This is a genomic window from Parasedimentitalea maritima (assembly GCF_005771405.1).
GTDB classification, from domain to species: Bacteria; Pseudomonadota; Alphaproteobacteria; order Rhodobacterales; family Rhodobacteraceae; genus Parasedimentitalea; species Parasedimentitalea maritima.
Genome location: NZ_VAUA01000011.1, coordinates 56,671 through 110,825, shown reverse-complemented (window position 1 = coordinate 110,825; position 54,155 = coordinate 56,671). Strand labels below are relative to the sequence as shown.

Sequence of the window (54,155 nt, the reverse complement as noted above, 5' to 3'; positions counted from 1 at the left end):
TGAACGTATCGAACTGCTGCTGGACGAAGACAGCTTTGAAGAGTTCGACATGTTTGTCGCCCATCGCTGCACCGATTTTGGTATGGAAAAACAACGCCCTGCCGGTGATGGCGTGATCACGGGCTGGGGCACAATCAATGGCCGCATGGTTTATCTCTATTCTCAGGACTTCACAGTCTTTGGCGGCTCCTTGTCAGAAACTCATGCGCAAAAGATTTGCAAAATCATGGACATGGCGATGCAAAATGGCGCACCGGTGATTGGCATCAATGATTCTGGTGGCGCGCGCATTCAGGAAGGTGTTGCCTCGTTGGCTGGCTATGCCGAAGTGTTCCAGCGCAATGTCATGGCCTCGGGTGTGGTGCCGCAGATCTCGGTGATCATGGGGCCCTGTGCCGGTGGTGCGGTCTATTCCCCAGCGATGACCGACTTCATCTTCATGGTCAAAGACACATCTTACATGTTTGTGACCGGCCCCGACGTGGTCAAAACGGTCACCAACGAAACGGTCACAGCCGAAGAATTGGGCGGCGCTTCGACCCACACCAAGAAGTCTTCGGTGGCGGATGGCGCGTTTGAAAACGACGTGGAGGCGCTGGCCGAGGTCCGCCGTCTGGTCGACTTCCTGCCGCTGAACAACCGTGAAAAGCCTCCGGTGCGTCCGTTCTTTGATGAACCGGGCCGGATCGAGGACAGTCTGGACACCCTGATCCCGGACAATCCAAACACCCCATACGATATGAAAGAGCTGATCCACAAGGTCGCGGATGAAGGCGATTTCTACGAAATTCAGGAAGACTTTGCCAAGAACATCCTGACCGGATTTATCCGTCTCGAGGGCCAGACCGTTGGCGTTGTTGCCAACCAACCTACGGTTCTTGCCGGTTGTCTCGACATTGACAGCTCACGCAAGGCGGCCCGCTTTGTCCGCTTCTGTGACTGCTTTGAGATCCCGATCCTGACGCTGGTGGATGTGCCCGGCTTCTTGCCCGGCACCTCGCAAGAATACGGCGGCGTCATCAAACACGGCGCAAAGCTGCTGTTTGCTTATGGCGAAGCCACCGTGCCCAAGGTCACCGTGATCACCCGCAAAGCTTACGGCGGAGCCTATGATGTGATGTCGTCCAAGCATTTGCGTGGTGATTTCAACTATGCTTGGCCCACTGCTGAAATTGCGGTGATGGGCGCCAAGGGGGCCACCGAGATCATCCATCGTACTGATCTGGATGACGCCGACAAAATCGCTGAGCACGTCGCCGACTATGAAGATCGCTTTGCCAATCCATTTGTCGCGGCTGAGCGTGGGTTCATCGACGAAGTGATCCAACCGCACTCCACCCGCCGCCGCGTCTCTCGCGCTTTTGCTTCGCTTAGGGGCAAGTCGCTAGAAAACCCGTGGAAGAAACACGATAATATTCCGTTGTAAGCGTGGTCCAGATTTGCTGTTCTATCTCGCCAAAAGCTTACTAAGGCATTTTGGCGAGGTTCATCCATAAACAATTGACATGAGCCACACACCTACACCATGATCCGCTTCAGCCAAGATAGAACAGCGCGCGCCGATGGTGCTGCGCCAGTAGCCCCACCCGGAGGAGCCCGCCAATTTGGGGGGTGGGGCTGCGGATATCTGGTTGCCCTGCTGCTCACCACCAATCCTGCCCATGCGGTTGAAGTCTTTCCCGTACCATCAGGTCAGGACGTTACCCTAACCGAGGTGCTGCTTGACAGTGATCCGGGTGAGTTGTGGGTGCGGTTCCGTTTTGTTGCGCCTGCGATCACCCGTGACACGGGCAGTGTCAGCTATGATCTGGCCGGACCGGATATGGACTATCTCTGTGACGCGCTGGCCTTGCCCTATTTAACCAGCCATGAGATCACCCCGGCGCGGGTGGTCATATCGCTGATGGACCGTCCGGTGGCCTTTGGAGCGCTGGATGCAGATGCCACCCAGTTTTTCGAGAGCTACACCCCTGATGGCAATCGCTGCATATGGGAGGAGTTCTGATGTCTCCTCAATATCTTGCGATGCAGGTCCTGTCTCGCCGGAATGTTGCGGCTTTGCGGTCACATGCCCCGGTGATGCCCCTATTTGGATGTAATCTGGTTGAAATTCCGGCTATCATTGGCGCGGGCTGCAATTTTGCTGTCCATTCTATGAGGTCGAAACTGGTAATGGCTCAACGCCGTGCTGGTTTCAATTGTTCAAACAGGAGACAGAAATGTCCAAGAGCATCAAACTATTCGCAATGGTTGGCCTGCTGGCCGCCATCGCTGCTTGTACGCAGCAAGAAGAAGAATTTGTCATCGTCGACCCAGAGCCCATCTCGGTTGAGCCGGCTTATACTGGCAAATACAAATAACAAAACTTGGGGCCCGGCCCTGCGGTCGGTCCCCAATCATCCGCGCGGCGCCGGGCTGGAGGCGCTCCAATGCTAAAACATCGCGGATTCCCTGGCCGACTGCCAGGCACAGATTTCCAATTCACCATTCGACGTCCTAATCCCAAAGGGGTGACGGCACTTTCCCGTCGTGAACGTTATCATGACCGCCGCCCGGCTGACCGGCGTGCGGATGCCGGGTTTATCAAGGCCCTGTGGGAACACTTTGGCGACCAGCCTTTTGAACGCGGCAACTTGGACGCCGGACGTATCAGCTGGCTGTTCGAACGTGAAATCCTGGCTGCTGAAGACCCTTTTGATCCCGAAAGCTATGACGCTCTACTGGTTCTGGACCTGCGCGTAGCGCAATTGTCCTTTCCCGACGTGTTTGGAGAGTAAACAGTAAGATGTTGCAGGCACGGCTCATAAATCAACGCGGAGCGGTCACGCAGGTGGCCAGATCCTGTGTGATTGGGGCCACTGCTGTGTCTGCCTATATCTCTCAGCAGTGGGCGGCGGGATGTCGCCGGGTCAAGCCACTGTTTCGGCATCTATTTGCGCAAAAAAATGGCGTGAACGTGCTAGCCTTGAATGCCCCCGTGCGAGGCGCTTTGACAACGGTCAAAGCAAAACCTCAGCAGAAGGGAATTCAACAATGCAGGCAGGTAAAATCACGCTCGTTTTTGGGCTTTGTGCAGGCTTGGCGGCCTGTGGCAGCACAACCGGGGAACAGGTTGCAATTGGCGCAGGCGCAGGGGCTCTTGGCTCGGTGCTGCTCAATACAAACCCGCTTACCGGCGCCGCCGTTGGCGTGGCTTCAAACCTTATCTATTGCAACACCAAAACTCGCAACTGCTAGCCCTTTTGCTTGCTTTGCCTGGCTGACCCACCAGCCTCTTATCGCTGTTACGAACACCTCGCATTCACCGCGTCCGGCCCTTCGCTGGAACGCGGTGAATTGCGTTACGACATCCCGAAGACAAAGGACTGCCCATGTTTAACAAGATCCTGATCGCCAACCGGGGCGAGATCGCCTGCCGCGTTATCAAATCCGCGCGCAAGATGGGTATCCAGACCGTCGCCATCTATTCGGATGCAGACCGACAGGCGCTGCATGTGCAAATGGCGGATGAGGCGGTGCATATCGGCCCCCCCCCAGCCAACCAATCTTACATCGTGATCGATAAGGTGATGGATGCCATCCGTAAAACCGGCGCGCAGGCGGTGCACCCCGGCTATGGTTTCCTCTCTGAGAACGCAAAATTCGCCGAGGCACTGGCCGCTGAAGGCGTCGCCTTTGTGGGGCCCCCAGTTGGGGCAATTGAGAAAATGGGTGACAAGATCACCTCGAAGAAAATCGCCCAAGAGGCTGGCGTCTCGACGGTTCCGGGCCACATGGGGCTGATCGCCGACGCGGACGAAGCGGTGAAAATCTCAAAAGAGATCGGCTATCCGGTGATGCTCAAGGCATCGGCTGGTGGCGGTGGTAAAGGCATGCGGATTGCCTGGAACGACGAAGAGGCCCGCGAAGGGTTTCAGTCGTCCAAGAATGAGGCAGCCAACTCGTTTGGCGATGATCGGATTTTCATCGAGAAATTCATCACCCAACCGCGCCACATCGAAATTCAGGTGCTCTGTGACAGCCATGGCAACGGCATTTATCTGGGCGAGCGCGAATGCTCGATCCAGCGTCGCCAACAAAAAGTGGTGGAAGAAGCGCCAAGCCCGTTCCTGGACGAGGCCACCCGCAAGGCGATGGGCGAACAGGCTGTGGCACTGGCCCAGGCGGTCGACTACGCCAGCGCAGGCACCGTGGAATTCATTGTCGATGGCGACAAAAACTTCTACTTCCTGGAAATGAACACCCGCCTGCAGGTGGAACACCCGGTGACCGAGTTGATCACCGGCGTCGATCTGGTTGAACAGATGATCCGCGTTGCCAATGGCGAAAAGCTGACTATTGCGCAAGCTGACGTAAAGCTAAACGGCTGGTCGATCGAAAACCGCTTGTACGCCGAAGATCCTTATCGCGGCTTCCTGCCTTCTATCGGACGCCTGACCCGCTATCGCCCACCATTTGAGGTGGTCGAAGAAAGCCACGTCGTACGTAACGACACCGGCGTCTATGAAGGCGGCGAGATTTCGATGTATTATGACCCGATGATTGCCAAGCTCTGTACCTGGGCGCCGACCCGGGGTGAGGCAATCGAACACATGCGCAATGCGCTGGACGGGTTCGAGGTCGAGGGCATTGGCCACAACCTGCCATTTTTGTCAGCAGTGATGGACCATCCGATCTTTATCGCCGGTGAAATGACCACTGCCTTTATCGAAGAGCAGTATCCCGATGGATTCGAAGGTGTTGAACTGCCAGCGGAGGCACTGCAGCGCATTGCAGCTGCTAGTGCCGCCATGCACCGTGTTGCTGAAATTCGTCGCACCCGCGTGTCAGGCCGCATGGACAACCACGAACGCCGTGTTGGTGTTGAGTGGGTGGTGTCATTGCAGGGGGAAGACTATGCGATGACAATTGACGCAGACCACGATGGGTCAACCATTGTCTTTGCCGACGGCACCGAGAAACGGGTCACCAGCAGCTGGACCCCCGGTGATCAACTGGCTGATCTTGACGTGGACGGCGAAAAGCTGGTGCTCAAGGTTGGCAAAATCCCCGGTGGCTTCCGCATCCGGTCTCGCGGCGCAGATATGAAGGTGCATGTGCGCACCCCGCGTCAGGCTGAGCTGGCCAAGCTAATGCCCGAGAAAGTCGCACCTGATACCTCGAAACTGTTGCTCTGCCCGATGCCCGGCCTGATCGTCAATGTGGCGGTTCAGGTGGGGGATGAAGTCCAAGAAGGCCAAGCCCTCTGCACCGTCGAAGCAATGAAGATGGAAAACATCCTGAAGGCCGAGAAGAAGGGCACCGTTTCCAAGGTTAATGCCTCCGCTGGTGACAGTTTGGCAGTGGACGACGTGATCATGGAGTTCGAATAAGATATGACCTTGGCGCAATCATATCGCCGAACTGCAAAAGCGGTTTTGGTGTCGCTGGCCCTGACCGGACTGGCTGGTTGCGCCATGGACAAAGAAGATGAGGTGCGCGCCCAAATTGGCGATTGGGTCTCTTTGGGCGATACCAGCTATTTCAAATCCTCGATGAGCTGCACCGCTGGTGTGTTTGAAGTCGAAGGCGTCCGGATCACTTCACTGATATCCAAGGCCCGGTCGGTGGCCACTGGTATGACGTTGCTAAAAAGCGGTGAGGCTGTGGCGTTTGATGTCAAAGGCCTGTCGCCGAATGCGGTGTCAGAACAGATCATGACGAAGGATCTGCCACAGGGGCTAGGGGTGCTGTCGTCTGGCGTAGCGGGCAAGGGTTGCATGGATGAAACGACCAAAAACGCCTATCTTCGGGCGCTCTTAGATCCAGAGGCCGTGTTGATGTTCGACCCGAACGGCAATGTGATGGCTGTGCTGGACCGGCGCAACGAACGGCTGTTCTTCTCGCGGGGAACAGTCTGATGGTTCAGCTGCCGCGCCGTTCTTCAACCTCGCGCATGCGCGACGGAAATTTGTCGATGGTGCGGCTCAGCTCGCGCACGGTCCATGGGCTTGGCTTGCGCAATTTTACGCCTCCATCTTTACCCACTAGCACCAGCATAAATCCACGTGGCCGCAGTTTCTGGCGCAACACTGAATCGGCGGCCGGGTCTGTATCCACTAAGACCACCACGTCGCGATCAAACAGCGCCTCGGCGCCTTGCGACAGACGCTCTATTTGTTCGTGGAACCGTGGATCATCCGGACTGTCGGCAAAGACGACGACGGGGCGATTCTTCCACAGAAACTCGCTAAGGTCGCTATCACTTCCGGGCTGGATCAACGCCGGGGTCACAGTCTCTGCGGCATCTTGCGCCACTAAAGTGGCCGGAAGAAAGGTCGCCAGAACAAGGGCAAGGAATGGTTTCATAATGTCTCCTGTCCTGTTGAATATATGCGTCCCTGCGCAGAATGCGATGGGGGAAATGACCCGATCTTGGAAAAACTCAATCTTCGTTAATCGGTTTGAGAGGGGCTGCAGGTAATGTGCATGCAGTTTTCTTCAAATCGGCTGCACCGCGTGGCCAGTGGCCATAGGACGGGCAAAGCAATGTACGTTTTCTTGCATATTGGGGCACATCGCTGCGCCACCACCAGCTTTCAGGAATATCTGCGCCAAAATGCTGAGGCACTGGACGAGCAGAATATTGGCTTCTGGGGCCCACATCGCACACGTAATGGGTTGTTCAACGGTATTTTGCCAACACCTTCGGCTGCCACAGGTCGCGACCAGCACCGTCGTGCCATTGGGCGGGTGCAGATGCATATGACCCGCAGCATGGATCTTGGGTTGGATCACCTGCTGATCACCGATGAGAACATGATGGGAACTGTGCGCGAAAATCTGCGCCTTGGTGCGCTCTATTGTGGTGTCGGCGAACGGATGGCGCGGTTTGCTCAGGCGTTTGATGGGCGCGTCACGGATGTGGTTGTGAACTTACGCAGCTTGGAAACCTATTGGGCCTCTGCGCTTGCCTATGGCGTCTCGCGTGGTCACCGGGTGCCCAGTGCGGCAATGCTGGACCGGCTGGTAGACAGCCCCCGCAGTTGGCGGGATGTGCTGACCGATGTGGCCTGTGCTGTTCCCGGCGCCCGTATCTGGGCGATGCCGTTTGAAACTTTTGGTGGCCGCCCTGAGGCGCAGCTTTCTGCGATGATAGGTCAGGACATGCCACGTGCTCATGCCCGTATCCGCCTGAATGCCACACCGCATCTGGAGGAACTGCGCACGCAGCTTCAGTCTTCGGTGGCTGATCAATTGCCCACAGGGCAGGGACGCTGGCAACCCTTTGACGACGCACAGATTGCGGCCCTTCGCGAAACCTATGCAGACGACCTGATGTGGTTGGCCGCTGGCGGCGATGGCCTAGTGCAGCTGAAACAAGATCCAAACAAAATAGGGCAGGGCATGAACCCGACCCAGACAGACCTGACAAGAGGAAGACCCCATGACGACCAAGACAGACGAATGGCGGGCACTGGCTGAAAAAGAGCTTCGCGGACGTGCCGTTGATGATCTGAACTGGCAGACCCTCGAAGGGATCGAGGTCAAGCCGCTTTATACCGAAGAAGACACGGCTGATCTGCCCCATATGGGATCAATGCCCGGCACCGGCCCCTTTACGCGTGGCGTCAAGGCCACGATGTATGCTGGCCGCCCTTGGACCATCCGGCAATATGCCGGTTTCTCCACCGCCGAAGAGAGCAACGCCTTTTATCGCCGCAATCTGGCCGCAGGCCAGCAGGGGGTCTCGGTTGCGTTTGATCTGGCGACACACCGTGGCTATGACAGTGACCACCCGCGGGTAGAAGGCGATGTTGGCAAGGCCGGTGTGGCCATCGACTCTGTCGAAGATATGAAAATTCTGTTCGATGGTATCCCGCTGGATAAGGTCTCAGTATCGATGACCATGAACGGCGCAGTGATCCCAATTCTGGCCAGTTTCATCGTGGCTGGTGAGGAGCAAGGCCATGACAAATCGCTACTGGCCGGCACCATTCAGAATGACGTGCTCAAAGAATTCATGGTCCGCAACACCTACATCTACCCACCGGAACCCTCGATGCGGATTGTGTCCGACATCATCGAATACACCTCGAGCGAGATGCCCAAGTTCAACTCGATCTCAATCTCCGGCTACCACATGCAAGAGGCCGGCGCCAATTTGGTGCAGGAACTCGCCTATACTTTGGCTGATGGCCGCGAATATGTGCGCGCCGCGATCGAGGCCGGAATGGACGTCGATAAATTCGCTGGCCGTCTCAGCTTTTTCTTTGCCATTGGCATGAATTTCTTCATGGAGGCTGCCAAGCTGCGTGCTGCGCGTCTGCTGTGGCATCGCATCATGACCGAATTCGGCGCCAAATCGGAACGCTCCAAAATGCTGCGCACCCATTGCCAGACATCCGGCGTGTCGTTGCAGGAGCAAGACCCTTATAACAACGTCGTGCGCACCGCGTATGAGGCGATGGCGGCAGCTCTTGGCGGCACCCAGTCGCTGCACACCAATGCCCTGGACGAGGCGATTGCCCTGCCGACAGACTTCTCGGCGCGTGTGGCTCGCAACACTCAGCTGATCCTGCAGGAAGAAACTGGCATTACCAATGTGGTCGATCCACTGGCCGGGTCTTACTACGTCGAAAGCCTGACGGCTGAGCTGGCCGACAAAGCCTGGGAGTTGATCAAAGAGGTCGAGGATATGGGCGGCATGACCAAGGCCGTGGCCTCGGGGATGCCAAAGCTGCGCATCGAAGAGAGTGCGGCCAAACGGCAGGCGATGGTGGATCGTGGCGACGAAGTGGTTGTTGGTGTCAACAAGTACCGTCTGGATAAACAGGACCCAATCGAAATTCTGGATGTGGACAACATGGCTGTACGTGACAGTCAGATTGCGCGTCTGGAACAAATCCGTGCCACACGTGACACTGCCGCCTGTGAGGCGGCTCTGGAGGCCGTAACCACCTGTGCCAATGAGGGGGGCAACCTGTTGGCCGCCGCGGTTGAGGCGGCACGTGCACGGGCCACAGTGGGGGAGATTTCGATGGCAATGGAGAAAGAGTTTGGACGTCACCGCGCAGAGGTGAAAACTTTGGCCGGTGTTTATGGCGCCGCTTACGAGGGCGACGAAGGCTTTGCTGCCATTCAAAAAGACATCGAAAACTTTGCCGAGGAAGAGGGCCGACGCCCACGTCTTCTTGTGGTCAAGATGGGTCAGGACGGTCATGACCGTGGCGCCAAAGTCATCGCCACTGCTTTTGCAGACATCGGCTTTGACGTCGACGTGGGGCCGTTGTTCCAAACGCCTGCTGAGGCGGCACAGGATGCCATCGACAATGATGTGCATGTGATTGGCATTTCAAGTCAGGCTGCTGGTCACAAGACATTGGCCCCTCAATTGGTGCAAGCGTTGAAAGACGCAGGCGCGGGCGACATTCTGGTGATCTGCGGTGGGGTCATTCCGCAGCAGGATTATCAGTTCCTGTATGATGCTGGCGTAAAGGCGATCTTTGGCCCCGGCACCAATATTCCCGAGGCGGCACAGGACATACTGCAACTGATCCGCGCCACCCGTACCTGATGGGGAAACGCGGTAAGATTGCACTGGGAATGATCGGCGGTGGCCTTTGGGGGCTGCTGCTGGTCGGCGGGCCACAATGGTTGGGCTTTGGTTACATTCCAGCGCCGCTTGCACTACCTGCTGCCTTGCTGGTGCCGGGTCTGTTTCTGGTCGCAGTGATCGGGTTTCTGGCACAGCGGCGATTTTTTGACGACACAATTATAGATGGCGAGCCATTTGCCCATGGCTCGCCGGAAGAGATCGCGCAGCGGGTGCTGGCTAACACAGTTGAGCAGCTTGTTCTGGCACTGGCGATATGGCCTTTTGTTGCCCTTACATTGGGTGGAGCCGTCGCCATTTCATTGGGCCTTGGCTTTACCCTGATGCGAGTAGTTTTCTGGCTTGGTTACCTGATATCTCCACCTTTGCGCGCGCTGGGGTTTGCTGGAACTTTCTATCCGACTCTGGTTGCTGCTGTCTGGTCAATCTTGATTTGGGTTTGACGCTGAAGCCGTAACCGGGGATCAAAAATCAATACTGAACAGGCATATGCTTGCGCAAAACGGGCTCCTGTAACGCGCCGCACTTGCTGCCGGTTTGGCTGCGCTTTACAGAATTAAATATGAAAATCGCTTTACCCATTGCTACCGCTTTTTCACTGGTCCCCGTAGGGGCCAACGCGCACCCGCATATTTTTGTCAACACCGGGCTAACGGTGATCATCTCAACTGCAGGGCAGTTGGAAGCGGTGGAAATCACCTGGGCCTATGATGAATTTTATTCCTTGCTGATCTTTGAAGATCTGGCGCTGGATGCGGATTTCGACGGCGAGCTGACGCAGCAAGAACTTGATAAACTACAAGGGTTCGATCTGCAGTGGAGCGAAGGTTATGAAGGAGACAGCTATTTGACCAGCAACGGTGTGAAGCTGGCCCTCGGGGCAGGTGAACATTTGCTGACAGAAGTCTCCAATGGTCAGATCACCACCCGTCACCGCAGAGAACTGGCGCAGCCGGTTTCGGCGGATGGCGTTGTGTTCAGAGCTTATGACCCGACTTATTACACGGCCTATACTTTGAACCAAGGGTTGGAGGTCAGTGGTGACTGCAAGGGTGAAATCACACCACCGGATCTGAATGCTGCGTATAGCATGGTTGAAGAGCTGCTCTACTCAATGCCAGCCAGCCAGACAAATGATGCCTATCCGGAAGTTGGCGAAGCCTTTGCGGATGTTGTGCGGCTGAGCTGTGAGTAAATCTATGCGCTGGATTGCTTTGGTCGCTGCGATAAGTCTTGCCATTGCCGCTGTTTATTTTTGGTTCATGGGAGGTGCTGAGCCGTTCCTTGCTTGGGCAGCCGAGAGCCAAAGACAGGTGCAAAACGCAATGGCACGCGGTTTGCGGTCTCTGCGCGCAGGGGAGCCCGGGGCGCTTATGGCGCTGCTAACATTCTGTTTCAGCTACGGTTTCTTTCACGCAGCCGGACCAGGCCACGGAAAACTGGTGATCGGCGGCTATGGTCTGGGTAAGCCGGTCCCAATGTTACGGTTGGCCGGGCTGGCAATCACAGCGTCGCTGGCACAGGCCGCAACAGCGGTACTGTTGGTGGCAGGCGGTCTGTCCCTGTTTGATTGGCGCCGCGAGCAGCTGACAAGTGCCGCAGAGGATGTGTTGGCGCCGGTTTCTTATGGGCTGATTGCCCTCGTTGGCCTTTGGATTTTGTTGCGGGGGGGGCGCCGCTTGCTCCGGACCTGGCAAGCCGAACCCCATGGCCATCATCACGATCATGATGCTCCGGAAGACGGGGGAGAGTGCCCGACCTGCGGGCACCGGCATGGACCAACGCTAGAAGAAGCGGCCAACATGTCCTCTTGGCGCGATGCAGTGGCGATTGTAGGTGCGGTGGCGATCCGACCCTGTACTGGGGCGGTGTTTCTACTGCTGCTCACCTGGCGTATGGGGATATTGTGGGCTGGTATTGCCGGAGCTTTTGCCATGGGGCTGGGAACGGCTTTGGTTACAGTTGTTATGGCGGTGGCCGTGGTTACCCTGCGAAAAGGGACATTGGCACAGATGCAGGGAACCGGTGCGCTGCGGGCCGCTGCGGCTCTTGAGATTTTCGCCGGGACTGTGGTTGTCGTTTTGGCCAGTCAGATTTTCATGCGGGCGCTGTAACCCGCATAATTGCCCCAAAGTTCGGCATATTGGCGTCCCTTCGCTCACCTGAACTATCACCTTGCCCCCGGTCTTTTCGCGGCTAAGGTGACGCCAATAACAGGAGCGTGCAATGGAACTGGATCATCTGGCAGTGGCGGGCGAAAGCCTTGAGGCGGCGAAGGCCCATGTGGAAGAGGCGCTTGGCGTTCCGTTGCAGATGGGAGGCCAACACGCCATGTTTGGCACTCATAACTATCTTCTGGGTCTTGCTGACGGGTTATATCTGGAGGCGATCGCCATCAATCCTGATGCAACGCCGCAACGCAGTCCTTGTTGGTTTGATCTGGACCGGTTTTCTGGCGCGCCCCGCATCAGTAACTGGATCTGCCGCTGCACTGATATGGCACAAGAGTTAGCTGAATTGCCAAATGGGGTAGGGGCACCTGTTGCCTTGACCCGTGGTAGCTTGCGCTGGGATATGGCGGTGCCTGACGATGGAATTCTGCCTTATGACAATATGTTCCCAGCTCTGATTGAATGGCACAGTCCGCATCCGGCTCCAAACCTGACACAGCAGGGATGTCAGTTGAAGCGACTGACCATATCCCACCCTAAAGCGGACCAACTGCAAACCCAATTGCCACTGGGCGATGACCGGGTCGCCTATGAACGCGGTGAGGCTGGATTTGAAGCTACCTTTGATACCCCTCACGGGGAGAGGATCCTGCAATGATCATCCGGCCGGCACAGCCCGAAGATGCCGGTGCAATCTGCGATATCATCAATGCATTGGTGCGCGATACACTGGTGACTTTCACCACACTCGAAAAGACCACCTCTCAGGTGTGCGCAGACATTGCTGAGAAAGCGGGCGGGTATCTTGTCGCCGAGTTGGATGGACAAGTGGTTGGGCATGCCAACTACGGTGCGTTTCGCGGGGGGCCTGGGTATCGCCATACGGCGGAACACACCATTCATTTGGTCCCCGCCGCAAAGGGGAGTGGTATTGGGCGCGCACTGCTGCTGGCTCTTGAAGATGTCGCCGCTCAGGCTGGGATACATGTTCTGGTGGCTGGCATCAGCAGTGCTAATCCTGCTGGTTTGAAATTTCACGCTGCGATGGGATACAGTGAAGTGGGTCATCTGCCCGAAGTTGGACGCAAAAATGGCCAGTGGCTGGGGACTGTCCTGATGCAGAAAATCCTGCCTCCCAGCTCGCAAGCCGAACCTGACAGTTTTGACAAAAAGGATTAGAGTAAACACATGTCACTCTGGGCCCGAATATCAGAAGCCATTGCCGCCCTTGCTAAGGGCGAGAACCTGTCTCAGGTGTTTGAACACCTGCGCGGATCGCCGGAAAAAACCGTTGGCTTTGCCATTGCGGTGATTGCACTGGGGGCCAAGATGGCCAAGGCGGATGGACAGGTTACGCGCGACGAGGTGACCGCCTTTCGCGAAGTCTTCCAGATTGCCAGCGGCGATGAAGCAGGCGCCGCAAAGGTGTTTAACATGGCGCGTACTGATGTGGCGGGCTACCGCGAATATGCCCAACGGATCCAGGCAATGTTTGCTGAAGATCCCACGACCCTGTCTGACCTGATGGAGGGGCTGTTTCACATTGCTATGGCAGATGGGTTTTATCACCCCAATGAAAATGAATTCCTGCGCGAGGTGTCGCTGATCTTTGGTTTGGATATTACCCAGTTCCGGGCGCTGCGGGCGCGGTTTGTACCTGATGCACCTCAGGATCCCTTTACCATATTAGGGGTGAGCCCTGACATGCCGCGCGACGAGATCCGCAAACATTGGCGCAAGTTGGTCCGCGAAACCCACCCCGATGCCATGATGGCGCGAGGGGTGCCGGAAGAGGCGGTCCGTCTGGCTGAAAAGCGAATGATCGATATCAACCGCGCCTGGGATCAAATCAACGGATGTGCAAAATATGCGGCTTGTCAGCTATAACGTCGAGTGGTTTGCATCGCTGTTTGATGAGAAGGATCAATTGATCCTTGATCAGGCGCCGTCAGGGCGACATGGGGTCGATCGATACTCTCAGGGACATGCGCTGACACATGTGTTTCAGGCCTTTGATGCGGATGCTGTCATGGTCATCGAGGCCCCCAATTCTGGCCGCCAGCAAAGCACGGTAAAGGCGTTGGAGAACTTTGCTGAGAGGGCAGGGATTAGGGCGCGCCGCGCCATTATGGGGTTTACCAATGATACTCAGCAGGAAATTGCCCTGTTGTATGACCCCGATGCACTGCAGGCGCGACATGATCCGTTGGAAAGCAGCGAGGCGCCGCGCTTTGATGGAACATTTAAAATTGATCTCGATGTCGACGCCAAGCTGGATCATGTGACGTTCTCCAAACCGCCATTGGAGCTGTCAGTAACCACTGCCTCTGGGCGTGCCGTTCGTCTGATTGGCGCGCATCTGAAATCAAAGGCGCCACATGGTGCGCGCAATGCGGATGCGGTGACCCGGCTTTCAATTGCCAACAGGCGTAAACAATTGGCGCAGGCGATCTGGTTACGTGGGCGTGTGGATCAACACCTGCGCGCAGGTGATGATTTGATTGTGATGGGAGATCTGAACGACGGCCCCGGCCTTGATGAATACGAGTTGCTGTTTGGTCGCTCAACGGTGGAGATTGTGATCGGCGATGACATGATGGATCCACACGCCCGTCAGGTGATGAAGCCCCGAGCCAGTGTTCAACCCAGCACATCGCGGTTCTATAACGCTACCAACAAGCGGTATTTCCGTGCGCTGCTGGACTATGTAATGGTGTCGCCAGGATTGATGAACTCTGCACCCAGCTGGCGGATCTGGCACCCGTTTGAGGACGGAGACTGTTATAACGACGCCGACCTGCGCGAAGCATTACTGGCGGCGTCAGATCATTTTCCTGTCTGTTTAGACATTGATCTGACTTAAAATCACCAACCAACCAGCCTATATTGAGCACATGAAACAGATTTTACCTCTCACCTTTGCCGCATTTATTGCACTGCCCGCGGTTGCCCAGGACCAGGATCAGGATCCCAGCTTGATGGAACAGGGGTTAGAGCTGTTCTGGGAAGGGCTGCGGCAGGAAATGGCGCCAACACTGGATGACATGCGCCAACTGGCCGAAACGCTGGGGCCCTCGATGCAGGGTTTCCTGAGCGAGATGGGGCCCGCGCTGGCGGAAATTGCCAATCAGGTTGAAGATTGGAGCGTTTACGAGATGCCCGAGATCCTGCCAAATGGGGATATCATCATTCGTAAGAAACCTGATCAAGAACAACCGCAACAGCAGCCGCAGACCGACGGGCAAACTGATATCTGATCAGTCGCGGACCTGAACCGTAACCTTGGCCCCCAATGTACTCACCAGCGATTTGAGCCGCGCTTCGGCCACCTCTCCAAACAGGGGCTCCATGTCGCGTGGCAGGGTCAGGGACAGTAACCTTTTGCGGGGTTGCCACTTCAACTTGCCTATATCTCCATCCTGAGACACCATCAGCATCGCGCCAAACCGCATCGCTTTACCTAGTATTTCGGCCTCTTGGCGGCCTTTTTCATCCAGAAGCTCATACAGATCCTGGAACGGCGTGCCTTCACGTTTGTTGCGATAGCGATGAAGCAGTGCCAGCCCCAGAAAAACCCGCTCGGAATGTTTTAGCCCGCCCAGATTGGCGCGGGTCGCATTATCGAAGCAGACTTCAGCCCGGTAATCAGGGTGGGCGCGCCAGCTGACGTCGTGCAGCAAACAGGCGGCTTTGATCAGTCGCTTGGTTGTGTCTGGGCTGGATTTGAACAGCGGCAGTACAAAATTATACAGGGTTTTGCCAAAGCCGGGCATGCGCGCATCTTTGGCCTCGGCGAAGCGGCAGGATTCAACCAGCGGATCCCGTTTGCGCAGGCGCTGTGGCATTTGTTCGTACAGCAGACCTTCACGGATGCCATAGCTGGAGATCGCGATGTCCTTGGGCTTAAAGGTGCGTACCAGCCGCGCCAACACATCCACAGCATAAGGCACCAGCGACATTCGGGCGGAGGAGAGGCCACAGGCGTTGCGCAGAGTTTCCAAATCCTGTGAGTCGATATACTTGATGGTGTCGCGCACACTCTGCGCCGTCATCCGGTATTCATGCAGAACCTTCAGCGAATATCCGCGCCGGGCCATATCGATGCGGGCGATGGCGCGCCAGCTGCCCCCAACAAGGAACAGGCGGTCCTTTTGCGGCCCCATCTTTTCCTTCAGGTCATGGATCACCTGCTTGATGTGATCCTTGCGGCCCTTTCGCCCACCAGGCAGTTCGCGCAGCTTCAGCGGTCCCAGCGAAGAGGTCACCCGCTTGCCAACGCGCCCCTCCTGAATTTCAGCCAGTTCCATCGACGAACCGCCGATATCACAGACCAAACCATACGAGCCGGGCCATCCCAGCAAAACACCCTGGGCTGACAGACGGGCCTCTTCACGGCCATCGATGACCCAGATTTTCAGCCCGGTTTCGCGTAAAACATCGTTGCAGAAATCGGGTCCATCACTTGCGTCCCGGACAGCGGCGGTTGCCACCACAGATAGCGGCGGCAGACCCATGCCCTGTGCCAGGTTCTGAAACCGCCGCAGTGCCGATAGAGCCCGAATGCGCCCCTTTGGGTTCAACACACCGGTTTCCGACAGGCCAGACCCCAAGGCACACATGATTTTTTCGTTGTAGAAATAGGCCGGGCTGCGGGCAGCCCCATCAAAGACTACAAGACGGACCGAGTTGGACCCAACATCCACCACGCCAACCCGTGACAAGGCACGGGCACCAGGGTCTTCAAACAGCGGGCGCTCAAATGGCCCCCACTCAGCAGCAGGATCCGGTGACACGTTCATGATCTTCCCCAGGTCGTCGTGGGCATAGGATGCGAAATCAGCTGTCGCGGGTCAATCATCCTTTGGGTCCGATTCTAGACTCATTTCGTATTGATTTTGTGACAGTAATCGGATCGCCAATGGGCGCGACAAAGTGTGGCCCTCCGAGAGCGATATTTCGTCCATCTGTTCAACAATCTGCGCGGCGGCTTCAAAAGAACGATCCATATGGGCAACCAGATAAGGGATGACATCGGGCTTGGGCATGATCTGGCGATCATTGAATAGTTTTGCCAGCACTACAGCCAGCAATGCGTCGTCTGGTGCTTCAAGCGCGACATGGGTTGCAGCCTGCACCCGGCTTTGCAAGTCCGCCAATGTCAGCCCCCATAGGTTCGGTGCGGGCTGCCCTGTGAGCATCAGCGCATGGCCATTTGCCAGTACCATATTGTGCAGGTGAAACAGCGCCTCTTGGGCCTGCGGGTCACGGGCAATGTTGGGCACGTCTTCAACAGCCACCGGACCGCTGGCCAAATTGGGAACCTTATCTTCGGTCAGGTCAGTGGCGGCAATGATGCGCGCGCCGGACTGGCTGGCCCAGACATGCACCAGATGGGTTTTGCCAGCGCCGCGAGGACCGCTCAGCACCAGCTTTCCGCTTGGCCAGCTGAAACTTGCATCCAACATCGCCACTGCCATTGCATTCGATGGCGCTACAAAAAAGTCATCCCTTCCTAACGCCGGCTTGGCGGGAAGATCAAAGCTAAGCTGTCTGTGCATATTAGTCGGCGTCCTGATGGCTTTCGCCCTGATATAGCCGACTATCGAGATATTGCTCTACTGCAAATCGCGCAATCACACCAAGCGCTGCAGCGACGGGAACCGCCACCAGCATCCCAACGAAGCCAAACAGCGACCCAAACACCGACAGCGCCAGTAGCAACCAAACCGGATGCAGGCCGACAGAATTACCCACAAGTTTTGGGGTCAGGTAATTGCCTTCGATCACTTGGCCAATGACAAAGATGACACCCACCATCCCAATTGACCACCAGTCGCCCCAGAACTGAAACAAGGCGAGTCCGATGGCAAGAGCGCCGCCAATCAGCGCACCAAGATAGGGGATAAAGGTCACCAACCCGGCAATAAATCCGACGGCCAAGCCAAAGTTCAACCCCACCAGCATCAGCGAAACCGCGTAGTAAGAGCCAAGGATCAGGCAAACAGTGCCCATACCGCGAATGAAGGAGGCCAATACGGCATCGATCTCACCGGCAAGGCGATGAATGACGGGCGCATGATCACGCGGCAGTAGCTCGCCAATGCGGTTTGTCATCCGGTCCCAGTCCAGCAGCAGGTAGATGGAGACCACCGGCACAATGACGATCAACACCACTATATTTAGAAGTGAAACAGCAGAGCCAAGGACGGTTTCCAGAACGCCAACCCAATGGCTTTTCAGGGATTCCGCCAGGGATGCAATGGTCTGGTGCATCTGGCTGGTTTCATCAAACAGGGACGGGAAGCGGTCAAAGGCAAATGATCGGGCATCGCGAAACAGTTCAGGCAGGACCTGCACCAGTTCGATCATCTGAAAAATCAGCGTTGGCACAACCACCAGAAGCAACACCAGAAACACCAGTATGGCCCCCACGGTGATCACCGCAGTGGCACCGGCTCGGCTCAGGCCCATGTTCTCCAGACGGTCAGCGATAGGGTCGATCAGATAGGCCACAGCGCCACCCAGTACAAAAGGCAGCAGCACATCCCCCAGAGTCCACAGCAATACCGCGATGGCAAGGGCGACGATGCCCCAATAACTCATCTGTTTCTTTACAGGTAGTGTCATGATTTCTCTGTCCACTTTGGTCCGGGGCAATCGTCGTTTGGGCAGTTTTCACCCAAGGGCTGGTTGCATGCAAGGGGCAGGTGTCAATCCCCGGTGGGTAAGCCGGGGACTTCTGCAGTTTTGTTGTGGATCGATTTATGCATTGAACGTCAGAAATGCATAAATCGATCCGAACTGAGATCAGCCACCGGTCGCCGAAAATCCCTAACCTTAAGAGGCAATTTAGGAGAGCGATTTTACTATCATTTTAAGAAGCCTTTCAGCTTTCAGCCTTGTGTCTCCAGTGAACTCTCTTTCCCGTAGAAGGGCGTGCAAATTTGACTTCAGCCCAAAGAAAACCTCGGTTCCGGTCGCCGCTTCGGCTATAGCCGAAATCAGTGCCGCGCCATGATGATCAAGTTTAGTTTTGGCAAGCAGCCGAGCAAGTTCCCGGGCTTCCTCATAGTGGTCAAAACATTCAGTCAAATTGATGCACTCCCAAAGATACCATTCCGAAAATTCGAAGGCCTGATGTACTGCCACGTCAGATCAAGCTCATCAACGATTTTTCAGATTTCTCAACGGATCCGCACACCCTGTCGTTTCAGCTCAGTCTGAACGGCAGTAATGTCAATTTGATCCAATGGGGTGTCACTGCGGATCGACTGCGCAGCTGCGATGCCTGCTCCCTGACCAGCCACCGCGCAGCAGGCCATGTTGCGGGTGGCGGCATGGGCCACTTTGTCCCCACCAATGGCGCGCCCGGTCACCAGCAGGTTCTTCACACCCTTGGGCAGCATACAGCGATAAGGGATCTGCATGTACCGGCCAGTGGTGGGCAGAATCAGGATGCCGTAGCCGTCGATGAATTCAGGATAGATGCCGATGCTATCGTCAAACCGGCCCTGATTGCGGGTCTCGTCCTCGGTGATGTTGTGCATGGCATCGATCTTGCGGGTGTCGCGGATGCCAAGCGTCATGCCAAAATTACGCAACCGCGCCGCCTCGCAGCCCGGTGTGTAGGCTTTCAATGCTTCAATCGCCAACATCGCCTGTTTGCGGCCTTCGATCTCGCCTTTGGTCATGCTGTCTGGGTCGGTGCCATCAATCTCGGCCAGATGCACCAGGTTCATATAGGTCATCTCACCACTGTCATGCACCGCGCCCCAGGTGCCGCCAATGGTGTTCAGATGCGCCGGGATAACCCCGTCACGGATCGCCTGACCAAAGGGTTTGGCCAGAAAGGGCGAGAACATCTCGTCCTCTTTGCCATCGGTTTCCACCTGCCATTCACCGGTCGACCAGTCGGCATAGGTCTGCGGGTCCGCCTTTACCCCGTCCATGAACTTTTGCTTATCCACGCCAGCTATGTGGAACATCACCGATGCCGCCTGCATGTCCTCAATCGGGGTTTTGATACAGGGGGCGCCCATCATGTAGGCAATGTCTGCATCGCCTGTGGCATCAATCACCCGCTTGGCCAAAATCGCTTCGCGCCCGGCCTTGGATTCTACGATCACCCCAGTGACAGTATCGTCTTCACGGATCGGCGCCACAAACTGGCGGTGTAACATCGGGTGAATGCCGGCCTCTTCCACCAGCTTGTCCGCCACCAGTTTGAAGCCTTCGCTGTCCAGCTCATAGCTTAAAGACTGGCTCTCTGGCACCGCAGCCCCCATTGCCTTGGCACGCTCTTCGAACTCCCAGCCGATGCCGCCTGCCTCAACCGTTTGTTCGTGGCGATACCAGGCAAAACCCTCGACCCCGACGGTGGTGATATTGCCGCCAAAACAGCCAAACCGGTCCAGCAAGGCCACCTGCACACCAGCCCGCGCTGCTGCAAGTGCAGCCGCCAACCCACCGGGGCCTGATCCGATCACCAGGACTTCGGTTTCATGAATGACGGGTATTTCGCGGGAGGGTTCGGTTATGGTCTTGGTCACGGGGGCTGCTCCACCTAAATTTCGGGCAACATACGAAACTTGAATGAGCATTCTAGAAAGTTCGCGACACGGGTCGTCAAAACCGACACCCAACATAAGTATTGCCGCAATACAATTGAGCAAAGAACCGAGCTTCCGCAAAAGACGGGGACTGTTACCAAATCCATTTTATCCCACCGTAACGGATGCGCGCTTCGCAGCTGTTGGTGACATGGCCTTACTTGGGGGGACGGTGCCTCTGACGGTCTGAGTGAAACCAAAATGTACTCTTTGGTACCCACCCGCGCTTTTCGTTTTGTAGCACATCATGGGTCATGAAATGATTTGCTAACATTTATTTATTAGTCAATTCTGTATGAAATTGAGCGATATAAGCCCGCGTACCCTTGGCCTTGCGAGAATTATTAGTGCTTCTAGACGGATCATCCAATCAGTTTGAGCTATTCGAGGCCATGAATCTCGCTGTCATCGTTCTTGAAGTTGGAATGGATGGTTTGCCGCGATATGTTATGATGAATGCAGTTTCCCGCAGCATAGCAGATCTGACGCGTGACGACTATTTGGGTAAAACTGCGTTAGAAATTTATGGTGGCGCGATGGGTGAACGGGCTTTGGCTAAACAGCTCGAAGTCGTTCATGCTAGAAAAGAAATCACCTATGAAATCACTATGCCCAAAGTTCAGCGAACCTTTCATTTGCGGACGACAATGAAGCCCATTTTTGGTGCAGATGGCAGGTTAACACATCTGATCGGATCATCAATGGATGTGACCTCAGAGCGGGAATTGGACACGGCTCTGGAGCTTGCAAAAATAGCGAAGGAAAAGGCCGAGGAGGCCGGTCGAATAAAAGAACGGTTTCTGGCCAATATGAGCCACGAGATCAGAACCCCCATGAACGGTATATTGGGAATGAGCGAGCTGTTGTTGGAAAGTGAGCTCGACGAACAGCAAGTAGTGTTTGCAAATACCATCCATAACTCGGCGGATTCACTGCTTGAAATCATCAACGATATATTAGATTTTTCGACGATCCAGGCGCAAAGGGTTTCACTTCGTGATGAACCGTTTTCCCTGAATGGAATGGTTCGCGAGATTGGCGACCTGTTATGGGCACGCGCGGCTTATAAGGGCATAGACCTACGCATAGATTATCCAGAAACCGAACCTCAGAACTTTGTAGGTGATGTGAACAAACTGCGTCAGGTTTTGCTGAACTTAATTGGTAACGCCATCAAGTTTACAGAAGAAGGCCATATTACACTCGGCGTTCTTTTCGATCCAAGTAACCAGAACTATCCCCTTTGTATTACCGTTTCTGACACAGGAATAGGGATCGACGACAGTCGTAAAGATACCATTTTTTCGGCATTTGAACAGGTTGACAGCACTGCAACCCGCGAAGTGGAAGGAACAGGCCTGGGCCTTGCGATCACACAGGCGCTGGTTGAGCTTATGGGGGGGGCGGTGCGTGTCGATTCCGCATTGGGCGATGGAACCACCTTTTCGGTACTGCTTGATTTGCCGATATCAGAGCAAGCTATCGGGTCGCCTGCACCGGAAAACGCGATCACCTCGGACAACTCTTTAGGTTCTTTGGCTGAACCACAGCAAAGCGTAGATGCGGAGTTTGGTGAGGCCTTTGGGATCCTTGATGGGCTGAAAATTCTTGTTGCCGAGGACAACAAAACCAATCAGTTGGTTGTTAAAAAGATGCTCAAACTAACCGGGGCAAATTTGCACTTTGTTTCTAACGGGCTGCAGGCGTTTGAAGCTTATAAAAGTGGGGAATGGGATTTGATTCTGATGGATCTTTCCATGCCGGTTTTAGGCGGGCTTGAAGCGACACGCTTGATCCGCAATTACGAAAAAGAAACCCAGTATCCCGAGTGCCGGATCATTGCATTGACCGCCAATGCCCAGCCCAGTGACGCCGAGGCCTGTCTTTCGGCCGGTATGAACAGTTTCATGACTAAACCGTTTCGCAAAGCAGAGCTATTGGCACAGGTTCAGGCTTAGCGGCAAAAGTGCAGTTGGCAAACGTCAAGCCAGCTGGTTTCCTACACATGGCATAGGGGTCGTAATTACGCCTGAAGGTTTAGGTATCTGTTCCGTGCCGACTGTCACACAGGGGCCATCTGCACACTTGCCCAGCTTGGTCACACGCTCTAAACCGGGCTAAAGTTCAAGATTTCATCACGCACCGGAGTGCCCATGCGCCTGTCCCGCTATTTTTTGCCCGTTCTGAAAGAGACGCCATCTGAGGCGCAGATCGCCAGTCACCGTCTTATGCTGCGTGCCGGCATGATCAAACAATCTTCTGCTGGGATCTATTCCTGGCTGCCAATGGGCTTCAAGGTCCTGAAGAAGATTGAAACCATCGTGCATGACGAACAAATGCGGGCGGGTCACATCCCAATGCTGATGCCGACGTTGCAGTCGGCGGATCTGTGGAAAGAGTCCGGTCGCTATGACGACTATGGCAAGGAAATGCTGCGCATTTCTGACCGGCATGGTCGCGATATGCTTTATGGTCCCACCAACGAAGAGCTGATCACTGACATCTTCCGCAGCCACGTCAACAGCTACAAAGACCTGCCGCTGACGCTGTACCACATCCAGTGGAAATTCCGCGACGAAGTCCGCCCGCGTTTCGGCGTCATGCGGGGCCGCGAATTCTATATGAAGGACGGCTACAACTTCGACCTCACCAAAGAGGATGCGCTGCACGCCTATAACCGTCACCTGGTCAGCTATCTGCGCTCCTACGAACGTATGGGCCTACAGGCGATCCCAATGCGCGCCGATGGTGGCCCAATTGGTGGCGACTATACCCACGAGTTCCTGGTGCTGGCGGAAACGGGCGAGTCCGAGGTGTTCTATGACAGCGACGTCACCGACCTGAGCTTTGGCGATCGTGAGATCGATTATGACAGTGTCGAGCAGTGTCAGGGTGTGCTGGAAGAGTTCACCACCAAATATGCCCGCACCGACGAAACTCACGACGAAGCTGCGTTCAACGACGTTCCAGAAGAACGTCGCCGCACCGCACGTGGTATCGAAGTCGGCCAGATCTTCTACTTTGGCACCAAGTATTCTGAGGCACTGGGTGCCAAGGTTCAGGGCCCGAATGGCAAGCCAACCCCGGTTCACATGGGCTCACATGGTATTGGCGTATCGCGCCTGCTGGGTGCGATCATCGAGGCGAGCCACGACGACAAAGGCATCATCTGGCCCGAAGGTGTCACTCCGTTCCACTGTGGTATCGTCAACCTGAAACAGGGCGATGACGAGGCGGATGCGGCCTGTAACCAGCTCTACGCTGCACTGACCGCTGCGGGGCTAGAGCCACTGTATGACGACCGTAAAGAACGCGCTGGCGGTAAGTTTGCCACTATGGATCTGATTGGTCTGCCCTGGCGCATCACTGTTGGCCCACGTGGGTTGAAAAACGGTGTGGTCGAACTGACCTCGCGCCGCACCGGTGAAAGCGTCGAGCTAAGCCCGGAAGAGGCGGTGAAAAAGGTCGCCGAGATCTACGCCCCACACATGACCAGCCGCGGGTTTTGAAGCCTAAGGACAGCTTGAAGAGCAAAGGGCAGGTCGAAAGGCCTGCCCTATTTATTTGGCTCTGAATACACAGAGACTGGATGTCAAACCGTGTATTGAGGGGAAGAGAAACACCTTGCTCAGTTGTTGCGTGCACACAAGTTGGGCAAAGACGATTTTACCTCCATCGGTACGCTGAAACCCAAGGATCATGGTAAGGCCCTGTGTCGTGGTCAGTTTGATGCTGTGTTTGCAGTTGTCGGTTATCCGTCTGGGGCAATTCGGGCAACGGCAAAAAAGTGCGCCGTGAATTTGGTAAACTTGCAGAGCAGACAGATAGACCGTCTTATTGCCAAGTCTCCCGAGTTTAGCAGAACAACAATTCCCCGAGGCACATATCCCGGGGTTGATACTGATACCGAGACATTTGGCTATAAATCTACTCTATTGACGCATGCCAACGTGCCCGACCAAGTTGTCTATGAACTGGTAAGGGCGACCTTTGAGAACCTTGAAGAAATGCGTGGTGAACACCCGGCCTGGCACGATCTTCAGCCATCCAAAATGATCCGCGATAGCCTTGTTGCGCAGCTGCACTCTGGCGCAGCTAAGTATTATCGCGAGCGGGGGGGCTGAAGTAACTTCCGCCGCTATGGGTGGAGGATATTCTTAAACCGACCGGTGAAAGCTCTTCCTGTAATCCGCCGGCGACACCGCCAGAACATTGCGAAAGTGATAACGCAGGCGGTCTGGGGATTCAAAACCCACCGTTTGGCTGATCCCCTCGATTGACTGGGTTGTGGTTTCCAACAGTTGGCAGGCGCGTGTTACCCGTTCGTGGGCCAGCCATTGCATGGCGGGCAGGCCAACGTGGTTTTGGAATTGCCGTTGAAATGTGCGGGGCGACATGCCGGCCAGCTTTGCCATTGTTGCAACTCGGTGGGTTTCGGCCAGTGTGCTGCGAACCTGATCCATCATATCTGACAGGCGATGTGACCCCCCGGGTTTGGCCACGGGCTGTTCAATGAACTGCGCCTGTCCACCATGTCGGTGGCCATGCATGACCAAACGTCGAGCCACCGAATTGGCGATCTCCGCTCCATAATAGTTGCGCACGATGTGGACAGAGGCGTCAATCCCGGCCGAACTGCCGGCCGATGTGATGATGTTGTCTTTGTCCACGTATAGCTCGTTTGGGCGTAGGGTAACATCGGGGTATTTCTGCGCAAAATCATCAATATAGCGCCAATGTGTGGTGGCGCTCCGCCCGTTCAGAACGCCGGCAGCCGCCAGCACATAGATGCCCGAGCAGATTGAGAAAAGCAGCGCGCCACGGGCGTAGCAGTCTTGGATGAGGGCGCACAGTTTTTCCGGAACGGGTTCGTCCTTTCCACGCCATCCCGGGACCACAATGATATCAGCCCGCTCCAGATCCTGCGCCGTTCCGGTAGCCTGCACAATCAATCCGCCCGCCGCAACGTTTTGCTTCCCCTCGGTTTGCACGGATGAAAATGTGAACAGGCTTCCGCCAAGTTCCGGGCGGCTAAGCCCAAAAACTTCGGCAACAATACCGTACTCGAATGTGCACAGCCCATCGTAGATCAGCGCAGCCACCCGAGGTGGCAGTGCTTCTGGCGACAGAGACTTTGAACTTGGCGCAATTTCCGCCAGTTTTGGCATTTTCTGATGTGGCATTATTTCACTGTACTGCCAAATTATGACAAATCAACATAAGGAAACACATCATGGTTCAGAACCCCGAACTCTTTGAAGCCGTACAGGTTTACTTTGACGGCTTATTTCACTGCGACACTGATAAACTGAATGCAGTGTTTCATGAAAGCTCGAGTCTGTTTGATGCGGAAACTGGTGAGATTTTTGCGGAGCCGATCGCACCGTTTATTCGCGACGTTGGGCTAAATGAACCAAACTCTCCGGCCAACCTTGGTCAGGCACCCGAAAGTGAAATCCTGATGATTGACTGGCTGTCCCCCAAATGCGCTACCGTCAAAATCCGTATCCGCGCACGAGAAAAAGTGTATCAGGATCATCTGGGCTTTGTGAAAGGATCAGACGGTTGGAAGATTGTATCCAAAATTTGGTTTTTGGAACGTCTGATTGCGTGACGGCGAGTCAATTGGGCTACCAGAGGTGTAAATGCACTTTTAGATTGTTTTTGCGGTGGAAAATCCACCTCTGGTGGTTGCCGTGTCGCAACTATTGATGACTTAGCCAATCAAAGTCGTCAAAAGAATGTAGAAATACGTAAACCCTGCGCTACTATAAGCAGATCATTTTTGGAAAATGGGGATAATCTAATGTCGTTTGCGTGGTTAAAAATGCTTTCTCTTGGGGTAATTGTGTCCTCAATGCCTAATGCTGCCTTGCCTCAGGTCACAGGGGATGCCCTGACTGATGCGCGAAACCGTCAAGTTTGTGGCACCGGTGAACTCGTACGGGCTAAGTATCTTGAAAGCGGTGTTCTGCAAGTATATTGCCGCGGCGGACCTGTGACCAACAATGTATTGGAGGGAACGGCGTTGGCTGGCGGGGCTGGGGCTGCTGGGCTTGCGGCACTAGTTATATTGGCGGTTGTTATCGGAGACAGCAGCGACGGAACCACCACAACCACCACAACAACCAGATAGCCAATAGATCGGCCCTGGACACAATTGCAGTGACGTAGCATTTCCTGCGTTTTGTTCGTTGGTTTCCAAACTGGCTTGCGGCCTCGGTGATATTTTCACCGGGGCGTGTTTGCGTCGATGCTCCCAAGTCGTATGGGAGAGGCCCGTTTAGCTGCAGACCTGGACATAACACTGGGCGGGGATTGTCGCGCAGACAAAGCCCCCTGCTTGACCCCGGGCGTGTCACAGCCCATTTTGGCGGAAATTCCGAGCAGGAGCCAAAATGGCCAGTACACCACCACCGTTTTCGAGATTTGAATGGATGATTGCCTGGCGATACCTGCGTGCCCGTAAAGCGGATGGCGGGGTGTCGGTGATGACATTGATCAGTTTGATCGGGATCGCGTTGGCGGTGTTTGCGCTGGTCGCGACACTGGCGGTGCGCGAAGGTCTGCGTTCGGACATTATCCAGACCATGCTGGGCGCAAATGCCCATGCCGAGGTTCATTACAGGCGCGACTTTAGCGGTGAAATCCCCGTTGATCATTTGATCCGCGACTATAGTAGCCTTGTTGAAAAAATTGGGGACCTGCCAGAGGTGACCCACGCTTCTCCATTGGTGCGTGGGCAAGTTATGGGCAGCTACAGGGGGCGCAACCTGCCGGTGGATGTCTATGGCATCACACTTGAGGATCTACGCAACTATCCGATGGTGGCAAAACCAAATGAAGCACTGGGAAGCCTGGATGATTTTGAAACGGGTGTTGCCATTGGCGCAATGATGGCGCGGCAACTGGGGGTAGGGGTTGGCGACCGGATCAAGTTGATTTCCCCTGATGGGGTCAAAACCGCAATGGGAACCTCGCCACGGGTGTCTGCCTATGAGGTGGTGTTTATCTTTTCTTCCGGGCAGGGTTTCATCGACCAAAGCCGTCTCTACCTGCCACTGGCTGAGGCGCAGAGCTTCTTCAATCGGGAAGGCGCGGTTGATCAGGTTGATCTGCGCCTGATAAACCCGGCAAAGGTTGGTGCACTTGTGCTGCCCATACTGCGGTCCAGCGGGGATAGAGCTTACGTAACCACTTGGCAAGACAGGGCAGGTGGTATGATCCAGGCGCTCAAGATGCAGGACAACGCCATTTTTATTGTGCTGTCGATACTGGTCCTGATTGCGGCGCTCAACATCGTTTCAGGGTTGATCATGCTGGTCAAAAACAAAGGCCGTGACATTGGCATCCTGCGCACAATGGGGTTGAGTCAGGGGTCCATTCTACGGGTATTTTTCCTGTGTGGCGCCTCGGTTGGCACAGTTGGGACGCTGATTGGTGTCCTTCTGGGCGTAGTGTTCGCAGCCAATATCGACAGCATTTATGGGCTGGTCGACTGGATCACCGGTAGTGGTGTACGTGACCTGGAAGCCAACGGCTTCTTCTTCCCCTCAGCCATTGTGACGTTTGGCGATGTCAGTTCAGCAGCGGGCCTCAGCCTCGCTCTCAGCTGGTTGATCACATTCTTTCCAGCCCGGCGCGCCGCGCGAATGAACCCGGTTGAGGCGCTGCGCTATGAGTGAACTGATGTTGGAACTAAATGGGATTTCAAAGTCATATAGCCGGGGAAAACCGGGGCAGGTGGATGTGCTGCGTGGTGCCGATTTGAATTTGCGTGCAGGTGAGGTGGTGGCACTGCTGGCACCTTCTGGGGGGGGGAAATCTACCCTGCTGCATATTGCAGGCCTGCTGGATACACCGGATGATGGTGAGATCAAAGTGGGCGGGCAAAAGCTGACGGGGAAAGGGGATCGACGGCGGACCTGCGTTCGGCGGCAGGATATTGGATTTATCTATCAGTTCCACCACTTGCTGCCAGAATTCAGCGCGGTGGAAAACATTGTCCTGCCCCAACTGGCCAATGGCACCTCTCAGGCCGAGGCCAACGCAAGGGCACTGGACCTGTTGACGCGCGTGGGACTAGGATCGCGCGCTGATCACCGTCCTGCAGCGCTGTCCGGAGGAGAGCAACAACGCGTGGCTTTTTGTCGGGCTCTGGCCAATCAACCCCGCATTCTGTTGGCGGATGAACCCACCGGAAACCTCGATCCAGACACGTCAGATCAGGTGTTTGCCGCGCTGATGGATCTGGTGGCGGACACAGGCATGACGGCGCTGATTGCTACCCATAACCTGGACCTGGCGGCCCGGATGGACCGAACCATCCGATTGGAAAATGGCATCCTGACAGATTAGTCTAGGATCTTCATCTAGCCAAAAATATCCTGGGGGAGGCCGCAGGTCGAGGGCAAAGCCCCCACTATACCCATTAGTCGCAAATCCCGGACACTTCTGCGTCTTTCCACGGCAGGTAAACATCACTTTCGCGGCTTTGCGGCAGGTCGGATACCGGCATGGCACCGCCGAGCATTTCATGCAGACGTTTGGTGCGACGGGCTCTGGGGGCCAGCGCGCGGCAGCAGACGTACTCTTCGACAATGGAACCCTGTTGTTCATATCCATAGCTGAGGAAGTCGGCGTCTGCCGTTAGTTCAAACAGATAGGGGTCGGTGCGGGTGCCATGTTCGGCGGCGGCGCGCAGCGGGTGATAGCCGGTTTGTTTGCGGTTCTGCCACTGCCAAGCATGGGTCAGCTCATGCGCCAGCAGCATGGCCTCTACCAGATATAGCCGGTCAGGATAGGCCGGTAGATAGGTATTTGCATACCAGTCCTTGGTAAAGAAGATACGGTTGAACAGGGCCACGGCAGCAGGCGAAGCGGTGACAATCTCATCCTGTACTGGCGGCAGTATACGCTCGCGGCAGGTCAGGCGCGGGCGGGGAAGGCGGCGAAAGGTAATAGAGCCAACCGGCGCGCCGCGCACCAGACGTATGCGATCGAGATCCAGCGCCTCGCCGTGAATTTGGCTGATAAACGCGCGCTCTGTCTCTGTCAGGGGGCGCCCGCAAGAGGTCACAAGCAGCAGGATCAAAAAGAGGCGCAAGATCATAGGGTAAGGTTAGCCGCGCTTTGCTGGCTGGAGCAAGTCCCGACCGCTGGTGCAGGGTGATTTTTTGCATAACAATTGCTCCGCGCGGGATGTCCGGGCAGAGGAGAAAAGCACCTTTTCCTAAAAGATCAACAGAAGGTCTGACCAAAAGGATAAGGGGGACGGCGCCGCCCATGCGGAAGCGGACGGGCGTTTCACCCGCATCTGATAGCTGTCAAATCGCTCCGGTTTTAAAGGAGCCCAATGTCCTGTGGCCGGGGGTGTCAGGTCCAGCCGGTGTCGCGACGTCCTGTGTATCGCAGGCTTGGATTATGGTCCGCCAAGCAGGGCGCGCGCCGGGTAGGCAACAGCTGATGTCTTTTGCCATTTCAACAACAAACTGTTTTGATGGCGATGTGTGGTTTTTAAAGGGTGGGGTTATGGGACTTTTTGATTGGTTGTCGGGCACGAAAAAGCCGGAGGCTGGGACCTCGCCAGCCTCCCCCCAGGACATTGAAGCTGCCATTTTAGCGGTCAACCGCGAGACTGCGCCTTATAGCGTCAGCAAATGCAGTGATGGCAGCTGTGATTTTGTCGCCGAGTGGCAGATTGTCGATGCCAAGTGGGTGGAAATTTTTGCCAAGGCCGGGCTAGAGCGGGCGGCGCGGATCAAGATGCGGCTGGATGTGGACAAGCACGAGGTCCGCGCGGTGGATGAGGATTACAGCATCAGCTGGCGGGTGGGGGTGCCGACCCTGTCCTTTTCCGCCTCGGCGTTTCGGGGGCAGAAAAAGGAGGTGTCATTCGGCAAGGCCTATGGGTTCACCGAAGAGCTGCGGCCCGGAGAGATTTACAATTACCGATTTGATAGCAAAGAGATGAAGGTGCCGTTGCAGGATGCGGTGACTGGGCTGGGCTGGGTCTGGCGCGGGGTGGCGTTTGGGAAGTTGTAGATGCGGGGCTGATATTCGCCGCCGTTGGCCCGCGCCTTGGGCTCCGCCCGTTTCGGCCTGAAATGATCCCCTGGATCATTTCCGAGACGACCGCAACTCCCCCATGGAGTTCACACTGGTTCCCGCAGGGGCAAACAGCGTGGGGCGATGTTTGAGATTTGGACGGGCGGAGCCCTGAGCGCCAACCGCTCAATTCAAAGTGCGCCGATAGCAGGATATCCTCTTGGGACGTAAGGCATAGCCGCACGGCCCGCGCCTGACCTTCCCCCCGTGGAGTTTGAACTGGTCCGCGAAGCGGCAAACAATCTGGGGGATTGTTTGAAGTTTAAACGGGCGGAGCCCTGCGCACCAACAGTTTAATTCAATGAGCGCCGTTAGCAAGATATCTTCTTGGGGCGTAAGGCATAGCCGCACGGGCCGCGCCTGACCTTGTGTTGTGGGAGAGGACAGGAGAACGCGCCTTGGGCTCCACCCGTTCATGCCTGAAACGCTCTTCGAGAGCGTTTCCAAGGTGGTTTTCGCTCCGTAAGAGAAGTTTCTAACCGCTTTACAATGGACTGGCGTGGACCAATCCTATCACAAACTATCCAATTTGCTTCTGATGGCTTCGGCTGCGTCTTTTGAAATTTCCAAAGTGGGCCACAAGATCAGTTCAGATCTTCCAGAGTATGGGGTGTAGCTACGTCCCCCACAGTCCTTGCCGTTTATGACACGAATAAGTTTACCGCGGCTAAGTATGCTTTGCTTTGGATGGATCGACAGAGTTCCGGTCCCATTCTGCACTGATGCTTCAATCGAACCAATACTTTGCAGTTCGATTTTAACCTTTATGTGGCGCGCTTGTCCCCTTGTATAGCACCGACGATCAAAGTCCTCTTTCACTACCAGATACCCATCTTCAACCGAAATTTTCGTTGAAATGCTCCCATCCGACACGCGTGCAAAATGTTCGAAAATCAATTCGCCTGCAAGAGCACTTGTGGCGGCAAAAAGCACAAAAAGGCTGGTCGCAAACCTCTTAATCAAACATCCAACTCCTCCACAAACCGCGCGTTCTCTTGGATATACTGGAAACGCAGCTCGGGCTTCTTCCCCATCAGCTGCTCGACCAATTCCCCAGTCTCACCCGGTTCATCCTCGTCAATGGTGATGCGGATAAGTTTGCGGGTGGTGGGGTCCATGGTGGTCTCTTTCAGATCCTTGGCGTCCATCTCGCCTAGACCCTTGAACCGGGAGATGTCGATTTTACCCTTGCCGCCTAGACCTTTGTCCAGCCAGGAGTCGCGTTCTTCTTCGTCGAGGCAATACACACGGCGCGCGCCTTGGGTGAGGCGGAACAGCGGTGGGCAGGCCAGATACAGGTGGCCATGGTCGATCAGCGGCCGCATTTGGGTGAAGAAAAAGGTCATCAGCAACGACGCAATATGGGCGCCGTCGACGTCCGCATCGGTCATGATGATGATTTTGTCATAACGCAGATCGTCGAGGTTGAATTTGGTGCCCACACCAACCCCCAGCGCCTCACACAGGTCGCGGATTTCAGCATTGGTGCCGATCTTGTTGGAGGCCGCGCCCAGCACGTTGAGGATCTTACCTTTGAGTGGCAGCAGTGCCTGATTGGTCCGATTGCGTGCGCCTTTGCCGGATCCACCGGCCGAGTCGCCCTCCACGATGAACAGCTCGGTGCCTTTGCGGTTTTTGGCGGTGCAATCGGTCAGTTTGCCGGGCAGGCGCAGCTTCTTGGTGGCAGATTTACGCTGAGTTTCTTTTTCCTGACGGCGGCGCAGCCGTTCTTCGGCGCGCAGGATAAGGAAATCCAGAATGGCCCCGGCTGATTTGGTATCGGCGGCCAACCAGTTGTCAAAGTGGTCACGGACCGAGTTTTCCACCATTTTGGAGGCGGATTCCGAGGATAGCCGGTCTTTGGTCTGGCCGACAAAAGCCGGATCCGCAATGAAGCAGGAGACCAGCGCGCAGCCTCCGGCCATAAGGTCGTCGCGGTTGATACTTGCGGCTTTTTTGTTGCCAACCAATTCACCGTAGGCCTTGATGCCTTTTAGTATCGCAGACCAGAACCCGGCAACATGGGTGCCGCCCTCAGGGGTGGGGACGGTGTTACAGTAGGATTGGGTAAAGCCGTCGCGCGATGGGGTCCAGTTGATCGCCCATTCCACATAGCCCGCCTCGCCAAATTTCTCGCGGAACTCAACCTTGCCCGCAAATGGCGCCTCGGCATAGACCGAGGACTTGCCCAGCACTTCGGTTAGATAGTCCTTGAGCCCGCCGGGGAAGTGGAAGGTGGCGCTGGTTGCGGTCTCGCCATCGTCGATCTCCGTTTTCCAGCGGATTTCAACGCCGGAGTAGAGATAGGCCTTGGAGCGCACCAGGGTGAACAGGCGCTTGGGTTTGAACCGGTGGTGGCCAAAGATCTGTTCGTCCGCGTGGAAGGTGATAAAGGTGCCGCGTTTGTTTGGCGCTGCGCCGACCTTTTCGACCGGCCCCAAAGGGATGCCGCGCGAAAAGCGTTGTTCGAACAGCTCTTTGTTTTTGGCGACCTGGACCACCAGGCTATCGGACAGCGCGTTGACGACGGAGGACCCCACGCCATGCAAGCCGCCGGATGTTTGATAGGCCTTGCCCGAGAATTTGCCGCCCGAGTGCAGGGTACACAGGATCACCTCGAGCGCGCTTTTGTCGGGGAATTTGGGATGCGGATCAATTGGGATGCCACGGCCGTTGTCGGTGATGGTGACCGAATAATCAGCATTCAAGGTGACTTCGATGCGGGTGGCATGGCCGGCCACCGCTTCATCCATGGAATTGTCGAGGATTTCAGCCACCAGGTGATGCAGCGCCCGCTCATCCGTGCCGCCGATATACATGCCCGGACGCTGACGGACGGGTTCGAGCCCCTCCAACACCTCGATTGAGGATGCATCATAGGTTTCCGTTACGGTTTCGGAGAGGAGGTCATTGGCCATTTTGGGAGCTGCTCTTTGATGGTCTTGGTTAAGGGCAGTATGGCAGGTGTCGCGGTGTGGGGGAAGGGGCAGGCAGGGTGTTGTGGATAAACGACTTCTGAGAGGCTGGCGCTATCATAGACGGGATGTGGCTGTTGCCTTGTCTGTGCAGAGATAGAACAACACTATCAGGTCCAAAGAAGGGAATTAGCATGGCAAATGACAGCGCGAAGAATTGCGGATTGGATCCTGACAACTGGGAGGATTTCCGGGCTGAGGCCCATCGCATGCTGGAGATGAGCATCGATCAATTGCAGCAGGTTGCTGAGCGCCCTTGGCAGGAGGTGCCTGAGGCGGTGAAGGAGCGCTATGCAGTTGAGGCGTCTGGATCAAGTACTGCTGAGATCGTTGACCGGATCACGGATGAGGTTCTGCCCTCTCACGGCGGAAATATCCATCCTCGGTTCTGGGGCTGGGTGCAGGGCACTGGGCTGGCGTCGGATCTGATTGCGGGCATGGCTGGGGCGGTCATCAATGCCAATACTGGCGGCCGTGACCACGGGGCCAATTACATGGAACGCGCAGTGATTGACTGGACGCGTCAAAAGATGGGCATGCCCGAAGGCACCAGTGGAGTGCTGGTGGCCGGGACCTCGCAGGCGACGGTGATTGCCTTTCAGGCGGCGCGGGTGCGGGTGATGCCACAGGTACGCAAAAGCGGACAGGGGACTACCCGGTTGACGGTCTATGCGGGGCAGGGGATCCACAATGCCACCCGCAAGGCGCTGGAGTTGCTGGGGATAGGGTTTGAGAACCTCCGATTGGTGCCGCTGGTTGATGGGCAAATGGATTTGGCTGCGTTGCGGGCGCATATTGCAAAGGACAGGGCCGCAGGGGCACTGCCGTTTTTGCTGGTGGGGATGGCCGGTTCGGTGGACCTGGGCACCTATGATGATCTGAACGGCTTGGCGGAGGTGGCAGCCGACGAGGATCTCTGGCTGCATGTGGACGGTGCCTTTGGCGCCTGGACGCGGATTGCGGATGCCCCCTGGCGAGGATTGAGCGACGGCATCGGAAGAGCTGACAGTCTCGCGTTGGATTTCCACAAATGGATGTATGTTGGCTATGACTGCGGGCTGGTTCTGATTGCGGATGAAGCCGCGCATCGGTCGGCATTTGCGGCGCGCCCCAGCTATTTGGAAGCAGCGGAGCGCGGGCTGGCGGGGGGGGATCCGTGGTTCTGTGACTATGGGATCGATCTGTCGCGCGGCAATCGCGCTTTGAAAGTCTGGACTGCGCTGGAAATGTATGGCGAGGCAGCGCTGGGGGCTGCGATCACCGACAATTGCCGTTTGGCGGCCTTAATGGCGGATGAGGTGACGGCACACCCCAACATGCGGCTGGCGGCGCCGGTGGTGTCAAATGTCTGTGTGTTCACCGCGCGTACTGATCTTGCACCGGAGGCGCAATCTCTGCTGAACAGCGAGATTGCCCAGACCCTGCAAGAAAGTGGTGAGGCAGTGTTTTCAACCACGCGCGCGGATGGAATGGTGATGTTGCGGGCCGCGATCACCAATCATCGCAGTCGGGCGGAGGACATCCATGAGGCTATTGCGGCGGTGGCGCGTCTGGCACAAGCCGGGTGAGGTTGGCTGGGGTGGGTTATTGGGGCTTTGCCCCCGGCCTGCGGCCTCCCCCAGGATATTTATGGCTAGATGAAGCGAGCGGTCAGGTCGCTGTTGGGGTGATGTTGTGCCTTACGTGAGCATTTGGGACAGGGCTTTGCAAAGCGGCGATACTTTCGAAAACCCAGTGTTCAGAGCGGCAAGGGGCTGTGACCACTCTGTCTGAGGCAGGTCACGCCAAACCGACAAGGATTTGCGGCGGAGCAGTGAGGCCTGTGGGTGGTCCTTTGCAAAGGGGGCCGGAACGCGCTTTAACTCGGGATCTTCTGCATTGAACTGATCCTGAGAGAGGTTGTCCAATAGCGCGGAGATTGTGCCGCCTGCTTTGCCATCGACTGCAGCGCGCCAGTGAGTGAGCTGATCTTTTTCAAACCCCATTACGCCGCCGCCGATCCGGCAATAGCTGGGGGAAATGCCAAGGAAGAAAGCCGTTTTCACGGGGCCGTGGAGCATCCAGAACATGTGAAGATGGGTGTGATAGGGTGTTTTGTCTTTGGAGAAACGAACGTCGCGGTGCGGGCGAAACAGTTTAGACGTCACCGAAACATCTGTGGTTTTGGCCAGGTCCGCCAGCAGTTGCTCTTGCAGCAACAATGCCGGGTTTTTCAGCTGGGCTTCATATTGTGGTTTATGGGCGGTGAACCAATCGCGGGTGTTGTTGGCTGCGAGTTGGGTCAAAAAGGTCTTGGCCTCGGGGATAAGCAGGGCAAAGGGGTCGGTCATTTAAAGCTCCGGGTCTGAACCTGTGCAATCTAGCACAGTCCTGTCTCAGCCCAAGGGGGAACAGTTTGACTTGCCCCAATCCAGCGCTCTGCTAAGGCTTGGGTATGAACAAGATAATACAACCAAATTCGCCGATGACTATTGCTGGTCATACGCGCGCTATTGCCACGCTTGGACTGCCGCTGGTCGGTGGTCATGTGGCGCAGTTTGCCATTGGCCTGACCGACACGGTGATGTTGGGTTGGTATGGTGTGGAAGCCTTGGCGGCGGTGACACTGGCCTCGACCTACTTCTTTGTATTGTTCCTGTTTGGATCAGGTTTTGGCTTTGCGGTGATGCCAATGGTGGCGGCAGCAGCAGGGTCGGGGGAAGACCGGCAGATTCGTCGCTGTACCCGCATGGGACTGTGGTTGTCACTGGGGTATGGTGTGGTTGCCATGCCTGCCTTGATCTTTTCGCGGCCGATTCTTGATCTGTTGGGGCAAGACCCGGTGATCGCGGAAATGGCGGCCGATTACCTGCGGGTTGCGGGTTGGGGTATTTTTCCTGCCCTCTTGGTGATGGTGTTGAAATCTTACCTGGCCGCGCTGGAGCGGACACAGATCGTGCTTTGGGTCACCTTAGGGGCTGCGCTGATGAACGCGCTGGTCAATTACATACTGATCTTTGGTAATTTCGGCGCGCCCGAACTGGGCGTGCGTGGCGCAGCTATTGCCTCGTTTAGCACGCAGGTCGTGTCTTTTGTAGCAATCATCATCTACGCGCTGAAGGTGTTGCCAGAGCATGCCTTGCTGAAAAACTTTCAACGTCCCGACTGGGAGATGCTGCGGGAAGTGTTCCGGTTGGGCATCCCCATCGGACTGACCACTCTGAGCGAGGTCAGCCTGTTTGCGGCCTCGGCAATGATGATGGGCTGGTTGGGCACCGTGGCACTGGCGGCACATGGGATTGCCTCGTCGCTGGCTGGGCTGACCTTCATGGTGCATCTGGGGCTGAGCAATGCCTCGACCATCCGGGCTGGGAATGCTTTTGGGCGAGGTGACAGGGAGCATATGGCGCGAGGGGCCAAGGTGGTGACGGTAATGTCTCTGCTGATGTCGGTGATCGCGACAGTGTTTTTTCTGGCGACGCCCGAGTTGCTGATGTCCCTGTTCATGAATGGGGATGATCCGCAGAAACCTGAAATTCTGGCTGTTGGAGTTGGGTTACTGGCGATGGCGGCCTTGTTCCAGTTGGTTGATGGTTTGCAGGCCATCGCACTGGGACTGCTGCGCGGCGTGCAGGACACCACAGTGCCGATGTTGATCGGGGTGTTCAGCTATTGGGGTGTTGGTATTACCGCGTCTTATGTGCTGGGCTTTGTGTTGGGATTTGGCGGTATTGGGGTTTGGTCGGGGCTGGTGCTTGGTCTGGGCTGTGCCTCGGTTTTCTTGATGCTGCGGTTTTGGGGGCGGGTAATTGGCACGGTTGGCGTGGCAAAAGAAAACGCGGACCCGCGTTAATCGTCACCTAGGGGATGCCGCATGGCAGCCGCCAGTTTTTCCCACTGTGCGCGCGAAACGGCATCGCGGCTGGCAAGGAGCCAATAGCTTTCGTGGTGTTGCAAGATGTCGCTGCCCAGTTGGACCAAACGCCCAGATGCCAGATCAGCTTTGCAGAGCGCCTGTGAGGTCAGCAGGACCCCCATGCCCACCCGCGCGGCGCCAAGGGCTGGCAAAAGAGTATCAAACCGCCATTTCGGCAGTGGTGTTGTTGGCGTATCAAACCGTGATGCCCAGTCATTCCATCCAGGTCGGGGACCGGAGCAAGCGATACGTGGCCATTGGGTCCAGTGGTCCTGCCCCTTCAACAGTTTGGGAGAGGCAACGGGCATAATTTTCTCATCAAACAGCTTTAGTTTGTAGTCATGGGGCCAGTCGCCAGATCCGTATCGAATGCGAATGACGTCATCCTGGGGCGCGCTATGCGCCCCCAGAACCATGGTCTGCACAGATATTGAGGCCGTGGAAAGATCGCGCAGAAGATGAAGCCGGGGTTGCAGCCAAAGGTCAATTATCGACTGGCTGGCTGAAAAGGTCAGGCTGCCCCGGACGGCCCCAAACAGCGCCTCAGAGCTGTCCCGCAGGCTGTTCAGAGAGGCGCGTACATGTGGCAACCAGGCTTCGCCTTCTAGTGTTAGCGCGATTGTACGCGAGCGGCGGTGGAACAGAGCGGTGTTCAACAGTTTTTCCAGATGCCCAATCCGTTGGCTGATTGCTGACTGTGTCAGCCCCGCTTCAGCTGCTGCTGCGGTAAAACTGCCCAGTCTTGCGGTTGCTTCGAATGCGCGGATCCATTCCAGCGGCGGCATCTTGAAATTACGGTCTGTCATTAGGAGATCCGATGCTCAGGTGGTCTATTGGTAATTTGACCTTATGGCATGGTTCCGGGATGTTGTCTTGTAGTATCCAGCAGCATCAGGAGCCATCATGGCCACCGCCACGACAACCGTCACTACTGAACCCACAGGCACTCACCTAACTCTGGTCACGCCAAACGGCAGCCGCAGGTTTCACGCGGTCTGGCTGCGCGATAATGCGCAGGATCCCGATACCCGTGCGCCCGGCAATGGGCAGCGAATGATTACGCTGCGCGATATTCCGGCGCAGACCCGTATCGCCTGCGCCGCCATTCAGGAGGGGCAGTTGGAGGTGGAGTTTGCCCCGGAGGGGAAAACTGTGTCCTTCGATCTGGATTGGCTGGACGCCAATGCCTACGACCAGACTCCACCAGCTGCACGCGGCTGGACCGGAGAGGGTATCCAGACTTGGGATAGCGGGTTGATGTCCCATGTTCCCACCGGAGATTTCGCCGCTCTATCGCAAAACCCAGAAGCCCTGTGTGACTGGCTGGAACTGGTGACGCGTTACGGGTTTGGCAAAGTGGTGAACGGTCCGGTTGAAGCGGGTGCTTTGTTCAAGGTGGTCGATCTGTTTGGCTATGTCCGCGACACCAACTACGGCAAGCATTTTGATGTTCGCACCGAAGTGAACCCGACCAACCTGGCCTTTACCGGACTTGGTTTGCAGGCTCATACGGACAATCCGTATCGGGATCCGGTGCCTTCGATCCAGGTGCTGTATTGCCTTGAAAGCTCGGCTGCGGGTGGCGAAAACATGGTGGTGGACGGGTTTGCCGCTGCTCTGCGGTTGCGCGAAGAAAACGAAGCGTATTTTGATGTATTGGCGGAACACTGCGCGCGGTTCGAATATGCTGGCGAAGATGGGGTTTGCCTGACGTCTCGCCGTCCGATGATCGAACTGGCACCAGATGGTGAGCTGGTTGGTATTCGGTTCAATAACCGGTCTCTGGCGGCTGTTACGGATGTGCCTTTTGACAAGATGGCTGAGTATTATGCCGCGTATCGTCGGTTGGGTGAGATCATTGATGATGAGGCGATGGAGGTCACATTCCGCTTGGAACCCGGCGAGAGTTTTGTGTTGGACAACACCCGCGTGTTGCACGCGCGCAAGGGCTATTCCGGCGAAGGTACGCGCTGGTTTCAGGGCTGTTACGCCGACAAGGACGGGCTGCGGTCGACCCATGATGCAATGCGGCGTTCAGGGCTGCTGGAGGCCGCGGAATGAAGCCGGATATTGACGAGCTGACCCCACAAAATATCGTCGCCTTTCTGGGCTCGATTTTTGAGCGCTGCGGCGATGAAGAGTATTTGGGTGAGCCTGTGACCATGGGCGAGCACATGTTACAAGGCGCGACTATTGCTGAACAGAATGGCCAACCCGAGGAAATCATTGTCGGTGCCTTGTTGCATGACATTGGCCACTTTACCTCAGAATTTGGCACCTTCTCGATGATGGACACCAAAGACCGGTTCCACGAGGAGGCCGGTGCCGAGGTGCTAAAGCAGTTTTTGCCCTCGGTCATCACCGACTGCGTGCGCTATCATGTGGCTGCCAAACGTTATCTTTGCGCCACCAAGCCTGAGTATTTTAATCGACTGTCAGAGGCGTCAGTACACTCGCTCAATCTGCAGGGTGGTCCGATGGAGCCAGCGGAAGTTGCTGAGTTCGCAAGGAACCCAAATCTGAAACAGATCATCGCAGTGCGTTATCTGGATGAGGCGGGGAAACGCACGGATATGGAAACCCCGGACTACTGGCATTTCGCACCCATGGTGCAGCGCATGGTCGACAGGCATGTCACAAGCCACAACTGACACGGCTCCACCCGTCACCGCGCAAAGCAGCGGTGCTTGCGTTGACGGGTGGAGCCGACCGCTTATTCTTGAATGGTCTGCAGCCAGCTGAGGAGATCCACAACCGGGCGGTTGGTTAGCATGGGTTGACCAGTCGGGAGCTTCAGAGCAACAGGCTCGTCCTCGAACAACCAGCCAAAGACTGGCATATCGCTGCCGTGGCTGACCAAAGGATCGCGCCCGTCAATACGCGCGGCGACACGTTCAATTGGGAACTCTCCATCATTACGCGCGCTGAGTGTTGTCAGATTTGCGGGTTGTACCAGCAAAACTGGTGCCATTGGGCCGTCTCCCTCTGCGGTCGCTCCGTGGCAACCAGCACAGAAATGTTGGAAGATATCCGCTCCAGCGTCGACATCTTGAGCCAAACTTCCGGATGCCAAAACAGACAGAACTGCCGCTAAAACCATACGCATCACTAACCTCCAAACTTGCAGAACATAGTTGAAGGTTAGCAGTCAAAGGCGTTGAGGGCTTTGATGCAGGTCAGGTTCTATGATGACTGCGCCATGTGACTTATTCACTGAAACGGGGCAGGGCACTGACTATGTCGCGTCGCGCGCCTTTATCAAACGATCCGCCTTTTTGCGCACCAAAACGGTGCGTAGGTCGTGCATGGCAAGCAGCAGATCGTCGGTAACCATCTCGAGTTGTTCAGGACTGGCCTTGGACTGGGCCCAATGGGCGGTGGTGTTGAGATAATCCACAGCGCGGTGAATGTCGTCGATGTCGCGGGAAGCCAGCAGCGCAGTGCGATCTGCCATCCAGGTTTTGATCTCGTCCAGATCCTGATCTGACAGGGTGCGGCCACCATGGGGTTTGATGTCGCCGTTGCGGATGTTCACAACGGCGATCTGATCCATTTCAATACGGCGTTGACGGTTTTCGGTGTCGACGCGGTACACAAAGGCACCGTTGTCGCGCACGCGGAAATAGTAGTCGGGTAATTCTGCACTCATGTGTTTGTCGTGCCTTCCATGACTCGCCACAGGCTACCATCTGGATCGACAAGCGCAAACATGCGTGGAGCATCCCCGCCCAATTCAAAAGGGGCGGAAAGGCGCGGGACGTTGCCCTGGGCGCTGGGCAGATTGAGGTTGGCCCACTCACCGTGCATGAGGTCGATATCGGGTAGACGCATGCTGGCTGAGAAATAGCTCTCACTGGGGTTCAGGTCCGGATGGGGGAAAAACTCAACCATCATGCTGTCTCGCGACAGGATCATCCAGCCCTCACCGCGATACACTGTTTCAAAACCGAGATCTTGGTAAAATGCTTCGGTCTTGTCAAAGTCGCGGCTGGGTAGGTTGGCGGTGATTTTCCCCTGGTCCGTCATAGTTATGCCAACTCCGCACAGAAGCGCTGAATGCGCGTGCAGGCCTCTGTCAAGGCCTCGTCCGAAGTAGCGTAGCTGACCCGGAAGTTGGGTGAAAGACCAAAGGCCGCGCCAAACACGACGGCGACATCAGCTTCGTCCAGGAGGGCCGTTGCAAAGGCCTCGTCAGTGTCAATCACGGTACCTTTGGGCGTGGTTTTCCCAATCAAGCCTGCAATCGAAGGGTAGACGTAAAAAGCGCCTTCAGGTGTTGGTACTGTCATGCCGTCGATTTCGGACAGCATTTTGATCACCAGATCGCGGCGACGGACGAACATTTCATTGTTTGGTGTCAGAAACTCTTGTGTCCCGTTCAGCGCCTCGACAGCAGCCCATTGGCTGATGGTGCAGGGGTTTGAAGTGGATTGGGACTGGATCTTGCGCATGGCGGCGATCAGTTCGACCGGGCCAGCAGCATAACCAATGCGCCAACCGGTCATGGCATAGGCTTTGGAAACGCCATTGCAGGTCAAAGTACGCTCGTACAGGGCAGGTTCAATTTGCGCCGGGGTGCAGAATTCAAAGCCGTCATAGGCAAGATGTTCATACATGTCGTCGCTCATTACCCAAACATGTGGGTGGCGTAGCAACACGTCAGTTAGGGCTTTTAGTTCAGTACGGCTATAGCCAGCTCCAGTGGGGTTGGAGGGCGAGTTGAAGATGAACCATTTGGTATTGGGCGTGATTGCTGCCTCAAGCTGGTCAGCGGTCAGTTTGAAGTTGTTTTCCAGAGTTGCCTCGACCGCAACCGGGGTGCCGCCAGCCAGTAACACCATATCGGGATAGCTGACCCAGTACGGGGCAGGGATGATAACTTCATCGCCTTCGTTCAGGGTGGCCATCAGGGCGTTGTACAGCGTTTGTTTGCCACCGGTTCCAACCGAGATTTGGGCAGGAGTGTAATCCAGCCCGTTATCACGGCTCATCTTGGCACAGATGGCTTTTTTCAACTCGGGGATGCCATCAGGGGCAGTGTATTTGGTTTTTCCAGCAGCAATCGCTGCGACCGCCGCGTCCTTGATATTCTGAGGCGTATCAAAATCAGGCTCGCCCGCACTGAGGCCTATAACATCGCGTCCTGCGGCCTTCAGCTCGGCAGCTTTGGCGGTCATAGCAATGGTCGGGGAAGGTTTGACGCGGGAAAGGGTTGTGGACAAAAACGGCATTGGGGCCTCGATTTGAATGTTGCGCCGGTCTGTCATAGGGTGCGACCAAAGGCCGATCAAGCGTTTACCTTGGCCCCCAACTGGAGAGCAGACATGAGTGAAGCGGATTATGATTGGTACGGTCCCGATGCGGCGACCTTTGGTGACCGGGTTGCAGGCGCGCGCGAAGTCGCGGGCATGAGCCAAGCCCAACTGGCGCGCCGGTTGGGGATCAAGAAATCCACTTTGTTGGGCTGGGAACAGGACCTGTCAGAACCACGCGCAAATAAGCTGTCGATGATGGCTGGCGTGCTGAACGTATCTATTAAGTGGCTGATCACTGGCGAAGGTGAAGGTATGAGCCAGCCCATCGATGAGATGGTGGTAGTTGGTGATTTCTCGGAAATCCTGAATGAGCTACGCGAAATTCGCACCGAAATGCGAAACGGTGCTGATCGTACCGCACGGCTGGAGAAAAAAATACGTTTGCTACTGGAACGGGGCGAGCAGGTATGAGCGAGACATATGAACACCGCCTGAAACGGATGCAGATGCGGTCGATGCGCCGCGGTATCAAGGAAATGGACATAATCCTGTCAGCATACGCGCAACGTAATCTACCACAGATGGATGGCGTACAGCTGGATCTGTATGACGCGTTGTTAGACGAGAATGATCAGGATCTGTACCAGTGGGTGACGGGTCAAGCGGCCGGGCCAGACAACCTGCAGAACTTGATTAACGAGATATCGCAAACTTTTCAAAAATAACCCTAAAACGACTTAACTGATTATTGGGAAATTTTCGTCAAACTCTGTCTCAGATATTCGAGTCGGAGAAACGAATGAGTATGGAAATGCCAATCGGCCAGCAGGACCAAAAAGGGTTCATGACTGGCTATCTAGAAGCACTGGCGCTGGTCGAACGCCTGCACCGGTTGCTATTGGATGTAATCAAGGACGAGTTCGAGCGAGTCGGTGTGTTGGAGATCAACGCAGTGCAGGCGCTTTTGCTGTTCAACATCGGTGACAACGAAGTAACCGCCGGGGAATTAAAAACCCGTGGCTACTATCAGGGTAGCAACGTCAGCTACAACCTGAAGAAGCTGGTTGAAATGGGCTATATGCACCATCAGCGTTGTGAAATCGATCGTCGTTCAGTGCGTGTCCGTCTGACACCCCGTGGTCGCGAAGTGCGTGACATCGTTGCGTCGTTGTTCTCGCGTCATGCTGAGGGCCTGGAAGGCAAAGGTGTTATCGACATCGAAGGAATCGCAGATATCTCGACCGCGTTGAAGCGTGTTGAACGGTATTGGACAGATCAGATCCGTTACATCTACTAAATCATTCCGGTGGGGGCCAAGGTTCCCAAAGGCGCGGTTGGCAGTTTGATCTGCCAGATAACACCGCATACGGGCAAAATGAGAACAAGATATTTGTCCGGGCCAATCACCGCAGGCATGCCTCCGATTTCTAGGATGGACAAGCAGGTGGATACGGTTGCAGAAGCGACCGGACCATGGCCATACCACAGATTTCCCGAGCTTTTAGCCGCGCCACGCCGCTCCGGTAAACGGAGACGGCGCGGCGCGGGTTCGCGCTACATCACCAATGACCGCTGTTTTCCATGCTGGCCCAGGGTTCGGCTGGGGCCAAACGATCACCATTCTGCAGCAACTCCACAGAAATATTGTCAGGTGAGCGCACAAAGGCCATGTGGCCGTCGCGTGGTGGGCGGTTGATAGTGATGCCATTGGCCTGCAGGTGGGCACAAGTGGCGTAAATGTCGTCGACACCGTAGGCCAGATGGCCAAAGTGACGGCTGTCGCTGGGCAGCTCGTCGTCGCCGTCCCAGTTATATGTCAGCTCGACCGGGCACTCCTCCTGTCCCGGAGGGGCGAGAAAAATCAGTGAAAATCGGCCGGCCTCGCTGTCATATCGTTTGGTTTCTTTTAGTCCCAAAAGTTCGAAAAAGGCGATTGTTTTTTCGAGGTCTTTTACGCGAATCATTGTGTGCAGATAGGTGAGCGACATGACGGTCTCCAGCTTGGTTTCGCGGCGCAGCTTACTGTGCCTGTTGCTGGGCGCCAGTGACAAAGAGGTGTGGTGGCTGAATATTTAACTTGCGTACAGCAGTGCTTGGCCTTGGCCTTTGTAGCGGTTATGTCCAATACAGGAATATCAGCAGTTTGGAGGGCCGTTCCGTGCAGCAATACCATGATGCGTTAAGGCAGATTTTGGAAGAGGGTGAACCCTCGGCGGACAGAACCGGGACAGGGACATTGTCCAGCTTTGGACTGCAAACACGGTACCCACTGGCTGACGGATTTCCTTTGGTTACAACAAAGAAAGTACACCTGAAATCGATCATTCACGAATTGCTGTGGTTCCTGTCTGGCGACACCAATATCGGCTACCTCAAGGCAAACGGCGTGTCGATCTGGGACGAATGGGCTGATGAAAATGGAGATTTGGGGCCGGTATATGGCTATCAATGGCGGCATTTTCCTCGGCTGGATCTGATTGAGGGCACCACCGGTGATGAGCCAATGTATCGGGCAGGCAGCGTAGATCAGATCGCAGAGCTGGTTGAAAACATCCGCACCTCCCCGGATAGTCGCCGATTGATCGTTTCCGCCTGGAACCCTGCTGATGTGCCGCAGATGGCGCTGCCCCCGTGTCATACCCTATGGCAAGTGCGGGTTCTGAATGGAAAACTGCACCTGCAGCTGTATCAGCGCTCGGCTGATATGTTCCTTGGGGTCCCGTTCAATATTGCCTCATATGCGCTGTTGCAACTGATGCTGGCGCATGTGACCGGCCATGAGGTGGGGGATTTTGTGCATACGCTGGGTGATGCACATATCTACAGCAACCATTTGGATCAGGTGCAGCTTCAGTTGTCTCGCAGTCCCAAGCCATTGCCGCAGATCCGGATCAAGCGGCAGGTTAGCTCCATTTTTGATTTCAAATACGACGATTTCGAGGTTCTGGGATATGACCCAGATCCCGCTATTCGCGCACCAGTGGCAGTATAAATATGATTACTCTGATCGCGGCACGGGCCCGCAATGGCGCCATAGGCAAAGACAATACAATTCCCTGGTATGCGCCAGAGGATTTGAAAGCGTTTCAGCGCGAAACGCTGGGTGGGGCGATTATCATGGGGCGAAGCACCTGGGATAGTCTGCCGTTCAAACCACTAAAGAACCGGCTAAATTTGGTTGTGTCGTCGAACCCCGAGGCAGCAGAGCTTGTGTGCCCATCCTTGGAGGCAGCTGTGGCGCAGGCGCGTGTTCAGGGATATCAGCGGATTTATGGAATTGGCGGTTTTGGTATCTATCAAGGGATGCTGCCAATGGCAGACCGTATGCTGCTTACCGAAGTAGATTTAACGGTTGAAGGCGCCGACACTTTTTTCCCCAAGTTTGACCTTAAGGATTGGGAAATCACCGGCGAAACTCAGTTGCGATCTGCTGATCCGGCCTGTGTGATGATGGAGTATATGCGACGCAGAGGCTAAAGCGAGTGCGGAAGTAAGCCGTCTGGTGTTGTGCTGCGCCCGGAGTGGCTCTAGGCGCAGCAATGCTCAACTATAAAGACGTCAATTCGCCTGCCATTTGGCGTCCGTCGCGTCCTTCCTGAAGCTCGTAACTGATCTTCTGGTTGTCGGCGAGCCCGGTCATTCCTGACCGCTCGACGGCTGAGATATGCACAAACACATCTTTTCCGCCTTCATCAGGTTCAATGAACCCAAAGCCTTTAGTCGTATTAAACCATTTCACGGTTCCGCTTGGCATGCCCCGTGTCTCCTTCTACCTTGCGCGTCACTTTGAGTAATTTCAAAGTGGTTCTGGCACAGCCAGCAGGCCGAATATTGAAGTGATGCCAAGGCAATCAATGCAATGTTCAGCAGGCTAGTGAGCCAAGGTAGAGTTTTACATGGCTATGAAAAAAATCAAGTAAAACAAAGAAACTCTACTATAAATTGTGTGGCCAACGAAAGAAATGGAAAGCTAAATTGAAGTTATTCGGTCTAAAAAACTGCGACAATTGCCGGAAGGCATTGAAATTATTGCCTGATCTTCATCTTGTGGATGTCCGAAGGGGTGGGGTGCCTGATGCGGTTCTTGAACGGGCATTGGGGCAATTTGGCGACAGTTTGTTGAATATACGATCAACCACATGGCGAGCCTTGACCCAGGAAGAGCGTCTAAACCCCCCGTTAGAGCTAATAAAAACGCATCCTGCGCTGATGAAGCGCCCGCTGATTGAGCGCGATGGCGTTCTATATTTGGGGTGGAGCAAGGAGACGCAAGCGGCTCTTGGCGTTTGAGCTTTGACCACCTATCTAAGTGGTGACATTGCATGGAGATAACAGATGCGCAACGCAGCCCTCGTGTTGGGGATTATTGCTGGACTATTTGGTATGATCGTTGGATTTTTTGGTTACGGCTATTCGACTGCAGTTGAGCATTTCGGTGAGATCAATGGTGTCGCCGAGCAGGTTCAGCACGTGACCCAATTGCGTATTTTGGCGGTGCTGTCTCCGATGTTAGCAATTGCCGGAGGTGCGATGGCTCGGTCGCGGGCGCTTTGGGGCGGCGTGTTACTGTTGGCGTCATCAGCGGGGATGTATGTTGGATTTGGGTTCAACGTCTTTACGCTATTTCCAATCTGTTTTGCTGGCTTGGCTGGAGTTTTGGCGATTGCTGCTGGCAAACCGGACGAACCGAAGGCGCATTTTTAAGTTGAACATTGGCATATGAAGCCGGTGTTTACGCAGATCTAGTTGTGGACTAAGCGAAGGTTTTCATCAACTTGGAGGGCTTCACAGGTGAATGTCTCTCCCTGTTTGGTGAACCTAAATCCTTCGCAGTAACCGATGGCATCCCCTAAATTGTTGGGGGTGCCATCGGGCAGGAAACCAAGAGCGCCCAATTCGATGATGCCTCCGTGAGTAATGATCAACGCCGATTGATCGTCGGAAAGTTGATCAAAAATATCTCGCCAAAGTTCTGCCTGCTGCTGGGCAAATCGGAGACAGTTTTGATCCTCCTCCAGTATCTTTGAAATTGCGGTCAGGGAATTTGGCCAGGCAAGGGCCGCCAAGACTATGTCGGGTAGGATACCCAAGTCCGCAACGTAGCGATCAACCGCAAAGCCCATGGCAATCGCCGTTTCAATTGCGCGTGGCAGCTCACTGGTCACAACCAGATCAAATGGCCCGAGAGCGCGGCCAATGTGCTGCTCAAGGGAAACGCCATCCTGCGAAAGATGTTGTCCGGGTTTGGCGCGCATTGTGTGGCGTCTGACTTCCAGAATTGGCATGAATGAACTTTTCTCAACAAAAAAAGGACGCCAAAAGGCGCCCCGGTACTCATTAAAAACCTCGGTTAGGCGATCGCTGGCATTGCCCGACGGCGCAGGACGGCATCGACAGATATTGCACCGGCGCCTTTGACAACAAGATAGGTTAGCAGAAAGGCCCAGAACAGGCGCTGGTCGAGAATGATGCCGTCTGGGAAACGGTCAAACATTGAACCTAGTGTTTTGATGTCAGTTTGGCCGTGGCCGTAGACATCAGTAAGGGACTGCATCACCACAAACCCGATCATTCCCAGCGCAGCCAGGCGAGTGGCGAGCCCGATGATGATCAGTAGCGGTAGAATGAATTCGGCCCAGGTGCCAGCGACAACCACAGCCCAGTGAAAAGCGGAAAGCTGCGACGCGTCGTAGCCCACGGCTTCAAGCTGCTTGGGGAAAATTTGTGCATAGGCGCCGACCGAAGGGCTGAAGATACCAAAGATACCATCCCCCAGTTTGGTCAGGCCTGAGTTCCAGTAGTAGATCAGCAAAGTTGAAGCAAAAATCAACCGACCAGCCATAGGCATGAGCCAGTCACCAACTCGTTCGATCAGGCCGAAGAGTGCATTGTGAACCGAGACAAGTGCATGCATCGCCTTATCCTTTCGTATCTAATTTGAGTATTACGCCGCCTTGTAACAGCAGGGTGAAGGTTGCCCCAAGATCGAACTCAGGGGTTTTAGCCAGTGCGGCCTCATGAGCGGAGCCAATGTTTTGGCCCCGTTGCAAAGCCACAATGAAAGCTGCGCCTCCTGGGGGCAGGAGATGTGGAGCTGGATCGAATTCGGGTCGGGTGATCATTACATCCTGGGCCACGGCATCAGGCTTGGCCGCGCCATCTTGAGTATTGTAGCGCCAGATGTCGAAGATAGGCCAGGGGGAGGCGATCACCTGCATGGAAGGTGCGAACTTGACCTCTGTTTGCATCAGCGCATCCGGGGAAAGTTGCGCCAGCTTTTCGGGGCCAACGGGGACTGAATCTGCCGCGTGATATGAACGGCGCAGGGCCAGTTCCAGACGCGCGACATCCGGTAAATAGCCCAGGTGGCTGAGTTGCTCCATCGCCGCAAGGAAATCTGGAAAATGCTCGCCGTAAAACATCATCAGCGGTGATGACGGAGGGTGGGCACGCAGGTAGAGGCCTGACAGCCCGTCCATATTTTCCTTGCCCAGCAGTTTGGCAATTACCGGAAAGGCAGCGTGCATGGCATCGGTCAGTGAAACGGCGACGTTGTTTCGATAGACATCGAACCGACGCCCCGCCGGGCGGTTTTGGGCATCCAGCAGGCCTTCGGGCACCGGTATCGAGGCATCCATCATGGCGCGGGTGAACTGGCTTTGGTTGGTGTTCATGCGGGGATCTTATGGAGCGCAGAAGCAGCGCGGTTTGCTTCATCTGATAGGACAGGCCAGTCGGGGACATCGTTATCCCATTCGACCAACACAGGCTTGGGACCTGAACGTTCAAGCGTGTAGTTCAACAAGGCCCAGACCGGGTCAGCAATGGCATGTCCGTGGCTGTCGATCAGCAAGGGCGCGCCGTGATCATCGGTGTCGGTATCATGACCGCCAAGGTGGATTTCACCAACCCGGTTCAGCGCAAAGGCATCGATGTAGCCCTGTGGGGAAAAGTCGAGGTTGGAGGCTGAGACAAAGACGTTGTTGACGTCCAGCAACAATCCACAACCGGTGCGGTTGGCGATCTCGGTCAGGAACTCGGGTTCAGACCATGTGCTTTCCTCAAATGCGAGATAGCTGGATGGGTTTTCCAGTAGCATTTGCCGACCAATTGTTCGCTGTAGCTGATCAATATGATCACAGATGCGGATCAGCGAGTCGTTGGTATAGGGCAACGGCAACAGGTCGTTGTAGAAATGTGCGTCATGGGTGGACCAGGCCAGATGTTCGGAAAAGCTGGCTGGGTTCAACCATTCAATCAGCTGCTTCAGGCGGGCCAGATGGTCAGTATCTAACGGTGCTTCCCCCCCGATACTAAGACCGACACCGTGAACAGAGATCGGGAATTGTTCAGAAAGGCGGCGCAACTGCGCTAAGGGTCGACCACCGTCTCCCATGTAGTTTTCAGCATGGATTTCCAGCCAGGCCACTGAACCGGGTTGTTCGAGGATCTGCGAAAAATGCTGGGGTTTGTAGCCAACACCAGCCGTAGCAGGCAAGTCGCTCTGGGGAAAGGTGGTGTCCAGCATGGTATTTCTCGTCTGGTCCAGTGGGAAGTGGTCAAGTGACCGGCGAGGAAACGAGAGGCGAGAAATTATTATCCCGCCCCGCTTGTCGTGTTGATTTAGGCTGGGATGTCGCGGGCGAGTGCTTCCAGTGAGCCACTGCGGGCCGTACCGTCCGCCGCCGCAGGCAGTTCCATGCCTTCACAAGATCCGGCATCAACCAATGTCCAGGCGTTGCCCTGATAGTCGGTGACGGATGTGCCGGCACAGGTCGTTCCAGGGCCAGCTGCGCAATCGTTCTGACCCGCCAGTGACACGCCATAGCATTTCTCTTTGGACTGGGCCGCTACAGGTGTGGTGGCCGCTGCGGACAGGGCGGCGGCGACGGCACTTGCGACAACCAGGGATTTAGCGGTGTTAGACATGTGGGAAGTCCTTTTTTGATAAAGCTTGGTTTCGTGTTGTTACAGACAAACCCTAACCGACCAATTATCGACATTGAAGACACGAGCTTGTGTGTCACGTGCGCGTCAGAGTTTGTGACAAATCGCAGATTGGTAAACTGTTTAATTACAGTGATTTGCGTTGTTCGAAACGAGTCCCGGCCCCACTTGGGAGCCGGAAAAACTGTCAGAATGTAGTAAATGTTACAGAAGATCGGGGGCTGTAGCTTCCAGCGCAAGAAGCTTTGTAACATTTTCCAGGCTGTCGACCTTGCTTTGTTTTTGGCCCAGACGACGGATCGAGACGGTACGCTCTTCAACTTCACGGGCACCGATGGCCAGGATTACGGGCACTTTGCCAACTGAATGCTCACGGACCTTGTAGTTGATCTTCTCGTTGCGGGTGTCAGCCTCGACACGTACGCCTGCTTTTTGCAGTTCAGACACAACTTCCATCACGTAGTCATCAGCCTCGGATGTGATCGAAGCAACAACAACCTGACGCGGTGCCAGCCAGAACGGCAGCTTGCCAGCGTGGCTTTCGATTAGGATGCCAATGAAACGCTCAAACGAGCCGAGACAGGCGCGGTGCAGCATGTAGGGGCGGTGCTTGGCACCATCCTCACCGATATAGTTGGCGTCCAGACGCTCGGGCAGGTTGGGGTCGACTTGGAATGTACCGCACTGCCAGACACGGCCAATGGCGTCGGTCAGTTTGAAATCCAGCTTGGGGCCGTAGAACGCGCCTTCGCCTTCGTCCAGAGTATAGGCGTGGCCAGTCATCTTGATTGCGTTTTCCAACGCGCCCTCGACGTGATCCCAGCTTTCTTCGGTGCCGACACGCTTTTCAGGGCGGGTGGCAAACATGATCTCGAACTTTTCAAACCCAAGGTCTTTGTAGACCGACGATAAGAAGTCGATGAACTTGGCGCATTCTTCTTCGATCTGGTCCTCGGTGCAGAAGATATGGGCGTCATCCTGAGTGAAGCCCCGCACCCGCATGATGCCGTGCAGTGCGCCCGACGGTTCATAGCGGTTGCACGAGCCAAATTCAGCCATACGCAGCGGCAAGTCACGATAAGATTTCAAGCCCTGGTTATAGACCTGTACGTGGCAAGGGCAGTTCATCGGCTTCAGCGCGTTGATCGATTTCTCGCGCGCGTGCTCTTCGTCGACCTCAACAATGAACATGTGTTCCTGGTACTTGTCCCAGTGGCCTGATGCTTCCCACAGTTTGCGATCAACAACCTGCGGTGTGTTGACCTCAACATAACCGTCGGCCCGCTGTTTGCGGCGCATATAGTTTTGCAGTTCGGTGTAGATGGTCCAGCCGTTGGGGTGCCAGAAGATCTGACCGGGGGCCTCTTCCTGCATGTGGAACAGGTTCATTTCGCGACCTAGCTTGCGGTGGTCGCGCTTGGCGGCTTCCTCCAGCATGGTCAGGTGGGCCTTCAGCTTTTCCTTGCCGGTGAAGGCAACACCGTAGATCCGCTGCAACATGGCGCGGTCACTGTCGCCGCGCCAGTAAGCGCCAGCAATGGACATCAGTTTGAAGCTGTCGCCGGGAACTTGTCCAGTGTGTGCCAAGTGTGGGCCGCGGCAGAGATCCTGCCATTCGCCATGCCAGTACATGCGCAGCGGCTCGTCACCCGGAATGGCGTCGATCAGTTCGACCTTATAGGGTTCATCATTGGCGGTGTAAAAATCCACGGCGCGCTGACGGTCCCAGACCTCGGTGGTCACAGGTTCGCGCTTGTTGATGATTTTCTTCATCTCTTTTTCAATCACACCCAGATCTTCGGGGGTGAAGGGTTCAGCGCGGTCAAAGTCGTAGTACCAGCCGTTGTCGATCACCGGGCCGATGGTGACCTTGGTGTCGGGCCAAAGGGCTTGCACGGCGCGGGCCATGATGTGGGCAAGATCGTGGCGGATCAGCTCGTTGGCCTGAGCCTCGTCCTTCATGGTGTGCAGGGCAATGGTGCCATCTGCAGGGATCGGCCACTGCAGGTCCCAGTGCTGATCATTATAGGTGGCGGAGATGGCTTTTTTCGCCAGAGAGCTGGAGATGTCAGCGGCAACCTGCGCGGCGGTTACGCCTGCGTCATAAGATCGTGCATTGCCATCGGGAAAGGTGAGAGAGACTTGGGCCATGTTTCGGCGCTCCTCGTCAGTTTGGCGCCCACTGAACGCCCGGTTGCGGGTATATGTGTTTTGCTGATTTGGCAGGCTGTGGCGCAGCTGTCAAGCGCTGCTGAGAGAGGGCACGCGCCAGCCCGTCATATAGAGCATTGATACAATGAAGAAATGCTCAGGGGGCTGGTACGTTTTGACGGATGGCAGCGCTGAAGCCATCGCTTAGGCCGTGTGCCAGTGCGGATGTGTTGATATGAGACCGGTTGCGCAGTTGTTCTAAAGACAGGCGGCTGTCGAGCACGCCACGGTCGTAGGCATAGTCGGGCAGATAGCCATTGGCGACCACGCGCCAATCCAGTGGGACTTCGTCAACGATGGTTTTTATCATAGTCAGGACCACGGTTGTGCAGTTGGTGGTTAGGGAATTGTACCAGTGCGGTTTGGCCGCCAAGCGGTTGGCGGCCTCGACATATTGCAGGAGTAGAGCGCGTGTTTTCTCGGGCGTGGTGTTGATACGGTAGAGTTGGACATCTTCGCCGCGCACATTGGTTCGGGTGCCAACAACGTCGCGTTCATCCGCAGCGACGATCACCAGCGTATTGCTTTTGAACAGATCTGCGATGGGGGAAAAACCGCCGCCGACCTGACGACGGACTTCGACTGACCATGCGATCGGGTCCGCATTGGCAAAGTCAAAGCTGACGATCATATGGGCTATTTCGGGGCCAGCCCAATAAGACATGAACAGATCGACGCCCTGCAATTGGGACAAATCGTAGCTGCGGGTCTCCCAATGTTCGGTGGCCTCTGTTGGGGTTTGCCAGTCAAAATTGCGCACATTGATCAGTGTCAGATTATCTCCGTTGACTTCCCCAGTAACCTGACGCGCCACGTCGGGGGCCCAGTTGGCTTCGGATGGTGGGGAGAGGGTGGACCACCAGAAGATGACGCTGGCAAGCGCGAGGCAGTAGGTGGCCAGAGCACGCAGGCGGCGAGAGTTGAACAAAGAGGTGGCGACGGCCAAACCTAGCAGAGCAAAAATACCGGCAAAAGCTGCACGGATCGGGGTGCCGAAGGGCAGACGGTACCACAAGGCAAGAGAGGCCCAAGCAGTCAGAATTGCCAGCGCAACAAGAGCGGCAGCTATCAATAGGAATTTCAAAATTTTGATCACGCGGCACCTCAAAATGTTGCAGTCTTATGGACCAGTTGCAGCAACATGCAAACAGTGGATAAGGCTTGGGGGAGGTAATCACCAATTGCGAGCCGTGACAGCGCGTGTCACATCTTGGGAAAATTGAGGAGATCCGACATGGGTACTAGTGATTGTTTTGATAGCCCGCAGGGCCGCCGCATCGCCTATCACAAGAGTGAGGGAAAAGGGCCTTGGATTGTGTTCTTGGGCGGGCTGAAATCCGACATGGAAGGCACCAAGGCGGTATTTCTGGAGGCCTGGGCCAAGGCACAG

General features: G+C 55.6%; 61 protein-coding genes and 1 pseudogene (2 of these 62 only partly in view). 37 read left to right on the top strand and 25 right to left on the bottom strand.

Features of this window, described 5'->3' with window-relative positions:
- The 7 genes from FEE96_RS19575 to FEE96_RS19550 form a co-directional block, all read left to right on the top strand.
- A protein-coding gene (locus FEE96_RS19575; protein WP_138164817.1) for an acyl-CoA carboxylase subunit beta crosses the window boundary here: on the top strand, positions 1–1,426 show its 3' portion. The gene continues 107 nt to the left of window position 1, outside the view; only the last 1,426 of its 1,533 coding nucleotides appear in the window; its start codon lies off the left edge, out of view; the stop codon is at positions 1,424–1,426.
- A 99-nt stretch (positions 1,427–1,525) separates the two neighbouring features.
- Positions 1,526–2,005 (top strand): DUF6497 family protein, encoded by a 480-nt coding sequence (locus FEE96_RS19570; RefSeq protein ID WP_138164816.1) that lies wholly within the window; start codon positions 1,526–1,528, stop codon positions 2,003–2,005.
- Between the two features lie 214 nt (positions 2,006–2,219).
- Positions 2,220–2,360 (top strand): hypothetical protein, encoded by a 141-nt coding sequence (locus tag FEE96_RS23575; RefSeq protein WP_167740349.1) that lies wholly within the window; start codon positions 2,220–2,222, stop codon positions 2,358–2,360.
- Positions 2,361–2,429: 69 nt separating this feature from the next.
- Positions 2,430–2,777, top strand: a complete 348-nt coding sequence (locus FEE96_RS19565; protein WP_138164815.1) for a hypothetical protein — start codon at positions 2,430–2,432, stop codon at positions 2,775–2,777.
- A gap of 256 nt (positions 2,778–3,033) precedes the next feature.
- On the top strand, positions 3,034–3,237 hold the full coding sequence (locus tag FEE96_RS19560) for a hypothetical protein (protein ID WP_138164814.1): 204 nt from the start codon (positions 3,034–3,036) through the stop codon (positions 3,235–3,237).
- 134 nt (positions 3,238–3,371) lie between these two features.
- On the top strand, positions 3,372–5,372 hold the full coding sequence (locus FEE96_RS19555) for an acetyl-CoA carboxylase biotin carboxylase subunit (protein ID WP_138164813.1): 2,001 nt from the start codon (positions 3,372–3,374) through the stop codon (positions 5,370–5,372).
- Positions 5,373–5,375: 3 nt separating this feature from the next.
- Entirely contained in the window at positions 5,376–5,900 is a 525-nt protein-coding gene (locus tag FEE96_RS19550) for a hypothetical protein (protein WP_138164812.1), read from the top strand.
- Between the two features lie 4 nt (positions 5,901–5,904).
- Here FEE96_RS19550 and FEE96_RS19545 read toward each other — a convergent pair whose 3' ends face one another.
- Positions 5,905–6,348: a DUF4174 domain-containing protein gene (locus tag FEE96_RS19545; protein ID WP_138164811.1), complete on the bottom strand. Its 444-nt coding sequence runs from the start codon at positions 6,346–6,348 to the stop codon at positions 5,905–5,907.
- A 180-nt stretch (positions 6,349–6,528) separates the two neighbouring features.
- On the opposite strand from FEE96_RS19545, the gene FEE96_RS19540 reads away from it, so the two are divergent.
- The 10 genes from FEE96_RS19540 to FEE96_RS19495 all read left to right on the top strand — a co-directional run bounded on the left by FEE96_RS19540 (position 6,529) and on the right by FEE96_RS19495 (position 15,023).
- Entirely contained in the window at positions 6,529–7,464 is a 936-nt protein-coding gene (locus FEE96_RS19540; protein ID WP_138164810.1) for a hypothetical protein, read from the top strand.
- Positions 7,427–9,556, top strand: a complete 2,130-nt coding sequence (gene scpA, locus FEE96_RS19535; RefSeq protein ID WP_138164809.1) for a methylmalonyl-CoA mutase — start codon at positions 7,427–7,429, stop codon at positions 9,554–9,556. Before FEE96_RS19540 ends, scpA begins: the two co-directional genes overlap by 38 nt.
- The gene (locus FEE96_RS19530; RefSeq protein ID WP_138164808.1) at positions 9,556–10,038 is read left to right on the top strand and encodes an MAPEG family protein; all 483 of its coding nucleotides are present in this window, start codon (positions 9,556–9,558) and stop codon (positions 10,036–10,038) included. The genes scpA and FEE96_RS19530 overlap by 1 nt, the downstream gene beginning before the upstream one ends.
- Positions 10,039–10,157: 119 nt before the next feature.
- Entirely contained in the window at positions 10,158–10,790 is a 633-nt protein-coding gene (locus FEE96_RS19525) for a DUF1007 family protein (protein WP_171021764.1), read from the top strand.
- A 4-nt stretch (positions 10,791–10,794) separates the two neighbouring features.
- The gene (locus tag FEE96_RS19520) at positions 10,795–11,709 is read left to right on the top strand and encodes a nickel/cobalt transporter (RefSeq protein ID WP_171021763.1); all 915 of its coding nucleotides are present in this window, start codon (positions 10,795–10,797) and stop codon (positions 11,707–11,709) included.
- A 112-nt stretch (positions 11,710–11,821) separates the two neighbouring features.
- Positions 11,822–12,424, top strand: a complete 603-nt coding sequence (locus tag FEE96_RS19515; protein ID WP_138164806.1) for a VOC family protein — start codon at positions 11,822–11,824, stop codon at positions 12,422–12,424.
- A complete protein-coding gene (locus tag FEE96_RS19510; protein WP_138164805.1) occupies positions 12,421–12,945 on the top strand; it encodes a GNAT family N-acetyltransferase in 525 nt (174 codons plus the stop codon). Before FEE96_RS19515 ends, FEE96_RS19510 begins: the two co-directional genes overlap by 4 nt.
- 9 nt (positions 12,946–12,954) lie before the next feature.
- Complete coding sequence (locus tag FEE96_RS19505) at positions 12,955–13,653, top strand: molecular chaperone DjiA (RefSeq protein ID WP_138164804.1); 699 nt, start codon at positions 12,955–12,957, stop codon at positions 13,651–13,653.
- Positions 13,634–14,629 (top strand): endonuclease/exonuclease/phosphatase family protein, encoded by a 996-nt coding sequence (locus FEE96_RS19500; protein ID WP_138164803.1) that lies wholly within the window; start codon positions 13,634–13,636, stop codon positions 14,627–14,629. The genes FEE96_RS19505 and FEE96_RS19500 overlap by 20 nt, the downstream gene beginning before the upstream one ends.
- Positions 14,630–14,660: 31 nt before the next feature.
- The gene (locus tag FEE96_RS19495) at positions 14,661–15,023 is read left to right on the top strand and encodes a hypothetical protein (protein WP_138164802.1); all 363 of its coding nucleotides are present in this window, start codon (positions 14,661–14,663) and stop codon (positions 15,021–15,023) included.
- Here the strand turns inward: FEE96_RS19495 and FEE96_RS19490 are convergent, their stop codons facing one another.
- The 5 genes from FEE96_RS19490 to FEE96_RS19470 form a co-directional block, all read right to left on the bottom strand.
- Positions 15,024–16,565 carry a Ppx/GppA family phosphatase gene (locus tag FEE96_RS19490; RefSeq protein WP_138164801.1) on the bottom strand — a complete coding sequence of 514 codons (1,542 nt, stop codon included), beginning with the start codon at positions 16,563–16,565 and terminating at the stop codon, positions 15,024–15,026. It abuts the gene before it with no gap.
- Between the two features lie 51 nt (positions 16,566–16,616).
- Complete coding sequence (locus FEE96_RS19485) at positions 16,617–17,324, bottom strand: P-loop NTPase family protein (protein ID WP_138164800.1); 708 nt, start codon at positions 17,322–17,324, stop codon at positions 16,617–16,619.
- A gap of 1 nt (position 17,325) precedes the next feature.
- Complete coding sequence (locus FEE96_RS19480; RefSeq protein WP_138164799.1) at positions 17,326–18,393, bottom strand: AI-2E family transporter; 1,068 nt, start codon at positions 18,391–18,393, stop codon at positions 17,326–17,328.
- Between the two features lie 222 nt (positions 18,394–18,615).
- On the bottom strand, positions 18,616–18,915 hold the full coding sequence (locus FEE96_RS19475; protein ID WP_138164798.1) for a hypothetical protein: 300 nt from the start codon (positions 18,913–18,915) through the stop codon (positions 18,616–18,618).
- Positions 18,916–18,950: 35 nt separating this feature from the next.
- Positions 18,951–20,315, bottom strand: a complete 1,365-nt coding sequence (locus FEE96_RS19470; RefSeq protein ID WP_138164797.1) for an FAD-dependent oxidoreductase — start codon at positions 20,313–20,315, stop codon at positions 18,951–18,953.
- 452 nt (positions 20,316–20,767) lie between these two features.
- On the opposite strand from FEE96_RS19470, the gene FEE96_RS19465 reads away from it, so the two are divergent.
- From FEE96_RS19465 to FEE96_RS19455, 3 genes and pseudogenes are all read left to right on the top strand, one after another.
- Positions 20,768–22,333 carry an ATP-binding protein gene (locus FEE96_RS19465; protein WP_138164796.1) on the top strand — a complete coding sequence of 522 codons (1,566 nt, stop codon included), beginning with the start codon at positions 20,768–20,770 and terminating at the stop codon, positions 22,331–22,333.
- 195 nt (positions 22,334–22,528) lie between these two features.
- A complete protein-coding gene (gene proS, locus FEE96_RS19460) occupies positions 22,529–23,884 on the top strand; it encodes a proline--tRNA ligase (protein WP_138164795.1) in 1,356 nt (451 codons plus the stop codon).
- 111 nt (positions 23,885–23,995) lie between these two features.
- Positions 23,996–24,499 (top strand): annotated as a pseudogene (locus FEE96_RS19455) (TAXI family TRAP transporter solute-binding subunit); the annotation flags it as partial.
- Between the two features lie 33 nt (positions 24,500–24,532).
- On the opposite strand, the gene ftrA reads toward FEE96_RS19455, so the two are convergent.
- A complete protein-coding gene (ftrA, locus tag FEE96_RS19450) occupies positions 24,533–25,558 on the bottom strand; it encodes a transcriptional regulator FtrA (RefSeq protein ID WP_212744798.1) in 1,026 nt (341 codons plus the stop codon).
- Between the two features lie 50 nt (positions 25,559–25,608).
- Between ftrA and FEE96_RS19445 the strand changes: the two genes are divergently transcribed.
- The 4 genes from FEE96_RS19445 (at position 25,609) to FEE96_RS19430 (ending at position 28,733) form a co-directional block, all read left to right on the top strand.
- The gene (locus tag FEE96_RS19445) at positions 25,609–25,989 is read left to right on the top strand and encodes a nuclear transport factor 2 family protein (RefSeq protein ID WP_138164793.1); all 381 of its coding nucleotides are present in this window, start codon (positions 25,609–25,611) and stop codon (positions 25,987–25,989) included.
- A gap of 192 nt (positions 25,990–26,181) precedes the next feature.
- Positions 26,182–26,511, top strand: coding sequence for a hypothetical protein (locus tag FEE96_RS19440; protein ID WP_138164792.1), 330 nt, complete (start codon positions 26,182–26,184; stop codon positions 26,509–26,511).
- A gap of 262 nt (positions 26,512–26,773) precedes the next feature.
- Entirely contained in the window at positions 26,774–28,060 is a 1,287-nt protein-coding gene (locus tag FEE96_RS19435) for an ABC transporter permease (protein WP_138164791.1), read from the top strand.
- Positions 28,053–28,733, top strand: coding sequence for an ABC transporter ATP-binding protein (locus tag FEE96_RS19430; protein WP_138164790.1), 681 nt, complete (start codon positions 28,053–28,055; stop codon positions 28,731–28,733). The genes FEE96_RS19435 and FEE96_RS19430 overlap by 8 nt, the downstream gene beginning before the upstream one ends.
- Positions 28,734–28,806: 73 nt before the next feature.
- On the opposite strand, the gene FEE96_RS19425 is transcribed toward FEE96_RS19430, so the two are convergent.
- The gene (locus FEE96_RS19425) at positions 28,807–29,487 is read right to left on the bottom strand and encodes a hypothetical protein (protein ID WP_138164789.1); all 681 of its coding nucleotides are present in this window, start codon (positions 29,485–29,487) and stop codon (positions 28,807–28,809) included.
- A gap of 419 nt (positions 29,488–29,906) precedes the next feature.
- Here FEE96_RS19425 and FEE96_RS19420 point away from each other — a divergent pair, with 419 nt between their 5' ends.
- Entirely contained in the window at positions 29,907–30,419 is a 513-nt protein-coding gene (locus tag FEE96_RS19420; RefSeq protein WP_138164788.1) for a hypothetical protein, read from the top strand.
- A gap of 576 nt (positions 30,420–30,995) precedes the next feature.
- On the opposite strand, the gene FEE96_RS19415 is transcribed toward FEE96_RS19420, so the two are convergent.
- Together FEE96_RS19415 and parE are read right to left on the bottom strand one after the other, a co-directional pair.
- Positions 30,996–31,445, bottom strand: a complete 450-nt coding sequence (locus FEE96_RS19415) for a hypothetical protein (protein WP_138164787.1) — start codon at positions 31,443–31,445, stop codon at positions 30,996–30,998.
- Positions 31,442–33,400 carry a DNA topoisomerase IV subunit B gene (gene parE / locus FEE96_RS19410; protein WP_138164786.1) on the bottom strand — a complete coding sequence of 653 codons (1,959 nt, stop codon included), beginning with the start codon at positions 33,398–33,400 and terminating at the stop codon, positions 31,442–31,444. Before parE ends, FEE96_RS19415 begins: the two co-directional genes overlap by 4 nt.
- Positions 33,401–33,591: 191 nt before the next feature.
- Between parE and FEE96_RS19405 the strand changes: the two genes are divergently transcribed.
- Positions 33,592–35,025: a pyridoxal phosphate-dependent decarboxylase family protein gene (locus FEE96_RS19405; RefSeq protein WP_138164785.1), complete on the top strand. Its 1,434-nt coding sequence runs from the start codon at positions 33,592–33,594 to the stop codon at positions 35,023–35,025.
- A gap of 111 nt (positions 35,026–35,136) precedes the next feature.
- Here FEE96_RS19405 and FEE96_RS19400 read toward each other — a convergent pair whose 3' ends face one another.
- The gene (locus FEE96_RS19400) at positions 35,137–35,787 is read right to left on the bottom strand and encodes a TIGR02453 family protein (RefSeq protein WP_138164784.1); all 651 of its coding nucleotides are present in this window, start codon (positions 35,785–35,787) and stop codon (positions 35,137–35,139) included.
- A gap of 104 nt (positions 35,788–35,891) precedes the next feature.
- Between FEE96_RS19400 and FEE96_RS19395 the strand changes: the two genes are divergently transcribed.
- Complete coding sequence (locus FEE96_RS19395) at positions 35,892–37,289, top strand: MATE family efflux transporter (RefSeq protein WP_138164783.1); 1,398 nt, start codon at positions 35,892–35,894, stop codon at positions 37,287–37,289.
- Here FEE96_RS19395 and FEE96_RS19390 read toward each other — a convergent pair.
- Positions 37,286–38,158, bottom strand: coding sequence for a LysR family transcriptional regulator (locus FEE96_RS19390; protein WP_138164782.1), 873 nt, complete (start codon positions 38,156–38,158; stop codon positions 37,286–37,288). The two genes, FEE96_RS19395 and FEE96_RS19390, sit on opposite strands and share 4 nt — an antisense overlap.
- Before the next feature lie 97 nt (positions 38,159–38,255).
- On the opposite strand from FEE96_RS19390, the gene tmpA reads away from it, so the two are divergent.
- Both tmpA and tmpB read left to right on the top strand, forming a co-directional pair.
- Positions 38,256–39,413, top strand: a complete 1,158-nt coding sequence (tmpA, locus tag FEE96_RS19385; RefSeq protein WP_138164781.1) for a 2-trimethylaminoethylphosphonate dioxygenase — start codon at positions 38,256–38,258, stop codon at positions 39,411–39,413.
- Complete coding sequence (gene tmpB, locus FEE96_RS19380) at positions 39,410–40,003, top strand: (R)-1-hydroxy-2-trimethylaminoethylphosphonate oxygenase (RefSeq protein ID WP_138164780.1); 594 nt, start codon at positions 39,410–39,412, stop codon at positions 40,001–40,003. Before tmpA ends, tmpB begins: the two co-directional genes overlap by 4 nt.
- A 62-nt stretch (positions 40,004–40,065) precedes the next feature.
- Here the strand turns inward: tmpB and FEE96_RS19375 are convergent, their stop codons facing one another.
- The 4 genes from FEE96_RS19375 to FEE96_RS19360 form a co-directional block, all read right to left on the bottom strand.
- Entirely contained in the window at positions 40,066–40,458 is a 393-nt protein-coding gene (locus FEE96_RS19375; RefSeq protein WP_171021761.1) for a c-type cytochrome, read from the bottom strand.
- A 129-nt stretch (positions 40,459–40,587) separates the two neighbouring features.
- Complete coding sequence (locus FEE96_RS19370) at positions 40,588–41,001, bottom strand: hypothetical protein (protein ID WP_138164778.1); 414 nt, start codon at positions 40,999–41,001, stop codon at positions 40,588–40,590.
- Entirely contained in the window at positions 40,998–41,378 is a 381-nt protein-coding gene (locus tag FEE96_RS19365) for a VOC family protein (RefSeq protein WP_138164777.1), read from the bottom strand. The genes FEE96_RS19370 and FEE96_RS19365 overlap by 4 nt, the downstream gene beginning before the upstream one ends.
- 2 nt (positions 41,379–41,380) lie before the next feature.
- Positions 41,381–42,583: a pyridoxal phosphate-dependent aminotransferase gene (locus tag FEE96_RS19360; RefSeq protein WP_138164910.1), complete on the bottom strand. Its 1,203-nt coding sequence runs from the start codon at positions 42,581–42,583 to the stop codon at positions 41,381–41,383.
- 93 nt (positions 42,584–42,676) lie between these two features.
- Here FEE96_RS19360 and FEE96_RS19355 point away from each other — a divergent pair, with 93 nt between their 5' ends.
- The 3 genes from FEE96_RS19355 (at position 42,677) to FEE96_RS19345 (ending at position 43,904) form a co-directional block, all read left to right on the top strand.
- The gene (locus FEE96_RS19355; RefSeq protein WP_138164776.1) at positions 42,677–43,078 is read left to right on the top strand and encodes a helix-turn-helix domain-containing protein; all 402 of its coding nucleotides are present in this window, start codon (positions 42,677–42,679) and stop codon (positions 43,076–43,078) included.
- The gene (locus tag FEE96_RS19350; protein WP_138164775.1) at positions 43,075–43,332 is read left to right on the top strand and encodes a succinate dehydrogenase assembly factor 2; all 258 of its coding nucleotides are present in this window, start codon (positions 43,075–43,077) and stop codon (positions 43,330–43,332) included. The genes FEE96_RS19355 and FEE96_RS19350 overlap by 4 nt, the downstream gene beginning before the upstream one ends.
- 74 nt (positions 43,333–43,406) lie before the next feature.
- Positions 43,407–43,904 carry a MarR family winged helix-turn-helix transcriptional regulator gene (locus FEE96_RS19345; protein ID WP_171021760.1) on the top strand — a complete coding sequence of 166 codons (498 nt, stop codon included), beginning with the start codon at positions 43,407–43,409 and terminating at the stop codon, positions 43,902–43,904.
- Between the two features lie 262 nt (positions 43,905–44,166).
- Here the strand turns inward: FEE96_RS19345 and FEE96_RS19340 are convergent, their stop codons facing one another.
- A complete protein-coding gene (locus FEE96_RS19340) occupies positions 44,167–44,595 on the bottom strand; it encodes a VOC family protein (RefSeq protein ID WP_138164774.1) in 429 nt (142 codons plus the stop codon).
- Positions 44,596–44,765: 170 nt separating this feature from the next.
- On the opposite strand from FEE96_RS19340, the gene FEE96_RS19335 reads away from it, so the two are divergent.
- On the top strand, positions 44,766–45,599 hold the full coding sequence (locus FEE96_RS19335; protein WP_138164773.1) for a thymidylate synthase: 834 nt from the start codon (positions 44,766–44,768) through the stop codon (positions 45,597–45,599).
- 2 nt (positions 45,600–45,601) lie between these two features.
- Positions 45,602–46,084, top strand: a complete 483-nt coding sequence (locus FEE96_RS19330; protein ID WP_138164772.1) for a dihydrofolate reductase — start codon at positions 45,602–45,604, stop codon at positions 46,082–46,084.
- Between the two features lie 70 nt (positions 46,085–46,154).
- On the opposite strand, the gene FEE96_RS19325 is transcribed toward FEE96_RS19330, so the two are convergent.
- Positions 46,155–46,361: a cold-shock protein gene (locus FEE96_RS19325; RefSeq protein WP_138164771.1), complete on the bottom strand. Its 207-nt coding sequence runs from the start codon at positions 46,359–46,361 to the stop codon at positions 46,155–46,157.
- Positions 46,362–46,582: 221 nt separating this feature from the next.
- On the opposite strand from FEE96_RS19325, the gene FEE96_RS19320 reads away from it, so the two are divergent.
- Together FEE96_RS19320 and FEE96_RS19315 are read left to right on the top strand one after the other, a co-directional pair.
- The gene (locus FEE96_RS19320) at positions 46,583–46,897 is read left to right on the top strand and encodes an ArsC/Spx/MgsR family protein (protein ID WP_138164770.1); all 315 of its coding nucleotides are present in this window, start codon (positions 46,583–46,585) and stop codon (positions 46,895–46,897) included.
- 45 nt (positions 46,898–46,942) lie between these two features.
- Positions 46,943–47,311 (top strand): hypothetical protein, encoded by a 369-nt coding sequence (locus FEE96_RS19315; protein WP_138164769.1) that lies wholly within the window; start codon positions 46,943–46,945, stop codon positions 47,309–47,311.
- A gap of 38 nt (positions 47,312–47,349) precedes the next feature.
- On the opposite strand, the gene FEE96_RS19310 is transcribed toward FEE96_RS19315, so the two are convergent.
- The 7 genes from FEE96_RS19310 to FEE96_RS19280 form a co-directional block, all read right to left on the bottom strand.
- Positions 47,350–47,892 carry a histidine phosphatase family protein gene (locus FEE96_RS19310; protein WP_138164768.1) on the bottom strand — a complete coding sequence of 181 codons (543 nt, stop codon included), beginning with the start codon at positions 47,890–47,892 and terminating at the stop codon, positions 47,350–47,352.
- Between the two features lie 65 nt (positions 47,893–47,957).
- Positions 47,958–48,521, bottom strand: coding sequence for a DoxX family membrane protein (locus tag FEE96_RS19305; protein WP_138164767.1), 564 nt, complete (start codon positions 48,519–48,521; stop codon positions 47,958–47,960).
- Positions 48,522–48,525: 4 nt separating this feature from the next.
- Positions 48,526–49,281 (bottom strand): HvfC/BufC N-terminal domain-containing protein, encoded by a 756-nt coding sequence (locus FEE96_RS19300; RefSeq protein WP_138164766.1) that lies wholly within the window; start codon positions 49,279–49,281, stop codon positions 48,526–48,528.
- The gene (gene bufB / locus FEE96_RS19295; RefSeq protein ID WP_138164765.1) at positions 49,278–50,135 is read right to left on the bottom strand and encodes an MNIO family bufferin maturase; all 858 of its coding nucleotides are present in this window, start codon (positions 50,133–50,135) and stop codon (positions 49,278–49,280) included. Before bufB ends, FEE96_RS19300 begins: the two co-directional genes overlap by 4 nt.
- 95 nt (positions 50,136–50,230) lie before the next feature.
- Positions 50,231–50,536: a BufA1 family periplasmic bufferin-type metallophore gene (locus FEE96_RS19290; RefSeq protein WP_138164764.1), complete on the bottom strand. Its 306-nt coding sequence runs from the start codon at positions 50,534–50,536 to the stop codon at positions 50,231–50,233.
- Positions 50,537–50,758: 222 nt separating this feature from the next.
- Positions 50,759–52,705, bottom strand: a complete 1,947-nt coding sequence (gene thrS, locus FEE96_RS19285) for a threonine--tRNA ligase (RefSeq protein WP_138164763.1) — start codon at positions 52,703–52,705, stop codon at positions 50,759–50,761.
- A gap of 157 nt (positions 52,706–52,862) precedes the next feature.
- Positions 52,863–53,861: an Lnb N-terminal periplasmic domain-containing protein gene (locus tag FEE96_RS19280; RefSeq protein WP_138164762.1), complete on the bottom strand. Its 999-nt coding sequence runs from the start codon at positions 53,859–53,861 to the stop codon at positions 52,863–52,865.
- 138 nt (positions 53,862–53,999) lie between these two features.
- Here FEE96_RS19280 and FEE96_RS19275 point away from each other — a divergent pair, with 138 nt between their 5' ends.
- Positions 54,000–54,155: the 5' portion of an alpha/beta hydrolase gene (locus FEE96_RS19275; RefSeq protein WP_138164761.1), read on the top strand. The gene runs 594 nt beyond the window's last position; 156 of the gene's 750 nt are visible here — the first part of the coding sequence; its start codon is at positions 54,000–54,002; the stop codon falls past the right edge of the window.

What these genes read in the sequence shown, in the direction of transcription:
- FEE96_RS19310 (WP_138164768.1), bottom strand. Translation starts at nt 47,892, where the DNA reads ATGCCAATTCTGGAAGTCAGACGCCACACAATGCGCGCCAAACCCGGA.
- FEE96_RS19360 (WP_138164910.1), bottom strand. Translation starts at nt 42,583, where the DNA reads ATGCCGTTTTTGTCCACAACCCTTTCCCGCGTCAAACCTTCCCCGACC.
- FEE96_RS19400 (WP_138164784.1), bottom strand. Translation starts at nt 35,787, where the DNA reads ATGACCGACCCCTTTGCCCTGCTTATCCCCGAGGCCAAGACCTTTTTG.
- FEE96_RS19405 (WP_138164785.1), top strand. Translation starts at nt 33,592, where the DNA reads ATGGCAAATGACAGCGCGAAGAATTGCGGATTGGATCCTGACAACTGG.
- FEE96_RS19565 (WP_138164815.1), top strand. Translation starts at nt 2,430, where the DNA reads ATGCTAAAACATCGCGGATTCCCTGGCCGACTGCCAGGCACAGATTTC.
- FEE96_RS19555 (WP_138164813.1), top strand. Translation starts at nt 3,372, where the DNA reads ATGTTTAACAAGATCCTGATCGCCAACCGGGGCGAGATCGCCTGCCGC.
- FEE96_RS19370 (WP_138164778.1), bottom strand. Translation starts at nt 41,001, where the DNA reads ATGAGTGCAGAATTACCCGACTACTATTTCCGCGTGCGCGACAACGGT.
- FEE96_RS19430 (WP_138164790.1), top strand. Translation starts at nt 28,053, where the DNA reads ATGAGTGAACTGATGTTGGAACTAAATGGGATTTCAAAGTCATATAGC.
- FEE96_RS19425 (WP_138164789.1), bottom strand. Translation starts at nt 29,487, where the DNA reads ATGATCTTGCGCCTCTTTTTGATCCTGCTGCTTGTGACCTCTTGCGGG.
- FEE96_RS19465 (WP_138164796.1), top strand. Translation starts at nt 20,768, where the DNA reads ATGAATCTCGCTGTCATCGTTCTTGAAGTTGGAATGGATGGTTTGCCG.
- FEE96_RS19540 (WP_138164810.1), top strand. Translation starts at nt 6,529, where the DNA reads ATGTACGTTTTCTTGCATATTGGGGCACATCGCTGCGCCACCACCAGC.
- FEE96_RS19395 (WP_138164783.1), top strand. Translation starts at nt 35,892, where the DNA reads ATGAACAAGATAATACAACCAAATTCGCCGATGACTATTGCTGGTCAT.
- FEE96_RS19525 (WP_171021764.1), top strand. Translation starts at nt 10,158, where the DNA reads ATGAAAATCGCTTTACCCATTGCTACCGCTTTTTCACTGGTCCCCGTA.
- FEE96_RS19350 (WP_138164775.1), top strand. Translation starts at nt 43,075, where the DNA reads ATGAGCGAGACATATGAACACCGCCTGAAACGGATGCAGATGCGGTCG.
- FEE96_RS23575 (WP_167740349.1), top strand. Translation starts at nt 2,220, where the DNA reads ATGTCCAAGAGCATCAAACTATTCGCAATGGTTGGCCTGCTGGCCGCC.
- thrS (WP_138164763.1), bottom strand. Translation starts at nt 52,705, where the DNA reads ATGGCCCAAGTCTCTCTCACCTTTCCCGATGGCAATGCACGATCTTAT.
- FEE96_RS19495 (WP_138164802.1), top strand. Translation starts at nt 14,661, where the DNA reads ATGAAACAGATTTTACCTCTCACCTTTGCCGCATTTATTGCACTGCCC.
- FEE96_RS19340 (WP_138164774.1), bottom strand. Translation starts at nt 44,595, where the DNA reads ATGTCGCTCACCTATCTGCACACAATGATTCGCGTAAAAGACCTCGAA.
- FEE96_RS19315 (WP_138164769.1), top strand. Translation starts at nt 46,943, where the DNA reads ATGCGCAACGCAGCCCTCGTGTTGGGGATTATTGCTGGACTATTTGGT.
- FEE96_RS19440 (WP_138164792.1), top strand. Translation starts at nt 26,182, where the DNA reads ATGTCGTTTGCGTGGTTAAAAATGCTTTCTCTTGGGGTAATTGTGTCC.
- FEE96_RS19445 (WP_138164793.1), top strand. Translation starts at nt 25,609, where the DNA reads ATGGTTCAGAACCCCGAACTCTTTGAAGCCGTACAGGTTTACTTTGAC.
- FEE96_RS19330 (WP_138164772.1), top strand. Translation starts at nt 45,602, where the DNA reads ATGATTACTCTGATCGCGGCACGGGCCCGCAATGGCGCCATAGGCAAA.
- FEE96_RS19300 (WP_138164766.1), bottom strand. Translation starts at nt 49,281, where the DNA reads ATGAACACCAACCAAAGCCAGTTCACCCGCGCCATGATGGATGCCTCG.
- tmpA (WP_138164781.1), top strand. Translation starts at nt 38,256, where the DNA reads ATGGCCACCGCCACGACAACCGTCACTACTGAACCCACAGGCACTCAC.
- FEE96_RS19530 (WP_138164808.1), top strand. Translation starts at nt 9,556, where the DNA reads ATGGGGAAACGCGGTAAGATTGCACTGGGAATGATCGGCGGTGGCCTT.
- FEE96_RS19515 (WP_138164806.1), top strand. Translation starts at nt 11,822, where the DNA reads ATGGAACTGGATCATCTGGCAGTGGCGGGCGAAAGCCTTGAGGCGGCG.
- tmpB (WP_138164780.1), top strand. Translation starts at nt 39,410, where the DNA reads ATGAAGCCGGATATTGACGAGCTGACCCCACAAAATATCGTCGCCTTT.
- FEE96_RS19500 (WP_138164803.1), top strand. Translation starts at nt 13,634, where the DNA reads ATGCGGCTTGTCAGCTATAACGTCGAGTGGTTTGCATCGCTGTTTGAT.
- FEE96_RS19390 (WP_138164782.1), bottom strand. Translation starts at nt 38,158, where the DNA reads ATGACAGACCGTAATTTCAAGATGCCGCCGCTGGAATGGATCCGCGCA.
- FEE96_RS19560 (WP_138164814.1), top strand. Translation starts at nt 3,034, where the DNA reads ATGCAGGCAGGTAAAATCACGCTCGTTTTTGGGCTTTGTGCAGGCTTG.
- proS (WP_138164795.1), top strand. Translation starts at nt 22,529, where the DNA reads ATGCGCCTGTCCCGCTATTTTTTGCCCGTTCTGAAAGAGACGCCATCT.
- FEE96_RS19570 (WP_138164816.1), top strand. Translation starts at nt 1,526, where the DNA reads ATGATCCGCTTCAGCCAAGATAGAACAGCGCGCGCCGATGGTGCTGCG.
- FEE96_RS19510 (WP_138164805.1), top strand. Translation starts at nt 12,421, where the DNA reads ATGATCATCCGGCCGGCACAGCCCGAAGATGCCGGTGCAATCTGCGAT.
- FEE96_RS19550 (WP_138164812.1), top strand. Translation starts at nt 5,376, where the DNA reads ATGACCTTGGCGCAATCATATCGCCGAACTGCAAAAGCGGTTTTGGTG.
- FEE96_RS19355 (WP_138164776.1), top strand. Translation starts at nt 42,677, where the DNA reads ATGAGTGAAGCGGATTATGATTGGTACGGTCCCGATGCGGCGACCTTT.
- FEE96_RS19325 (WP_138164771.1), bottom strand. Translation starts at nt 46,361, where the DNA reads ATGCCAAGCGGAACCGTGAAATGGTTTAATACGACTAAAGGCTTTGGG.
- FEE96_RS19345 (WP_171021760.1), top strand. Translation starts at nt 43,407, where the DNA reads ATGAGTATGGAAATGCCAATCGGCCAGCAGGACCAAAAAGGGTTCATG.
- FEE96_RS19420 (WP_138164788.1), top strand. Translation starts at nt 29,907, where the DNA reads ATGGGACTTTTTGATTGGTTGTCGGGCACGAAAAAGCCGGAGGCTGGG.
- FEE96_RS19305 (WP_138164767.1), bottom strand. Translation starts at nt 48,521, where the DNA reads ATGCATGCACTTGTCTCGGTTCACAATGCACTCTTCGGCCTGATCGAA.
- FEE96_RS19290 (WP_138164764.1), bottom strand. Translation starts at nt 50,536, where the DNA reads ATGTCTAACACCGCTAAATCCCTGGTTGTCGCAAGTGCCGTCGCCGCC.
- FEE96_RS19520 (WP_171021763.1), top strand. Translation starts at nt 10,795, where the DNA reads ATGCGCTGGATTGCTTTGGTCGCTGCGATAAGTCTTGCCATTGCCGCT.
- FEE96_RS19365 (WP_138164777.1), bottom strand. Translation starts at nt 41,378, where the DNA reads ATGACGGACCAGGGGAAAATCACCGCCAACCTACCCAGCCGCGACTTT.
- parE (WP_138164786.1), bottom strand. Translation starts at nt 33,400, where the DNA reads ATGGCCAATGACCTCCTCTCCGAAACCGTAACGGAAACCTATGATGCA.
- FEE96_RS19435 (WP_138164791.1), top strand. Translation starts at nt 26,774, where the DNA reads ATGGCCAGTACACCACCACCGTTTTCGAGATTTGAATGGATGATTGCC.
- FEE96_RS19490 (WP_138164801.1), bottom strand. Translation starts at nt 16,565, where the DNA reads ATGAACGTGTCACCGGATCCTGCTGCTGAGTGGGGGCCATTTGAGCGC.
- FEE96_RS19505 (WP_138164804.1), top strand. Translation starts at nt 12,955, where the DNA reads ATGTCACTCTGGGCCCGAATATCAGAAGCCATTGCCGCCCTTGCTAAG.
- ftrA (WP_212744798.1), bottom strand. Translation starts at nt 25,558, where the DNA reads ATGCCACATCAGAAAATGCCAAAACTGGCGGAAATTGCGCCAAGTTCA.
- bufB (WP_138164765.1), bottom strand. Translation starts at nt 50,135, where the DNA reads ATGCTGGACACCACCTTTCCCCAGAGCGACTTGCCTGCTACGGCTGGT.
- FEE96_RS19545 (WP_138164811.1), bottom strand. Translation starts at nt 6,348, where the DNA reads ATGAAACCATTCCTTGCCCTTGTTCTGGCGACCTTTCTTCCGGCCACT.
- FEE96_RS19375 (WP_171021761.1), bottom strand. Translation starts at nt 40,458, where the DNA reads ATGCGTATGGTTTTAGCGGCAGTTCTGTCTGTTTTGGCATCCGGAAGT.
- FEE96_RS19480 (WP_138164799.1), bottom strand. Translation starts at nt 18,393, where the DNA reads ATGACACTACCTGTAAAGAAACAGATGAGTTATTGGGGCATCGTCGCC.
- FEE96_RS19485 (WP_138164800.1), bottom strand. Translation starts at nt 17,324, where the DNA reads ATGCACAGACAGCTTAGCTTTGATCTTCCCGCCAAGCCGGCGTTAGGA.
- scpA (WP_138164809.1), top strand. Translation starts at nt 7,427, where the DNA reads ATGACGACCAAGACAGACGAATGGCGGGCACTGGCTGAAAAAGAGCTT.